This is a genomic window from uncultured Gelidibacter sp., from assembly GCF_947500795.1.
Lineage (GTDB): Bacteria > Bacteroidota > Bacteroidia > Flavobacteriales > Flavobacteriaceae > Gelidibacter.
Genome location: NZ_CANMTE010000002.1, coordinates 461,372 through 519,042 on the forward strand (window position 1 = coordinate 461,372; position 57,671 = coordinate 519,042).

The window sequence follows — 57,671 nt, forward strand, 5'->3', positions numbered from 1 at the left end:
AACCTTTTTTATACGCCGCCATGTTGGACGCGGGAGATATTTTGCCCAACACTTTGGTGGCGGATGTGCCGACCCAGTTTGGAAGTTACAATCCTGAGAATTTTGATAAGCAATATGACGGTGCAGTTTCGGCCAGTCGGGCCTTATCACGCTCTTTAAATGTACCTTCAGTACGGATGCTGCAGGAATTCGGACTGGACCGTTTCCATCACTATTTGGAGGCGTTGCATTTAAAAGACTTAACCTACAATGCCAACCATTACGGATTGTCTTTAATTTTGGGTGGCGCTGAAAGTAATCTGTGGGATTTATGTAAAAGCTACGCTGCTTTATCGTCAACCTTGAATCACTTTAATGAAACTTCTAGCGAATATTTTACCAATGAATTTACTGAACCCACATTTCTAAATCATACAACGATTGATTTCGGTAAAAAATCCTCAGAAAAAACCTTATTCGATGCGGCCTCTATTTATCTGACTTATGAAAGCCTAAAAGAAGTCAATCGGCCGGAAGGCAATGAGAATTGGGAGTTTTATGATAGTTCCAAACAAATCGCTTGGAAAACGGGTACGAGTTTCGGGTTTCGGGATGCGTGGGCTATTGGCACCACTAAAGACTATGTAGTTGGTGTTTGGGTTGGTAATGCGGATGGCGAAGGCAGACCAGGATTGGTAGGTGTGCAAACCGCGGCGCCAATTTTGTTTGAGGTTTTTGATGTATTGCCCAATAGCGAGTGGTTTTCTAAACCTTTTGATGAAATGCAGGAAGTGGAAATCTGTACGCAATCCGGTTATAGGGCGTCTTCAAACTGCGTTGATAAAGAGGAGAAATTTATTCAGCATACCGGATTAAAAACAGCACCTTGCCCTTTTCATATGTTAGTGCATTTGGATAGATCAGAACACTATCAAGTCAATTCCTCTTGTGAAGATTTGAGTAATATTGTTCATAAATCATGGTTTGTGTTACCGCCGCTAATGGAATACTATTACAAGGCTCAAAACCCATTTTATAAAGCTTTACCGCCATTTCGGGCAGATTGTTTGGGAGAGAATGCTATTGCCATGGAATTCATCTATCCAAAGGAAAACAACACCATCTTTTTGCCAAAGGATTTTGATGGCCAAACCAATGATTTAATATTAAAAGTAGCACACAGCAAACCTGAAACCTTGATATTTTGGTATTTGGACGAACGCTATTTAGGCAGTACGAAAGACATTCATGAGTTTGCCATGAAGCCTCAACGAGGCAAGCATATCGTTACCGTTGTTGATGAGTTCGGGAACGAAAGTAAGCGGTGGATTGAAATTTCAGAATAATGCTTCAAAATGAAGATTTAAAATCACTATTTTTGTCTATAACCATTCAAACAAATAACTATGTACGAAACTGTAAAAATGCTGCATTCCTATTGGGCTTACTTGACCCTTTTTATGATTGTTATTGCGGCTCTCAATGCGCTGTTTAAATTCTTCGGGAAAAAAGAATTTCACCCTATAGATTTTAGAATCTCGCTATTCACACTCATCGTGTCACACATTCAATTACTTATAGGATTGATTGTACTTTTTGCAGGTCCTTATTTTACACAAATTTCAGATATGGGAATGAAAACTGTAATGGGTAATTCTGTGTTAAGATCAAATATTGTGGAACATCCATTAATGATGATTATTGCGGTAGTATTGATTACAATTGGATATTCTAAGCATAAAAAGAAATTAACTTCCACACCAAAATTCAAGGTGTTGGCTATTTTCTATACGTTGGCACTGATCAGTGTCTTGGCGAAAATTCCATGGAACACTTGGTTTTAAACCATCAAACATAAATCCAATCCATAAAAAAACCAGAGCTATAAACTCTGGTTTTTTTTATGTGGTGCTGATTGATTTTTATCCAAAAACCAACCTTAATTAAACTAAAAGCGCAACGCTCTTAATTCTTCTTATCTGTTCATGTTTTTCATCTCGTCAATAAACGTGTCGATGTCAACGCCGTTAGCAACTAATGTTAACGCTTTGTCTACTACATATTTTACGTTATCGGTTCTGAAACCTAGACCAATCGCAATTTTCTTCAATAATAGTTCCTCTTTGTCTCCTTGTATATGATCCACATGTACCATACGAGCCAAATCAAATAAACGCTCTAAACGTCTGTCATATGATGTTGGAGGATTGATTGGATGTGATTGATAATCTTTTAAGATGATTTTATAATCTTCCTCACCAATGTCCAAATTACGCGCTAAACGATCTAAGAAAGCTTTCTCATCGTCAGTAATAATTCCATCGTCCATGGCTACTCTAACAATTGAAGCAAAATGATCTTCGTTACGCTTTTTAAATCCGCTATCAAATAAATCTGAAATTGACATATCTTTTTTGTTTTAATCCCAATGAGGGGTGTGTGCAAAACTACATTTTTTTTTCATTATCGGAATAAAAAACACCATGAAAAATGTGCTTCTTCCTAAGCTAATCTAATTTTATAAACTTCCATTTATCATTGTAAAACCATGAAAATTAGCACGAATAATTAAGATGAAATTCACAATTTCAATAAGTATCAATTAAAATCTAAACTTTATCTTTGCTTAAAATAAATTTTCTTGAGTAAATCACATCTCTCGCAATCTTATGCACAGACTTTGCAAACGCAAAATCTGCAAACTGCTATTGCCGTAAATCAAAGTAGGACACATTTAAAAGGTCTCGTTGGGTCGTCTCTTAGTTTCGTTTTGACGGAAGCTTTTAAAACCTCTGACCGACCGTTTTTATTGGTTTTTAATGATAAGGAAGAAGCTGCTTTTTATCTCAATGATTTGGAATTGTTGCTAAATGATAAAGACGTATTGTTTTATCCCGGCAGCTACAGGCGTCCGTATCAAATTGAAGAAACTGACAACGCAAATGTTCTTTTGCGTGCTGAGGTTTTAAATCGAATCAATTCGCGTAAAAAACCAGCTATTATTGTCACCTATCCTGATGCACTTTTTGAGAAAGTCGTGACCAGAAAGGAATTGGAGCGCAACACGCTCAAGATTTCCCTCAATGATAATCTGTCCATTGATTTTGTTAACGAAGTATTGTTTGAATACCAGTTTAAACGGGTCGATTTCGTAACTGAACCTGGCGAATTTTCTGTACGTGGTGGCATTGTAGACGTCTTTTCATTTTCTCATGACGAGCCCTACCGAATTGAGTTTTTTGGTGATGAAGTAGACAGTATCCGAACCTTTGATGTGGAGACACAATTGTCTACCGAGCAAATTAAAAAAATCAATATTATTCCTAATGTTGAGAATAAATTTTTAGATGAAAATCGGGCGAGTTTCTTAAAATATATTTCATCGAAAACAATCGTATTTACGAAAAATGCAGATTTACTTTTTTCAAGAATCGATGATTTTTATGGAAAGGCAATTGAAGCATTTAAAACCTTGTCTTCAGAAATCAAACATGCATCACCAGAAGAATTGTTTTGTAGCTCTGTATTGCTTAAGCGACAAATGCTCGATTTTACATTGGTCGAGTTTGGAACTGCCTCAATTTTTGGAACGCAAACTATCGAATTTCAAACGGCACCGCAGCCGTCTTTCAATAAACAATTTGATTTACTGATTGAAGATCTCAACAGTTTACACGATAAAGGCTATACAAATTATATTGCCTGCGTTAGCGAGCAACAGGCCAAACGCTTCCATGATATTTTTGAAGATGCCAATACAGAACGCCATAGAGCGTTAGAGCAGGGCGTGCATTATAAAACCATTGTGTTGTCTTTGTTTCAAGGGTTTATTGATCATGATAATCAAATTACTTGTTATACCGATCATCAAATTTTTGAGCGCTATCACAAGTTCCATCTTAAAAATGGATATGCCAAAAAGCAAGCCATTACGCTTAAGGAGCTTACAAAACTAGATATTGGCGATTATGTAACCCATATTGATCATGGAATTGGTCGTTTTGGTGGATTGCAAAAAATTGATGTTGAGGGCAAAAAGCAAGAAGCGATAAAATTGATTTATGGCGAACGCGATGTGTTGTATTTAAGCATCCATTCGTTACATAAAATCACCAAGTTTAACGGCAAGGATGGAAAACCGCCAAAAATCTATAAACTTGGAAGCAATGCTTGGAAAGTTTTAAAGCAAAAGACCAAAACAAGAGTTAAGGAAATTGCTTTCAATTTGATTCAGGTTTACGCCAAGCGAAAACTTGAAAAAGGATATCAATACAATCCGGACAGTTCCATGCAATTGGAATTGGAAGCGTCTTTTCTTTACGAAGATACGCCAGATCAAAGTACGGCTACAGCTGATATTAAGTCCGATATGGAAAGTGAACGTCCTATGGATCGATTGGTGTGTGGCGATGTTGGCTTCGGAAAAACGGAGGTGGCGATTAGAGCCGCTTTTAAAGCGGTTGATAATGGAAAACAAGTGGCCGTGTTGGTGCCTACGACCATTTTAGCCTATCAGCATTATAGAACTTTTACGGAGCGTTTAAAGGATTTCCCGGTAACGGTAGATTATTTGAACCGATTCCGTACCGCCAAAGAAAAACGAGATACTTTAGAACACTTGGAAAGCGGCCATGTGGACATCGTTATTGGTACACATCAATTGGTGAATAAAAATGTAAAATTTAAAGATTTAGGTCTGCTAATTGTTGATGAAGAGCAGAAATTTGGTGTCGCCGTCAAAGAAAAATTAAAGACGCTGAAGGATAATGTGGATGTATTGACCTTAACCGCGACGCCAATTCCGAGAACCTTGCAGTTCAGTTTAATGGCAGCGCGCGATTTGTCGGTCATTACAACGCCACCGCCAAACCGATATCCTATTGAAAGTCACGTTATCAGGTTTAACGAGGAAATTATTCGGGACGCCGTAACTTATGAAATTCAACGTGGTGGTCAAGTGTTCTTTATCCATAATCGTATAGAAAATATTAAAGAAGTTGCCGGTATGATTCAACGTTTGGTGCCTGATGCTAAAATTGGAATTGGCCACGGACAGTTAGACGGTAAAAAGTTGGAGCAATTAATGCTCGGGTTTATGAATAGTGAGTTTGATGTGTTGGTAAGTACGACCATTGTTGAAAGTGGATTGGATGTTTCTAATGCGAACACTATTTTTATCAATAATGCGAATAATTTCGGGTTGAGCGATCTGCATCAGATGCGTGGGCGCGTCGGACGAAGCAATAAGAAAGCATTCTGCTATTTTATTACCCCAGAATATTCTGCAATGACTGATGATGCCCGAAAACGTATCACGGCTTTGGAACAATTTTCGGAGTTGGGAAGTGGCTTTAATATCGCCATGAAAGATTTGGAAATTAGAGGTGCAGGCGATTTATTAGGCGGTGAACAAAGCGGATTTATCAACGATATTGGATTTGATACCTATCAAAAAATCTTAAATGAAGCGATTGAAGAATTAAAGGAAAATGAGTTTAAAGATTTGTATCAGGATGATCTGGTAGAAAAAGAATACGTTAAGGACATCACCATTGATACTGATTTTGAGCTTCTGTTTCCTGATGATTATGTCAATAACATTACAGAGCGTCTGACGCTTTACACCAAATTGAATGATATCAAAACTGAGGAAGAACTTCAGAAATTTGAAAAAGACCTTATTGATCGTTTTGGGGAAATGCCAAAACAGGTGGTCGATTTGTTGAATAGCGTGCGCATCAAATGGATTGCAACAAAAATCGGTTTGGAAAAAGTGATCATGAAACAAGGTAAAATGATTGGTTATTTTATCAATGATCAGCAAAGTCCATTTTATCAAAGTCATGGATTTACACGTGTGTTGCAATACATTCAAACCCGTCCTAACGTTGCCAAAATGAAAGAAAAGCAAACGCGCACTGGTTTACGATTATTACTTACTTTTGAACATATCAAGACCGTCAAACAAGCTTTGGCTGTTTTAGAGCCTATAGTGGCTTGATTATTGAATCCTATTGAAAATCTAACGAGGTTAAAAAATAAAACGAAGTCCGCATGAAAAAATTGATGTTATTATTGGCGTTAATGCCAACATTGCTCGTGGCGCAACACAGTATTGAAGGTACGTTTTCGCCAGCAAGTGAGTTTACATATGCCTTTGTGTATAAGGCAAACCCAACAGGTGCTGTCTATATGGATCGCGCAAAAGTGGACGAGAAGGGACATTTTAAAATAGCGTTGGATAGCACCAACACTCCAGGCATTTATAAAATTGTGTACGGCGTGCCGCAACAGGATCATAATTTTGACCTGATTTATAATGGTAAGGAAGATGTTGTGTTGCAATTTAGCCTAACGGAAGGTTTAGAGTTTAAAGAGTCTAATGAAAATAAATTGTGGGCATCTTATACCAATAGTATTGAGATGATTAACCGTGCCATCAGCAACTTCTACGCGCAACAAAGTGATGATGAAGCGGCTTTTAAAGATATTTTTCAAACCCTTCAAGAAACACAGGATGCTTTTGAATTGGCCGCTAAAAACGCAATGGTTTCTGTTTTTATAGAAGCGAACAAACCTTACATTCCAAAAGGATATGAAGACGTCGCTACCTATTCCACAAATTTGAAGGATACGTATTTAAAAAATGTCGATTTCAGCAATCCGCTTTTACAAAGTTCAGAGTTTTTATCGGATAGGGTAATGGCTTATGTGTTCGGGATGACTGCAAACCCATCAGAAGAATTCTACAAGCAGCAAATTGACAATTTGGTCAATTATATTGGGGCGGAAAATTCAGAGATAAAAATGGTGTTATTGCACTCGGTTTGGAATACTATGGTTCAGCTTGAAGAGTCTACTGTTGCCAATTACATTACGGACACTTATTTATTGGACCTCGCCAAAAAGGAATATAATGACATGCTTGCCACGCAACTTACCGTGTATAAAAACACCGCTTTTGGATCCGTTGCACAAGATTTCCCTATTGAGATGAAAGTGAAAGGCAAAATGGTCAAGTCATCACTTCATGGCTTAAATAGCGCTGAAAATTATCTGCTTATTTTTTGGAGTAGTGAATGTTCCCACTGTTTAGCAGAACTACCTCAAGTGAAAGAAATGATTTCTAAAATACCTAAAAGCAAAATGAAGGTTGTGGCTTATGGACTAGAAGATGATGCCGTAAATTGGTCGAAGGAAATTGAAAAGTATCCTGATTTTATTCAGGTTTTAGGATTGGGCAAATGGAACAATCCGATTACTGGAGTTTATGGCATTGAGCTTACTCCAACCTATTTTGTGTTGGACAAGGATAAGAAAATCATCGCGAAACCTTATTCTCTCGAAGAATTAGAAGCCTTTTTAAATACCTTATAAAAAAAAAGAGACTGTTAAAAAACAGTCTCTTTTTTTTATCTTATTCCAAACTCGGAATACGGAGAACTTGCCCCGGATATATTTTATCAGGATCTGACAACATTGGTTTGTTGGCATCAAATATTAATGGGTATTTCATAGCATTGCCATAATATTGTTTAGCTATTTTACCAAGTGTATCGCCTTTCATAACCGTATGGAACCGTGCTTCTGGCTCTACATGATCAACGGTCATTTGATCGTCAACAGATGCAATCCCGTTGGTGTTACCAATAACTAAAACCACCTTTTCTTTAGTAGATTGGTCAGGTGCTTTTCCGGAAACAGTCGCCATATCATCATCAATATGTACTTTTAAATTTTCAACATTAAGTTGTAAATCCTTAATTGTTTGTTCAAGTTTTCTAGCGCCAGCCTCCTCAGCTTTTAGCTCATCAGCAGCAGCTTTTACTTTTACTTCAGCCTTTTCTTCAGCGTCGTTTTTCCCAACGCCAAATACTTTAGCGCCAGCATTTTTAATAAATGAAAATAGTCCCATATTAATTTAAGTTTTTAAGATTAATAGTTTTTAAGATTAAAATTGAAGAGGTAATTTACGATAAGAAATTGAAAATCTGTAGTGTATATAGTCAATATATTGTTAAAATGAAGAACGCTCATCTGAAATTCATCAGATGAGCGTTTCTAAAAGCTAAATAACCAACCAAAATTTAGCTTCTATTAGTTACCCGAGGGTTATCGGTTTTTGTAGTTTTCTGCTTACGTTTTTTCTGTGTATTGACGTTACTTTCCTTATTCATTTCTCCAGCCGATTTATCTGCGGCAGGTTTCATATACTGAATGTAACCTCGGCCAATAAATTCATATGTTGTGCCTGAATTGGCGTGATATAATTTTATCTCCTGATCATTAATAACGCTCAACTCGAAGAATTCATTGTCAAAATAATCATAATCTAATGTTAATGTTTTTAGATGCGCGTTTCCTGTAACATTACCAACGCCATACACGCCTGTATAGTCCCAATAAATGTTATCCGGATTTGCGATATTAACGTCTTTTGAGCTTCTGAATTCAGAGTCATTCCCACCAGCTAAAAACTGTAGGTAATTCTCATTATCAAATTCGTTTAGAGCACCTTTTTGGCTTGTAAAAGATTTTTCCCATGCTTTATATTCCTGTAAAAAATAGTGGATGTTATCATAAAATACGAAGTCATAATCAAAGGTAGAGCGTTGGTATCCGTGTAAAAAATAGGACGTATCGTTATTAGGGTTGTAAAGTTCTATCGTGTCATAATCCACTTGATACACATCAAACGTTTGATAGCCATCAATATCGTGGTACACGTCTAAAATCATGTCATAGGCATCATATTCGCCCACATCAATTCCCAAGCCATTGCCTTGACCGTTAGGACCAAAACCAACCAAGTTATTGTTGGCGTAAAGAATGCCATTTTTAAAGGATAGCGTAAAGGCAATCTGTAAAAAAGGCGTTTCACCGTAACCCTTAGTTTGGTTAATATCCACATACCACAAATCATAAGAACCTAATAATTGATTCAGAGCGATAGGTGGTTCTTCATACACTGTTTGCTTGGAACAGGACGTCAATAGGATTGCGACTAAGACAAATCCGAAAAGTAGTTTTATGTTTTTCATCTGATCAATTTTAGTTTAAAATCTTGGAAAGCGCTCCATTTACGAAGTTTGACGAACACAGCAAATAATTTGAAATCAAATCTTAAAGTTTAAGAAGTCGATCCGGTTTTGCGTGAATTCATAATCCAACAGATTAAAGATTATAACCTGTGAGTTTTCAAAACACGTGCCAAAAATATTGGGCTTGAAGTGTTGAAATGTGTTTAACACTTAATTTTATGTATTTTTGAAGTCAATTAATTAATAAAAACTTATGGATACACCTACAAAATATGCTGTTTTTGGATCAGGAAGTTGGGCAACTGCTATTGTAAAAATGCTTTGCGAAAATCTTGATGAAGTGGGTTGGTATATGCGTAGCGCCTACATAAAAGAGCACTTGTTAAAAGAGCAACATAACCCGAGTTATTTAAGCTCGGTTGAGTTTAAACCGTCGCAGCTTAAATTGAGCAATGATATCAATGAAATGGCAGCCTATGCTGATGTTTTGATTTTCGTGATTCCTTCGGCTTTTATTCACGACGAATTGTTGAAGTTGACGGTAGATGTTAAAAATAAAATCATTGTTTCAGCGGTAAAAGGCATTATGCCTGAAACCGGAAAATTGGTGGGCGAACATTTTCACGATGCGCATCAGGTGCCTTTCGAAAATACAGCCGTCATTGCGGGACCTTGTCATGCTGAAGAAGTGGCTTTAGAGCGCTTATCGTATTTGACAATTGCTTGCGCAGATGAAAGTAAAGCGAAAGCCATCGCTAAAAACTTATCCAGCGATTATATAAAAACCTCTACGAGTGATGATGTTGTTGGAATAGAATATGCCGTGATGCTCAAGAATATTTATGCCATTGCCGCTGGTATTGCACACGGATTGGGTTATGGCGATAATTTTCAGAGTGTTTTGATGAGTAATGCCATTCGTGAAATGAAACGTTTTATAAAACGCCGTCATAAGATGAAACGAAACATCAACGATTCCGCGTATTTGGGAGATTTACTCGTAACAGGGTATTCGCTCTTTTCCCGTAATCGCATGTTCGGAAATATGATAGGTAAGGGGTATACCGTTAAATCTGCACAAATGGAGATGAATATGGTGGCTGAAGGGTATTATGCTGCTAAAAGCGCGTATCAACTCACTAAAAAGAGTGAAGCCAAAGATAAATTGCCAATAATCAACGCGGTTTATGAAATTTTATATGAAGAAAAAGATCCGAAGCGTACGTTTCAGAAATTGACTGAGAAGTTAGATTAGGAATACAACTTCTTGAATGTCTTCCTTAAAGCTAAAAACGCTTCTCCCAGATCAGGAGAAGCGTTTTTTTATTTTACTAAAACACCCTTTGCCTTCATCAGCGGAATGGTCTGTAAAGCCCTTTCGTTGATGGTGTTTTTTCTGAAAAGATAGGTTTTATCATACATGGTGTTGCCTTCAAAAAACGTCACTTTAAACTCGTTGTTGATGGCAAATAGTTCTTCCTGCATCAATTCTATTTTAGCATAGCTCTTTTTAGGAAGTACATCTAGTTTTTTTCTAAAAATGGAAGTCATTTTCTTTTCAGAATAACCACTTGTAACGATCAAAACCACTTCTAAATCGACGTCTTTGTCATTAATGATGTAGGCATTCCAATCTTGGGTTTTATAGATGTCATTGTACTCATTAACAACTGCTATGTAAACGCCTTCAACTTTTGGAATTTCGATGTCTTTTTTCATATGTATTCCCTGAAAATGGGCTCCTTTTTAATTATTCTGCAAAGTTACTATTTTCTAAGAAATGTTGGTTTCCCGTTTGATTATAAGTAAATTTAGTCTATATTCGTTTTAATCTCAATTTAAATCTTTTGTAATTATCTCATATTGATATAATTATTGCCGCCATAATCCCAAGTATATGAAGCATAGTATATTCAATATTTTAATGGCAATTTTGTTGATTAGTACTACGACATATAGTCAACAAGGTGTCATTGGCATCTCTTATACAAAGTCTTATGTAGATAAAGATTTTCATGTATCAAAGGTCTATTATAAAGGCACAAACACTCAAGTTCCTGAAGAAACCTTCAATCAACTCGTTGAAGAGAATCCTAATTTGTTTTTGGAAAGTGTCATTGATAGTGAAGGAAGGATTACACGTTATCTTTATGATCCAAATTTGAAGGATAGTGAATTTCAAACAATTACAGATTCACCTCAAAAAGGAAGTTTCCCGAATTTTAAACTAACCACCATTTCTAATGATACCATTATACTTTCTGAGTTAAAAGGTAAAATTGTAATTCTAAGATTTGAAATGGAAGCTACAACTTTTCGTTTCAAAAAACATGAAATTCAGGAGCTTGATGATAAAATTAATGGGTTAGCGAATAAGGACTCCGTAGCAGCAATTATTGTTTTTGATACTTCTAAAAGTAACGTTGAAAAAGGGTTTGATTTAAAAGATTCCAATTTTAAATTGGTTGCCAATGGAAGGAATTTTATAGAGAAATATGGAATTAAATATTTTCCATCAACGCTTGTAATTGATCAAAATGGAAGCCTGATAGATATTTTCAGACATGTAGATGAGATTGATTTAGAATCTTATTTGAAGAAGTAATACGTCACCAACAATCCACACAAAACCTAAACATTACGCCGCAAGCGCATCAAAAAATCGATTTCTATACCCATCGACCACAATTCCCTTCAGATTAATAACAATCAAATGATTGAGAATAACGGTATTGGAATATAAATCGAACAAATTATCATTCTTAAAAGCGATGTTGTCAATACGTAAAAAGTAGAGATCGCAGATGAGATTAATTTGAATGTTTTCCTGTAGTAATCCTTTCTGTTTAGCTTCCTTTAATAAGGATAGAATGGTACCGTGAACCTGTTGTTCTGAAAAATCAGTAAATACTTTATCGGCCTTTGGGTAGTATTTTTTTATGCCGAAAAGGAATGACGGCTTAAAATGTTTGAGGTATTCAAAACCTTTTTTGTAGATCAGGATGATCTTTTCAATCGGGTCTTCTGTTGCATTATTGATGATGCCATCAATATCTGCAAGGTATTTATCCAATAAATGTTTTAGGCTTTGTGAGACTAAATCCTCCTTATTGTCAAAATATTTATAAATCGTCTTTTTTGAAATGCCCAAAGAACTTGCCAATTCATCTAAAGTAAAACCTTTACTTCCAAATTGGGTGAAGTTTAGAATTGAGCATTCCAAAAGATCCGATTTTGTAGTCATTTCAAGTGCGATTATTTCCAACCACCACCAAGGGCTTCGTATAAATCAACAACTGTTAATAACTGCTGCAATTTGCTATTAATTACATTTAGTTCTGCGTTTAAGGCACTTTGTCTAGCGGTCAATAAATCCAAGTAATTGGCGTAACCGTTTTTCAATAATTCTGAAGAATTGCTTTCTGCATTTCTTAAGGCTTCAACCTCCAGCGCTCTAAATTCGAATTTTTTTGATTCGGCGTTGTAAGCGTATAATGCATTGGAAACTTCGCTTCCAGCGATTAATAAAGCGCGTTTAAACTCTAACAACGCTTGTTCTTGTTGTGCTTCAGCAACTTCTTTTTGAGTTCTGATTTTACGCTGATTAAGGATAGGTTGTGTTAACCCACCAAGAATATTAGCGAATAAGGAGTTTGTGTTTAGCAATTGATCCAATTCCAAACTTTGGAATCCTCCAGACGCTGAAATTCTTAACGACGGATAAAAGCTGCTACGTGCCACGTTGTTCAGCTCAAAAGCTCTCACTAAGTTGTATTCAGCAGCAATAACATCAGGTCTGTTGCGCAATAACGTTGTTGGAACGCCTAATTTTAAATCAGATTGCAATTGTTGCTCGTCCAAAACACTACGCGCATACTTTTGAGGCTGTTGCCCCAACAAAATACTTAAAGTGTTTTCAGTATGAAAAATAGCAGTCTCTAAATCTACTTGTAATGCTCTTGCGCTGTTATACTGAGCGATGTTTTGATCTACCGCAACTTGCGTTACATTTCCAGCATCTTTTAATGCTTGAATAGTGCTTACACTACTATCTCTAACCATCACACTTTTTTTCGTGATTTCCAATTGTGCATCTAAAGCAAGCAATTGGTAATAGGTGGCTGCAATATTAGATACCAATCGCGATTTAACCGCTTGATGTGCAGCTACAGTTCTCAAATAATCAGCTTCCAACGCACGTTTGTTGCTTCTAATTTTTCCCCAGATATCAGCTTCCCAAGATAAGTTTCCACCAATCTGAAATTGATCAATATGGTCTTTTCCACTGCCGCTTAACTGTGCACCTTGTGGTCCGTTATCGGAAAAATAAGATCTAGACGCATCTGCACTAGCATTGAGCGTTGGTAAAAAACCAGCTTTTCCTTGCTTTACATACGCTTCTGCTGCCAATACTTGCTGAATGGCCACACGGATATCAATGTTATTTTGAAGACCTTGCTCAATATATTGCACCAAATAAGGATCGTTAAACAATTCCTTCCATGACAAATCTGACATTGAAAGACTATCCGTTGGCAACGCATCCGTTCTGAATAAATTTTGCGTTTCCTCCAATTGTGGACGTTGGTAATCTTTTGCTACAAAGCAACTTTGTAAGGTAAATGCTGAAACGGTCAGCATTACCATATAGTTCATAGTGCGGTTTTTAAAAATTGCTATCATGAGTTTGAATCTTCTTTAAGTTCTACTTTTGGTTGTGGTGCTCCAGAAATTTTTTCCTGTAGCCATTGGAAAAAGATGAATAATATTGGAATAACAAACACCCCAAGTACTGTTCCTATCAGCAAGCCACCAACGGCTCCTGTACCAATGGATCGGTTTCCTCCAGCACCTACGCCACTTGCAAATACTAATGGCGTTAAACCAAGGATAAATGCGAATGAAGTCATCAAAATTGGACGTAAACGTGCTTCTGCACCATTAACGGCAGCCATTAAAATAGTCTCTCCATTTCGACGTCGCTGTAGCGCAAACTCCACAATCAGAATCGCGTTTTTAGCCAAGAGTCCGAGGAGCATAATCAGTGCAATTTGGAAATAGATGTTGTTTTGCAATCCTGCCAGTTGCGTGACAAAATACGCTCCAAATACACCCAATGGCAAGGACAGAAGTACAGATAACGGAATCAAATAACTTTCGTACTGTGCTGCCAATAAGAAATACACAAACACTAAAGACAACATGAAAATCATGGTGGTTTGGTTTCCTGCATTTACTTCCTCACGTGTTAATCCTGAATAAGCCGTTGTATAATTGGTAGGTAAAGTTTGAGCCACTTCATCTACCGCTTTAATGGCGTCACCAGTACTATAACCCGGCATAACCGCGGCATTTAAAGTTACAGAGTTGAACAGGTTAAAACGTGTTACCGCTTGTGGTCCGTACACTCTTTTTAAGTTTACAAACGTTGTAATTGGTGTCATTTCGCCCGTAGCTGTACGTACATATAGTTTGCCTAAATCGCTTTCATTGGCACGATCTTCAGGTAATGCTTGAACATACACACGGTATTGTTTGCCAAATCTTGAGAAATCGGCAGCAAAAATACTTCCAATATATCCCTGTAGTGTTGAGAAAACATCACTAATAGGAACACCCAATTCTTTTGCCAATTCTGCATTAAGTTCTATCTCATATTGCGGATAGTTGGTGTTGAACGATGAACGTGCATATTGAATTTCAGGTCGTGCTGATAATTTTCCGATGAATTCTTGCGTCACGGCGTCAAGATCTGTAAAACTTCCGCCAGAACGGTCTAATAAATTCACTTCTACACCAGCCGAGTTACCAAAACCAGGGATACTTGGAGGTGAGAAAAAGATAATGTTTGCATCAGGTATTTGAGCAGCTACACCAAACATTTTTGCTGTAATACTTTCTGCCGAAAGGTCGTCTGAGGTTCTATCTTCTAAGTCATCCAAACGGATAAAACCTAAACCGTTGTTACTACCAGCACCGCCTAAGAAACTACTTCCTTTAATGATAGATCCGCCTTTAACACCAGGAATCTGGATTAATTTATCGTATAATTCTTTGTTTACTTTATCAGTTCTGTCTATTGAAGATCCCGCAGGAAGTTCAACGTTTACGAAAACAATACCTCTATCTTCATCTGGTACAAATCCTGTTTTCAATTCTGATGACGACCATAAGATGGCACCAACAGAAACCAGTAATAAGACTACGGTAATCCACTTGTGTCTGTATAAAAAGTGAACAGATTTACCATATTTAGTTACGGTTGCGTCAAATCCTCTGTTAAAGCCGTCAAAGAAACGTCCGAGGAATCCTTTTTTCTTGCTGCTGTGTTTGTCATCATGTCCTTTTAAGAACAGGGCACACAATGCAGGACTCAGGGTTAACGCGTTAATTGCTGAAATGATAATCGCTACAATAAGCGTCACACCAAACTGCTCGTAGAAAACCCCTGTAGGACCTTTAATAAACGTTACCGGAATAAATACCGCTGACATCACTAGGGTGATTGAAATAATCGCTCCAGAAATATCGTGCATCGCTGCAAACGTCGCCTTTTTAGGGTCGCTTTCACCTTCATCAATTTTCGCATGCACCGCTTCAACAACCACAATAGCATCATCCACCACAATACCAATGGCCAATACCAATGCGAAAAGGGTTAATAGATTTATGGAATATCCAAAAAGGTTAAGGAAGAAGAACGTACCAATAATCGATACCGGCACCGCAATGGCAGGAATTAAAGTTGATCTAAAATCTTGTAAGAAAATAAACACAACTAAGAACACCAATAAGAAGGCTTCTGCTAAAGTTTTTACCACTTTTTCGATGGAAGCGTTCAAGAAATCGTTCGTGTTATATGGGACGAAGACTTCAATACCTTTTGGTAATTCCGCTTTAATCTCTTCTAATTTACTTTCAATTTCTATAATAATATCACGTGCATTAGATCCTTTAGTTTGGAAGATACCCATATTTACCGCCGGTAATCCGTTAGTAATAGAACCTCCGCCATAGGATTGTGCGCCCAATTCAATATCAGCAACATCTGATAATTTCAAGAATTGGCCACTCCCTAATGCTTTAATAATAATGTTGCTGTACTGTGCTTCCGTTTTAAAACGTCCGCCGTATTTAATAACATAATTAAAAGCTTCACCATCATTTTCACCTAAAGAACCAGCTGCAGCTTCTAAACTTTGTTCGCGTAAAGCAGCGGTTACATCTGTAGGGATTAAGCCGTAAGCGGCCATTTTATCAGGTTTTAACCAGATGCGCATCGCGTAATCTTTCGCTCCAAAAACATTCACATTACCTACACCATTAACCCTTTGTATTTCTGGGATAACGTTGATCTTAAGGTAATTCTGTATAAATGTGTCGTCATAATCAGTGTTAGTACTGTAAAATGACATAAACATCAAGGCACTCGTCTGCTGTTTAGACGTCGTAACCCCAGTTTGCAATACTGCTTGTGGTAATTGTGAATTGGCGCGCGACACACGGTTTTGTACGTTTACCGCAGCGATATCCGGATCTACATCCTGTTCAAAAAACACGGTAATAGTCGCTGTTCCTGTATTGGAAGCACTTGAAGTGATGTACGTCATCCCTTCCACACCATTAATTTGCTCTTCTATAGGAATGATAACACTCTGCAAAATAGTTTCAGCATTTGCTCCAGGATAGGTGGCATTTACTGTAATAGTTGGTGGTGCAATATCAGGGTACTGCGTAATAGGTAAGGTACTAAGACCAAGGAACCCCAAAATGACGATAATGATGGAGATAACCGTTGAAAGTACGGGTCTTTCTATGAAAATTTTTAACATAAGTTCTTATCTTGGTTGATTATCTGAAAGTTTTTTCAATAGGTTTTGCGATGCTATCAAAAGGGATTTCCATAGGTTTTACTGGTGTATCACCTCTTAATTTTGCAACACCTTTTGCGACAATTTTATCGCCTTTTTTAAGGCCGTCTGAAAGCACATACATATTTCCAACAGTAGCTAACACATTGATACGTGTTGAAACAGCCATATCGTCCTCTGCAATTTTATAGACATAGTAACTGCCTTGACGCTCGTAAGTAGATTCTTGTGGAACTACAATAGCATCTTTATAGGTTTTAGGAACTCTGATTTTTCCACTGTTCCCGTTGGTTAAAAGTCTTGCATCATTATCAAAAACGGCACGGAAGGAGATAGAACCTGTATTAGCATTAACTTGAGAGTTGATAGTCTCAACAGTTCCTTCTTTTTGGTATTCAGATCCGTTAGCTAAAATTAAAGTGACTTTAGGAAGATTCTTAATTTTATCTTCAATCGTATTGCCTTCAGCGTTTTGAATGAAATCAAGATATTCTCTCTCATTCATAGAGAAATAAGCATACACTTTACTGATGTCAGAAACGGTAGTTAGTGGCTCTTGATTTGAAGGACTTACTAAAGACCCTTTACGAAGTCTGATAGCACCAACATAGCCATCTACAGGGCTTGTAATGTTACCGTAACCAATGTTTGCACCAATACTGTTATAAGCACTTTGAGCTTGTTGCAACTTTGCTTTTGCAGTCGCTAATTGTACTTCACTAATAATGTTTTTCTCTACTAATGGTTTTAGTTTTTCAACTTCAACTTGCGCCGCATTAACATTTGCTTTTGCAGCAGCAGCATCTTGATTCAAGGATTGGGTTTCCAATCTAAAAAGGGTTTGACCTTTTCTAACTTTTTGACCCTCATCAACTAAGACGTCAGTAATGTAACCTGAAATTTTTGCACGCACCTCACTATTGTTGACTCCTTCAATACTTGTTGGATAAGTGGTATAGCCAGTTACTGTTTTTTGAGGAATTTCAGTGACTTGAAATGGCATTGGCCCTTGTGGCCCTTGTGGTGCTTGTTCTTTTTCTCCACAGCTCATAAAGAGAGCTAATATGCTTAAAGCGAATACTAATGGAAGTTTGGTTGTTTTCATTGATTACAGTTTTGCGTTTTTTTCTATTATTTTTGATCTTAATGTGTCTACGGATTGTGTGACTTCTTCAAGGAATTGAATGTAGTTGTCATGGAAATCGAGTTCAAATTTTACGCTTCCGTCAGCGGTTTGATCATTGATTTTCCGTTTGTAAATTTTTATTTCTTGATGTAAGGCTTTTTGCTCCATCCAAGATTCCATCAACGTGTCGATACTTTGAAGGATGCTATCTTCATTGATGGTGTAGTATTTTTTACGGTCTCCAGGCTTAGTGAAATAAACGATTTTCTTTAAATCCGCTAAATGATTGAGATGGGTAGAAATCGTGCTTTTACTGGCACATAAGTCGGTGACTAAATCTTCAAATGTGGTTCCTATTTTGCCCGTTAAAACGATATAGGATAAAATACGGGCCGCAACAGGAGCGTGTTGTTCCTTTTGCTCCATAAACACACCTAGTCTTTCGACTAAATCTTGTTTTTCATTTCGCACTTTGTTGTCCATTTGTGAAAATTTTATGCAAAGATACTTTAGGTTCGGAACTAACCGAACCAAACGAAGTTAAAAAAATGTTAAATAAAAAAACCGACAGTTGCCTATCGGTTAATTGTTATAAGGAGTATGGTTTTATAAAGCAGATTTAAACTGTTCTAAAAAGCGCACGTCGTTTTCACTTAATAAGCGGATGTCGCCAATTTGATGCAATAACATTGCAATACGATCGATGCCCATTCCGAAAGCAAATCCTGAATAGATTTTTGAATCGATACCACAGTTTTCAAGAACATTAGGGTCTACCATGCCGCAGCCCATAATTTCCAACCAACCTGTACCTTTAGTGATGCGGTGGTCAATTTCTGTTTCCAGTCCCCAATACACATCTACTTCAGCACTTGGCTCCGTAAATGGGAAATAGGATGGACGCAAACGAATCTTGCTTTTGCCAAACATTTCAGTAGTAAAATATTGAAGTGTTTGTTTTAAATCGGCAAAACTAACGTCTTTATCAATGTATAAGCCTTCTACCTGATGGAAGAAGCAGTGTGAACGAGATGAAATGGCTTCGTTTCTAAACACGCGACCCGGAGAAATAGTACGGATTGGCGGTGTGTTATTTTCCATATAGCGCACTTGCACAGAACTTGTGTGCGTACGTAATAAAATATCAGGATCGGTTTGGATAAAGAAAGTATCCTGCATGTCTCTTGCCGGATGGTATTCTGGTAAATTTAAGGCCGTAAAGTTGTGCCAATCGTCTTCAATTTCCGGACCTTCGCTCACGTTGAAACCAATACGGGAAAAGATGTCTATAATTTGATTCTTGACAAGAGAAATAGGGTGACGCGCACCAATTGCAATAGGCTCTCCCGGACGCGACAAGTCGCCATAAATACCTTTTACCTCTTCCTTGCTTTCCAGTTCTTCCTTTAGAGTATTGACCTTTTCTTCAGCAGTATTCTTAAGCTTGTTAATAATTTGTCCAAACTCTTTCTTCTGATCGTTAGGCACGTTTTTGAATTCTGCAAAATACTCATTCAAAAGTCCTTTTTTACCTAAATACTTGATACGAAAAGCTTCAATCTCCTCTTTAGTTTGGGCTTTAAATGCTTCAGCTTCAGCAATACGTTCTTTTATCTTGTCTATCATAAGTCAAAAAATGAATGGCAAATTTACTGTTTTTTTGGATTTTACGTTACCGAATACAATGGAAATCCACTTCTAAATAAGCGGAAAACCTTCGATACTATTATTGTATATAATCTACTTCTACAAAATAATTTACAATAGCTTCCTTCATTAAGACGCTTTGTTCTCCCGCTTTTAATGGTGGCAATTGCTCCTTTACTTTATAATGTGGCCATTTATCTTCATCATAATAATCAAATTCATAATAGCCATACGGTTCTAACAAACGGCAAATGGCAATATGCATTAAATCTAATTTATGATCCTTTTTGAATTTTTTGTGGAGTTGTCCAAGCTCTTGAACACCAATTAAATAAATTATGGCATCCAAATCTAAAGGGTCTCCATCAGCAAATTGCTCTGATAATTTTTTAACAACGAGTTCCCAACGTTGTTTTAATTGTTCGTCTCTTGACATCTCTTTAGTTTCAGGTTTAAAATTTAAAATTTGAGGACCACATTGAAATTAGCATTTCAATTTGAGAATCCGGTCAAAATTAAATTCTCGCAAAGTTAACTTATATTTGACGAAATTCTGTAAGATATGAGTGTTTTGGATATCGTTTTAACGGCCCTGATCCTTTTTGGATTGGTACGTGGACTGATGAAAGGTTTTTTTGTAGAAATAGCGTCTCTTGTAGCGTTGGTTGCTGGAGTTTACGGCGCCATTCATTTTAGTAATTATGCCGCGACGTTTATTGATGAAAACTCTGAATGGGATGAAAAAACGGTCAATATTCTGGCATTTGCAGCTACTTTCCTTATCATCATCTTAGCGATTGCCCTTGCAGGAAAGGCGCTAACGAAGCTTGCTGATTTTGCCGCTTTGGGAATTGTAAATAAACTCTTAGGAGCGATTTTTGGAGCTTTAAAAATAGCAGTAATCTTGAGCGTGGTGCTGAATGTTTTTGACAGTCTGAATCGTGCGATTCCGCTTACGGATGAAGCGAGTATTGAAGATTCAATGCTGTATGCACCCGTAAAATCTATTGTTCCAACAATTTTCCCTGTTATTTTAGAAAAGAAAAAGGAACTGGAAGAAGAGTCTGAAACCGAAGAAACGCTGGTGACTGAAGCACCAGCTAAATAAGAACTTAAACTTTTGTTCTTAACTGCCGTTTTTATTCCAGATGGTAGATTTCCATAATATCTTTTAGATACCCATCAAAATCAATATTGAGGTCGATGAGTTTTCCTGTGTGCACATTAAATACCCAACCGTGTACCACCAAACCTCTGTCTCTATTCGCTTTTTGGACAGCAGCCGTTTTAATTAAATTGACACACTGTTCCTGAACATTCAATTCTACAAGTCGGTTATAACGCTCAGTTTCATCTGTAATGGCGTTTAATGTCTTACGATGAATACGGTATACGTCACGAATATTACGAAGCCACGGATTAAGAATACCCAAATCTTCGGATTGCATGGCCGCTTTTACGCCACCACATTCATAATGGCCACATACTACGACATCTTTAACCTTTAAATGATTGACGGCATAGTTGACAACAGACATCACATTGAGGTCAATACTAATGACCATATTGGCGATATTACGATGCACGAAAACCTCACCAGGACCTAAGCCCATCAGTTCTTCTGCAGTAACGCGACTGTCCGAGCAGCCGATAAATAAAAGTTCTGGATTTTGACCTTTTCCTAAATCTTCAAAGTAGCTAGGATTCTTGGATAGTTTCTCTTCTATCCATTTTTCATTATTCTTAAAAACTTTCTTTACATCCATTTGTTTCCGCTTTAACTTAAAGATTCAGGGGTTAAAAGTAGTAAAGATATGTGTTTTCTGAACGAATTTCTGATGATTATCTTCTTTGTTTAAAGCGATAAAGGTAGGATTTGATTGATAGAATATTGAAGCTAAATTAATTGCAATCGAATGTCAAATAGCTATCAAACGATAAAAACTATTTCTAAAAATGCATATTACAAACACTATCGAAATCGATCGTTTTGTAATTTAGATATAGAATATCTGTTATAACGGAATTATTCAATCAGAAATAGAAACTATATGGCCTTAATAGCATCCGTAGGAATCCAACCGGTTTTACCATCGGCAAGTTTAATTTTCTTCCAGTTGTTAACGGTATCTAAGATTTGCACTTTAGTACCTTCATGAAGTTTAAACGACTCGGTACTTCTAAGATTCGGTTCGCTTTTTACTTGACTTTCCTTAGCGAAAACAATCGCAGGGCGATCATTTTGAACAAGGTTATAATTATTAAATGCTAAGGCTACAGAGCCAAAAGCAAGAATGAGAAATGACATTGCCGCAACAAAAGCCATTCGTTTTTTTGTAGAGCCAGAATTGAAATAGAAAAGCAAATAGAACGCTATAAACAGTAACATTAAGACTACTGATAGTTTCGCCCACCCATCAAAAGTGAGCCAATTGGTGACATTTTTGGTGAATTTTGAAAACCCAATTTCAGGCACCTTTTCAATCGCATCAATAGTCATATTGCGTGCAAATGCAATGTTATTTTGAATTTCCTTATCATTAGGAGAAAGGCGTAAAGCCTTCTCATAATAGTAGATGCTCGGTGCAATATGATTCAGTTTATAATGGGCATTTCCCAAATTAAAATACACTGCAGCGGAATGTTCGCCGGCATCAATAATAGCTTCGTATTTTGAAATGGCTTGTTCAAAATCGCCTTTATTATACAAATCATTGGCTTGCTCAAATAGCGCTTCGTTTTGGCCAAAGCCTAAAGTGCCTATTAAAAATGTCAGTATGTAAACAAAATGCTTCATTTTACTTAATCTGTTTGTCAATTACTGAAATTGTGGCCGCTGCCTTATCGTAGTCATGCTGCATGGTTACTTCAGAGAATGGCGTATAACGCGCCAATTCACAACTGTCTAAAATGGATAGGAAATCAGTAACTACAGCCTCATCTACTTCTCGTTTTAGGAGTAATTGTTGGATGCGATCTTTACTTAAATCGCTCGTTTCTATGCGCAACTTCGCTTTTAAATAATTGTGTAATGCTTTTTCAAGCGCAATATAAAAAGCTTCTTTTTGACCTAATGCTTTTTTGGCAAAGCCTAGATATTTTTTAGCAAGCTTATCGGCTTTACGTATTTTATTTCCACTAATATCAGCAGCACGTATCGCTTTTTTCTTGCGGAATACCATCGCCAAAGGAATTGCCATTAGCGGTAATAAAAGGGAGCTCCAGTACCAAGACGAGTTAAAGAATGGCTCAGCTATGATTGGTTCAAGATTGGCTTTTCGCTTTACAAAGGCAAATTGCTCATTGTTCATGGTAACGCGCTGTTTGCCCTCACCTACATTAGCGATATTGCTATCTGAACTCGAATTATTTGTTGGGCCTTCAATAACGTTGATGACGAGTTGCCCTGAAGAAATGGTTTTATAAGTTTCGGTTTTTAAGTCGAAATACGTGAAATCTACATTAGGGATTGGGTACTTTCCTTTGTACTGTGGCACAATTGTATAATTATCTACAATACTACCTTGCATCCCTTCGGAAAGCGTTCTGATGTTTTCAGTATGTTCTGGCTCATAAACCTCCAATGAGCTTGGGATGGTCAACTTAGGTAATTGAAATAGTTTTAAATTTCCCTTTCCTGTGACTTCTACACGCGCTTGTAAAGATTCTGTAGCGTTTAAGTCGGTTTTTGAGGTTGTTAATTTGAAATCGAAATCACCAACAGCACCAGAGAAATCGACTGGTTTCCCATTTTCAGGAAGCGCTTTTACATTAAGTGTTTTACTACCGGCAGAAACGGTTTTATGAACTTCTGAAGTAAGAACACTGCCGAAAAAATCACGTTTTTTGGTTGGCACTTGAACTGTTAGGTCTAAACTTAAGGGCTCGATTTCTAATTTTCCTGATTTTTGTGGATATAATACTGTTTTTCTGATCACTAAATAACGATAGTTGCGACCTTTAAATTCAGTTTTCTGTATTTGAGTACCTTTCAAATCAATGTTTTGGCTCCAGAAATCATTGTATCTCGGGTTGCCAATCTCTCTAAAATTACTTACTCCAATATCTTCAGAAACATATAATTTATAGGTTACGGTAACTGCTTCGTTGAGGTAGGGATTGGTTTTTGAAATTTCAGCAATCAGGTGCACGTTGTCGTCCGCCACATTTTCAGCATTATCCGGGTCGTTTGGTCTAGTGACCGCCGTGGTAATTTGAACCGTTACTGGTGATGTTTTATAGATTTCACCATCAATTTCTATAGTTGCTTGATTGATGGTAATGGATCCTGTTTTTTTAGGTGCTAAAAAGTAGCTGTATGTTTTTGAAAAGGAGCGGACACCATTAATCCATGAATGGCTGACCGATTGGTTTGGACCACCAACCACTGTAAAATCAGCAAATGACGGCGGATTGAAATTGTCACCATCAGTGTTCATCTCAAAATCTACGCGTAATCGCTCATTAATACCCAATTGTGTCTTGCTGACTTTTGCCTCAAATTTTACTTGGGCAGATACAAAACTTGCACTGAAGAGGATAAAAAATAATGGTATGTAGTGTTGCAGTTTCATGTGTTTACGATAATGGATAGATAAGGGTTTCTTTAGAAATTATACATCTCATTATGCTTCGTTTTACCAGTCTTTTTCTGTTTTTACTTTGACGCCTTTTTGTTTATCGGCATTCATTTTTTCCTGAACTTTCTGCTCCTGATTATTCATGGCTTCCAATAAGTTCTTTATTTGTTGCGGAGACAGTTTGCCAGGTTGTGGCTTTTGCTGCTGATTTTCATCTTTTCCTTCTTCATCTTTAGGTTTGCCCTCATCTTTCTTATCGTCGCCTTCCTTTTTATCTTGATCTTTTTGGTCGTCTTTATTGTCTTTATTATCCTGATCCTGTTGATCTTTGTTGTCTTTATCCTGGTCCTTGTCTTTATTCTCGTCGTTCTTTTCTTTGTGCTTATCCTGGTTTTCGTCAGGCTGCTCGTCTTTTTGTTGCTCAGCACATTCTTTAGCTAAACCAAGGTTGTAACGCGTTTCATCATCCGTTGGATCATTTCTCAACGCATTTTTATAGGCTTCGACCGCTTCCTTACACTGTTTATTTTTCATCAAGATATTTCCAATATTATGGAATGCCTTGTGTTTTTCGGATTTGTCAGTAGCGTTTTTAGCAGCTTGTTGTTGTCGGTATAAGGCTTCTTCGTAGTTGCCTTTTTTGTAATAGGAATTTCCTAAGTTGTAAGTTCCGGCCACTGAGGCAGGTTGTTTGGAAATTGCTTTGCGATATTCTTTTTCTGCGGATATGAAATCATCATTGTCCATGAGCACATTAGCTTCATAAACCAAATCGTTTGATTTTTTTGAGGCCAACAACTGCTCTTTTTCTTTCTCGTCATTTTGAGAAAAAGCGAAAGATGTAAAAAGTAATACTAGTAGGGTTAGGTGTTTCATCTCTCTATAACATAATGAGCTTTTCATTTCATTAATGATGGTTGCCCATCAGAAGCTCAATTCAAATCGAAATTTAATTTTCCACATGTTCAAAACAGTGCATAAAACTAAAAAAACTAATGGTATCAGGGTTATAATGTTTTCTTAAAATACATTTAGAACCCAATCTTTAACAGTGTTTTAACCATAAACTGGTGTCGGTCAGGTTTTTGTTGTGAGATTCCCTAATTCTGAGAATCTGCAAAAGCTCTTACTTAACATGAGCAACTAAAAGTCCTCGTTAAATAAGTTCAATCGTTTTAACCAAGAGGTACGTCTTTCCAACAATAACACATCAATCAACAAAAAGAATAGTGCTGCAGCCAAAAACCATTGAAATTGCGATTCGAAATCAGCGAATTGCTTGGCTTCAAACTCTGTTTTATCCATTTTATTTAAGATGTCTCGGATGTGCTCCACCACTTCAGTAGTGTTCCTGCCGTTAATGTAAGAGCCGTTAGCCTCTGCAGCAATATTTTGTAACGTGCTTTCGTCTAAACGGGTTACAACGGTTTCGCCATTTAGATCTTTTTTATAGCTGATAATTCGGCCATTACGCTTCTCAGGAATCGGTCCACCTTTTACATCACCAACACCAATGGTAAAAATACGAATGCCTTCCTCTTGAGCTTCTTGAGCAGCGTCAGTCGCTAAGGCACCATGATCTTCTCCGTCAGAAATGATGATGAGTACACGATTGGTATCTTGGTCATCATCAAAATAGGTTTTTGAAAGTTCAATGGCTTCATGAATAGCGGTTCCTTGTGATGAAAGCATATCCGTATTCATACTTTGAAGGAACATTTTCGCTGCCGCATAATCTGTTGTAATTGGCAATTGCGGAAACGCTTTACCAGCATAGGCTATAATCCCAACGCGGTCACTCGCTAAATTATTGATGATTTGCGTGACCAATTGTTTCGATTTCTCCAAACGATTGGGTGCAATATCTTCCGCCAACATACTTTTTGAAACGTCAATAGCAAACACAATGTCGACACCTTCACGCTTTACTGTCTCTAATTTGGTGCCCACTTTAGGGTTCACCAAAGCCATTACTAAACACGCAAAAGCAAGAGATAATACGACAACTTTTAAAATGGATTTGAAGAGTGAGGAATCTGGGCTTAATCTCCTCAATAAAGATTTGCTTGCAAATTTACGTTGCACGCGGTGTTTCCACACTTGCAATAGTAAAAACACAATAATGATCAACGGTATGACCATTAATCCCCAAAACCATATTTTTTCTTCTAATTGCATTTTTTAGTCTTCAGTCCGTAGGTTTCAATGGGCGCAATAGCCTTGAATACCCGGATATATTTTTAATCTTTAATTAAAACTTCTAAATACCGTTGATCGTAATAAAAACTCAATAAGCAATAATCCGAACGCCAATAGCACTAATGGACGGTACTTTTCTTCGTAATTATAATACTTAAATTCTTCAACATCGGTTTTTTCCAGTTTGTTGATCTCCTCATAAATGGCGGCCAACTTTTTATTATTATCAGCTCTAAAATACTTACCGCCAGTCACTTTTGAAATGTCTTTTAATAAGGCTTCATCAATTTCCACTTGTTGGCGTCCATATTGGAATTGGCCATTTGGTAAAATTCCGATAGGAGATAAAGCCGTTCCGTTAGTTCCAATCCCAATCGTGTACACTTTAATGTCATATTCTACCGCTAATTCACTGGCGATTTTAGGGTCGATAAATCCTGAGTTATTAACCCCATCGGTCAGTAAAATAATGACTTTACTTTTTGCTTTACTGTCTTTAATACGGTTAACCGAGGTTGCTAAACCAGAGCCAATGGCAGTTCCACCTTCAATAATGGTATTATATTTAATCTCACTTAGCGCGCGCAACACGATGGCTTTATCGCTCGTAATTGGTGTTTTTGTATAACTTTCACCTGCGTATTCTACAATTCCGATACGGTCATTAGGTCTCCCTTTAATAAAGTCTGACGCTACCTTTTTAAGCGCTTCCAAACGGTTTGGAAGTAAATCTTTAGCAAGCATACTTGCCGATACGTCAATGGCAATTACAATATCAATACCTCTCGTAGTTTTTGATTTGGTAGACACATCCACGGTTCTTGGGCGTGCTAAAGCTGTAATGATTAAAGCGAGTGCCAACATTCTTAATACAAACAGGCCGTGTTTTGCTTTTGGCAACCAAGATTGGGTGAATTTAAACCCTTTTATGGTCGACATTTTAAGTGCAGCAGTTTGCTTGTTGTGCTTCAAAACATACCATAAAATGAGGAATGGTAGGATGAGAAACAGCCAGAAAAACTCTTTATTTAAAAATTCAATTCCTTCCAGCATCATTCTTCTTTTTTGAGTTCAACTGAATTTAAAACGCGCTCCATAATGGCATCAGCATAATGGTCTTCTGCATCCCAGACCAAGATAATTTGCTGCAAAATATTCTGCGCGGTAAACGCTAATAACACATAGTTTCCTTTTCTGTATTGATTAGAAAGTGGCGTAGGGAAGGACGCAGAACCGAAAACTTTCAGACCTTCCGCAGCATTAGGCGTTATAAATTGCTCGCGTTTAACCAAAATGTCTCTGACATTATTTTTCTCCAACATTTCCAAACCTCCATTAATCGCAAGATTCAGATCGATTTTAGTGGTGTCCGCAACATTGAATTTTGAGGTGCTCACCACGATATTTAAAGACCCCAACAAATTACCGTAGCTGAACATGGTGGTTTTAGCAGTTCCGGTAAGCGAATCAGTTGTTTTCGATTCCACACGTTCTAATACGGCAGGCGTTGAAATGTAAATTGGCGGCACACCATATTCGCTCGTTACCCAATCGCCTTCCAATAATTCTTTGTTGTCATTACCAATAATGGTGTCCTTAACATAGTCGAAGCCATATTTTATGGAGAACCCAACAAAGGTGGCAAGCAGTAAAAACAGTGAAAGCGCAACCGTAATAATAATTTTACGACGTTTCTTTTTGCGTGCTTGTTCTTCTTTATACTGTTGATCTAATAATTTTTCTTCTTCCGTAGGTTCTGGCAAGGCTTGTTCAACATGGTCAATTTCTAAATCGATGGTGTTTCTATCAATTTTTGCCAACTCAATATCTGGTGCGGATTTTGCGAATTTTACCAAATCGGCACGCTTCAGAATGGTTTCAATATTTCTGATGTCTTCTTTACTCAGTTCTATTTGGTTGCCATCTTTTAGTAAATTCAAACGGTGCACCAATTCGTCAGTAGTACTTTCTAGCGCACGATCATAGACTTGTTCATCAAGATAGCGTCTGATAATGAATGTCAATTCAGAATAATAGCCTTTAAGTTCAGATTGCTGCAGGTAATCTGTTTCATCCAATTTCTTAAGGGCGAGTTTTGCACGTTGATAAGGCGGTAATAATGCAATTTCTTCTTCTTCGGATAATGGTTTTTTACGCCAAATAAACCAGTACATTAAAAATGCGATGAGTGCAAGAATTGCTAAAATTATCAAAGCTGTTTTCCACCAATCACTCGGACTTTTTTCAACTTCAATAAATGGTTTGATGTCGTAAAGACCTTGTTTTGTTGAGTCCACAAGGATGTTATTGACTTCAACCCTTAAAGAATCAGTGAAATATTCTTTAGTGCCAATAATAATTTTTTGCCTTGGAATGGTATAACTGCCCGAATCAAATTGCGTTAATCCGTACTTTTTGATGAGGTTATACTTCGCGTTTTTTAGAGTGGTGTCTATTTTATAAGACTCAATCATTTCCAAAGGAGAAAATGTCTGTCCTTCAGGGAAAACAACAAAATCTGTAGTATCTGCTTCCACTTCAACTTTATAGGTGATTTGTTCTCCTATTTTGATTTTCGCAGGGTCTATGGATGAGTTTACTTGCGCAAAAGAGAAAACCGAAATGAGAAAAAAGCAAATAGAAAGAACGCTTGAAGCACGAAGCTTAAAGCGTGAAGTATTGTAGGTTATATGTCGAAAATCGTAATTCATAAATCGTAAGTCGTTACGCTCTGCGTTTAAAATAGCCCAATAATTTTGTGACATAGCTTTCGTCAACACGACAGTCTATAGTGCCGGCGCCAGATTTCGAAAATGTATCTTTAAAATAGACGACGCGCTCGTGGTGATATTTACTATAATCTGTTCTAATCTTTTTTGAAGCCGTATTGACCAACATGTATTCGCCAGTTTCTTCGTCTTGCATTTGAACCATCCCTAAATTTGGAATGCTCTCTTCGCGTTGATCATACACTCTAATTCCGGTAATGTCGTGTTTATTAGCGGCAATTTTTAGGGTGTGCTTATAATCGTCCGCCATAAAATCAGAAAGCAGAAAAACAATGGCTTTCTTTTTCATTACACTCGATAAAAATTTTAACGCTTGTGTAATATCTGTTTTCTTGCTTTTTGGCTTAAATTCTATCAATTCTCGGATAATACGCAACACGTGAAATCTTCCTTTTTTTGGAGGAATGTACAATTCGATAGTATCCGTAAAAAGAATTAAGCCAATTTTATCGTTGTTTTGAGTGGCTGAAAACGCTAACGTAGCTGCAATCTCAGTAATAATTTCATTCTTGAATTGTTGGTCTGTACCAAACCATTCTGAACCTGAAATGTCCACCATAAGCATCATGGTGAGCTCACGTTCTTCCTCAAATATTTTAATGTGAGGCTCATTATAACGCGCCGTTACATTCCAGTCAATATTTCGGACATCATCACCATATTGATATTGACGGACTTCGCTAAAAGTCATCCCTTTACCTTTAAAGGTAGAATGGTATTCTCCTCCAAAGATATGGTTAGACAAGCGCCGCGTCTTAATCTCTATTTTACGTACTTTTTTTAAAAGCTCTTTTGTATCCATTTTTTATTGAGTCTGCAATTGGCAGTCTTCAGTTTTCAGTCGTTATAATTCAGTGATGAGTGGTCCTATTACTGCCCACTGCATACTGAATACTTCGGACTTATTTATGGTACTTCAATTTCATTGATGATTTTGTTGATGATGTCAACAGAAGTTATGTTTTCAGCTTCCGCTTCATAAGTAATTCCAACTCTGTGGCGAAGTACATCATGCACAACGGCGCGAACATCTTCAGGAATAACATATCCACGACGCTTGATAAATGCATAACATTTTGCAGCAACTGCTAAGTTGATACTACCACGTGGAGAAGCTCCAAACGAAATTAATGGTTTTAAATCGGCAAGTTTATATTTTTCAGGATAACGCGTAGCGAAGATGATGTCGAGAATGTATTTTTCAATTTTCTCGTCCATATAAACTTCACGAACGGTTTGCTGTGCTCTTAAAATTTGATCTACAGAAACAACCGCATTTACTTTTTCGTAAGCGCCTTTCATATTAGAGCGCATAATAAGTTGCTCTTCGTCGATTTTTGGATAGTCGATAACCGTTTTAAGCATAAAACGGTCTACTTGTGCTTCAGGAAGCGGGTAAGTTCCTTCTTGCTCAATAGGGTTTTGAGTGGCCATTACCAAAAATGGCTTGTCCAATTTAAAAGTTTCATCACCAATAGTGACTTGCTTTTCCTGCATGGCCTCTAATAAAGCCGATTGCACTTTCGCAGGTGCTCTATTGATCTCATCAGCTAAGACGAAATTTGCAAAAATTGGTCCTTTTTTAATGGTGAAATCATTCACCTTCATATTATAGATTAAGGTACCAACCACGTCGGCCGGTAGTAAATCTGGAGTAAATTGTATTCTGCTAAAAGTAGATTCAATAGCCTGAGACAGGGTGTTAATGGCTAATGTTTTTGCTAAACCAGGTACACCTTCCAATAAAATATGCCCTTGTCCCAACAGTCCAATCAGTAAGCGTTCAACCATATATTTTTGGCCAACAATTACCTTGTTCATCTCAAAAGTAAGTAAGTCTACAAAGGCACTTTCTCTTTCAATTTTCTCGTTTATGCTTTTGATATCAACTGTGTCTTCCATCATTTTAGAATTTATTTAGACTGAAATAGGGTCTGATTTTTTGAGGTCTGCAAATTGTTAAAATTTTTATTGGATTGCTGTTAATAATTGGTTAAAAAAAAAGAGCAACACCCATGGTGTTGCTCTTTTAATACATTTTTATGATTTATACCTTAATTAATCGTAATCACGCCTAATGCGGTATTATTTTCAGCTGTAACTTGAACATTCTCTAATACTGAAGGCATTAGATCAGATTCAGGATCTGGTGTAAGAGTAACGGTATAACTTCCCGGGTTTAAACCTACCAATAAGAAGTTGCCTTCAACATCAGCATACGTTGTTATTTCGTCTACACCATTGGTAGCTGTAATTTGAGTTTGTACGCCTAATGGTAAAACGCTACCAGAAATTGTTCCGGTTGTAGCTTCAGCACTTGCTCTAATTACTGGCTTTAAATTGATGTTACCTGATTCACCTGCCACAACGATTGACTTATCAACGTCAAAATCCAATAGGAAGGTATAAGCCATATTAGGCAATAAGGTTTGGTTGAGTTTGATTTTCAATCCAGATTGTTGTGCACTAGGTGTTTTTAAAGGAAATGTCTCTCCGTCAATAACCACAGTGTTGTCATCGCCTAAAACCAAACGAATCTGGTTTAATGTTCCTGAAAGGACTTCAAAATCATCAACTAAAAGCACATTAACACCACCAGTTAACGTTAGTAAATCATATACTCCAGTGTTGATAGCTTCTAAACTTTGCCATCCTTCTTCACCTTCGCCGGCATCATTTACTTTCACCATCACATCAACAATGTCAATATAAACATGGTCAAAATCTCCTGGCGCATCCATTAATTTAATGGAAACTTTTGCTTTTCCTTGTGGGTCAGTTGCCGAATCATCGTCGCTACAACCAAAGGAGAAAAATGTTATAAGGGCTAATAAACTTGCTTTTTTTAAAATATTCATAGCATTAAAAATTTATAGGTTTAACTATATATACGCTTCTGTTAGAGAATTGGACTACATGAATATGGTCGGTTAATAGTACGTAGCTCATAGTCATTAGGTTAGCAGCTGAAAAAGTATTGGTTACAGATTCGTATTTTGATATAAGTGTGGGTTTCTGAAAACCTTAAACTTGGAATCTTAAATAGGATAGCAGATTACTCGGCGAGTTTTAAGTATTTTTATATTCGAAAGCAATAAATCAGAAAATGTAATGACGAATTATTCTCGAATTATAGCAGGGACAATGACGTGGGGAGGTTGGGGTAAAAGCCTATCAACTTCAGCTATGGCGGACTTAATTCAATTTTGTGTTGAACATGGGATTTCCACTTTTGATCATGCTGATATTTATGGTGGGTACACCACAGAGGCCGAGTTTGGAAATGCTTTAGTAGAAAGTAAAGTTGATCGTGAACACATTCAGCTCATCAGCAAATGCGGCATTCAGCATCTTTCTGGAGGTCGCAACAACAAGGTGGGGCATTATAATTATGATAAGGAGTATATTATTTTGTCCGTAGAAACATCATTAAGAAACCTGCACACCGATTATTTGGATGTGTTGTTATTGCATAGGCCTAGCCCGTTGATGCATCCTGATGAAATTTCAGAGGCTATTCAAATTTTGAAAGCGCAAGGAAAAATCAAGAATTTTGGTGTGTCTAACTTTACGCCGACTCAAGTTGATTTAATTTCTAAAAATGTAACTGTTGCTGTTAATCAAGTCGAGTTTTCATTAACCCAACATGATGCGATGCAAAATGGTACCTTAGATCAAATGATGATTAAAGATATCACCCCAATGGCATGGTCGCCTTTAGGGCATGTTTTTAAGGAAGATACGGAACAAACCCGACGCATTCATAAACAATTGGGTGAGCTTAGAGAAAAATACGATGCTACGGAAGATCAATTATTGCTCGCTTGGATTTTAAAACATCCGTCAAACATTCATCCTGTTGTAGGAACAACTACTAAAGAGCGACTTTTGAATGCAGTTAAGGCAAGGGATATCGCTTTAGAATTACAAGATTGGTTTTTGATGTTGGTGGCTGCACAAGGACATCCGATGCCTTGAGGAAGATGGCGGTATTCAGTATTCAGTTGGCAGTATTCAGTTGGCAGTCTTCAGTTTGTGGAAGGTTTGTAGTTATGGAGATGGATTAAGAATGAATTAAAAATTATAATAACACAATAAATAAAGATTCCCGCTTTTAGGGAAGAAAAGCATATGAATAGAAAAACAGCACTAATAACAGGAGCAACAAGCGGCATTGGTCGCGCTACGGCTCATGAATTTGCAAAACACGGTATTAATTTAATTTTGTGTGGCCGTCGTCAGGAGCGATTGGATACCATTCAAAAAGCACTTGAAAAAACGACCGATGTTCACACTCTAAACTTTGATGTGCGTGATAAAGACGCCATTTCTGAGGCCATTGCGTCTTTACCTGAGGCATTTAAAACCATTGATATTCTAATTAATAATGCTGGAAATGCGCATGGTTTGGATCCAATTCAGTCTGGGGATATGGACGATTGGGATGCGATGATGGACATCAATGTAAAAGGCTTGCTGTATGTAAGTAATGCGATTATTCCACAAATGACGGCGCGTCAATCTGGGCATATCATTAATATTGGATCGTCAGCAGGGAAGGAAGTATATCCAAAAGGCAATGTGTATTGTGCCAGTAAGCATGCGGTTTTAGCCATTACTGAAGGCATGCGCATCGATTTAAATCCGTTTGGAATTAAAGTGGGCGCTATCAATCCGGGTTTGGTAGAAACGGAATTTTCCCAAGTCCGTTTTAAAGGTGATGCTGTGGCGGATACGGTTTATAAAGGCTATAAAGCCTTACAGCCAGAAGATATTGCAGAGATTATTTATTTTGCGGTATCAAGACCTGCACATGTGAATATTGCTGATTTGTTGGTGTTTCCGACAGCTCAGGCAAATAGTACAACAGTAAAGAAAGATCTATAACTTATAATTATGCAAAAAAAAGCTGCTCTTAGGAGCAGCTTTTCTTGCTTATAAAATTCAGTTGGTTTAGTCGCAGTGGTTCTCATCAATGAACTTACCAATTGCACCACCTGCTTTTGCAACTTGTGATGCTGTAACACCAGCAGCTTCTGTAGGAAGGTTGAAATAGGTTTTGCCGTTAGAAGTGGTTTGATATTCTAAAACATTACCAACAGCTGTGAAATACGCTTCAATAATATCTACATGTGATTGCACTGAAGCTTCAGCTCCACTTAAACGTACAGCGCCCAATTGGAAGAATCCATTAAGTACCTGATTACCTCCGTAACCACGATCGATGCTCCAAATGTTCATTCCATCTGCTTGCGTATAAGTAGTTCCGCCGATCATTAATCCGTTAGTCCAAAATTCACTAGAGCCATTCTTTAAAGCACCATTAGCAAAAAAGAAACCTTGAGAAAATGAACAATATGGAACTTTAGGGCAACCAGGAGCTAACACGCTGCCCATAGTGCATGAATTTCCGGCTTTTACCCAAGAATTTGACATCACTGCTTCATAGCCTCTTTCAAATTTTATTTCAATTACCCAAGGACCTGAACCGTCAACGTTAATTTTTATAAAATTGTTAGTTGTTGCCTGCGGATTGCAACCTGTGCCTTGACCTTCGCTCGGCGTTAAGTCTGCAGGATTTCCATTTACGTTTGCGTATACAATATTTGCGAATGATGCGCTTTCATCGCCACAATTGTTTAAGTCAATAATATAATGACCTAAATCTTTAGCTCTAGTTTCAGGATTTTTCGAAATAATATAAGTCCATAAAGATCCATCCGAATTTTGTGAAACAGATACTAAATAATCAGTAGAAGCACTGGTTGAGTTGCGACTTCCTTTTTGTAAGGCATTCATAGCGGAAGTGTCATCAGATGTCGCTTCTTGGTTGCTGCAAGAGGTTAAGCAAAAGCTAAATAGGGCTAATAATAGAATTTTTTTCATTTTAGTTTAGGTTAAAAGTGTTAGACGATTTTTTAAAATTTTGGGTTAATTTAGATGTTAAAATGACATGTAGTTATTTTTCAAATTCAAAAACGATTCAAGAATCAAAATCGACGACGAGATGCATGCTCATGTCAAAATCATCGATGAAATGGTTTAGCGTTATTGCTGTAAGTAACTATAAAATAGTGCGGTAAGGGAGATAAGGTTGGTAGGTTGCGTAATCGTTAGTTTGTCTTATTTGGAATGATCAAGATTAACGAAATGATAAAAATGCAGGCTGTTATAGTATTGTCAAATTCATTAATTTTAATCGCAGGGTATTAATCGCTTTTGCATCCATTCATTTATATTTTCTTATTTTAACATTTGATGATCAACAAACGCCTTCTCATAAAAAACCTTCTAGCTCACAATGATGAGAATAGTTTTTATGACAAAAAACGGCAGATTGACATTGGGGAAAAAGAAGGGAAAGCGAAATTTCTTAAACACGTTTGTGCCCTTTCAAATACCAATCCGAAAAACAATTCCTATATCGTTATTGGTGTTGAAGATGATGATAATAGTATTAGGGGAGTTGACTTTTTTGATGACAGTAAGATTCAAAACCTAATCAATGCGTATTTAGTCAACCCGCCTATTGTGCAATATGAAAATATTCCGTTTCCACATTTGCCAGATAACAAGGTGGTGGGATTGGTAACAATTAGGGCAATTAATGGACTCACATCGCTCAAGAAAAATATTTGGAAGTATTATGGCGGCTCTGTGTTTTTTAGAGATGGGAGTATAAGCATGCCAAAAGTCTATGATGTTGAAATAAAGGATGTCAACTCTAAGATTGTTGCGGCTATTGAAAATAATTCTCAAAATAACATTCAACATACTTTAGATGGCGTCTTCGATTTTTTGAGCAAACGGAAAGATTACCATCCCGAATATAAAGTGTTTAAGGAGTACTTTGTGCTCTGTTGGGCTGGTCAGAAAAAGATGCATCATGGTGAGGCGTTTTATAGCAGGGTAGATATTGAGCTGATTAATGAACAAGTAAGATTGTTTTTTTCCACTTTAGATGAGGTGACCATTCATTATGATGAAGATTCTTTTAAGATTGTGGAGTATGTAAGTTTGGGAATTAATAACGATTTCAAATACTATCCTTTGGAGGAAACGCTTATTAGTTTTGGCAATAATGCGACTTATCAAATTGAAGCCAAATTGCTGTTTGAGGCACCTCAATTTGATAAAAAGGTCCTCCATCATATTTATAATGCCAACAATGCCATTTTAGAAAAGCTTAAAAATGGACAGTCACTTACGAACAGAGAGGTAAAAGACCTCAAAAATTTACCGGCCACGTATCTCATTTGTTATCTTAATTTATTCCATGAAGCGGTTGATAAACTTAATGAGGCCAAGCCCTATTTAAAAAAATATAATACTGACGCTTATGAGAGTCTTAAAGATTCATTACGGATCCTAAGAAAAGTTAAGTATAGTTAAATTTAGATTCTACATTACCGTTTATCGATGTTTTTGTACTTCCGGTGTCGTTCATACATATTTATTGACTAATCATAGTTTTTAACAAATTGGTATTAAAAAATAGTTGCATATTTACACTGCTATTAATCAATAAAATAACCCTGTTTCTTCTGAATTTATATCAGTTGTGAAATAGGGTTTTTTTTATGCGACATTTCGTCGATGTTTTTTAAAAGCTTTACTTTTTTGGATGTAAGGCAAGAATTTACGTCAACAAGTACACGGCCAGCAAGCAATCGAGCGTAAAATTACCCCGACTTATGGCTATGAATTTAGAATTTAATGATGCAGATTTAGGCTACTAGTTGCAAGCTAATTTTACGCATTGCGTATAAACTCCTCACACTTTTCGACCATATTTTTACTACCGCAAATAAAAGGTACACGTTCATGAAGTTCAGTTGGTTGAATATCTAAAATACGTTGTATTCCGTCACTTGCTTTACCGTTGGCTTGTTCCGCTAAGAACGCCATAGGATTACATTCATAGAGTAAACGTAATTTCCCTTTTTCATTGAGAGAGCTCTTAGGGTACATATAAATACCGCCTTTAATCATATTTCTATGAAAATCTGAAACTAATGATCCGATATAACGTGAGGTATAAGGTCGGTCTCCCTCTTCCATTTGGCAATATTTAATATAGTTTTTAACGCCTTGAGGGAAGTGGATATAATTTCCTTCGTTAACCGAATAAATACGGCCATCTTCAGGGAACTGCATGTTAGGATGCGATAAATAAAAGGTCCCAATAGCAGGGTTTAATGTGAATCCGTTAACACCATCACCCGTAGTATAAACGAGCATTGTGGACGTTCCATAAACCACATAGCCAGCGGCAACTTGCTGATTTCCTGGTTGAAGAAAATCCTCAATAGTAACCGGAGTTCCGATAGGCGTTACACGTCTGTAAATTGAAAAAATAGTTCCAACAGACACATTGACATCAATATTTGATGAGCCGTCTAAAGGATCAATGAGCACTACATATTTATTTTGATGATTTTCATCCTGACTGTTGATAGCAATAAAATCATCTTCTTCTTCACTGGCAATTCCACAAACAATATTTCTATTGGTCATGGTCTGGATGAATTTTTCATTGGCATATACATCCAATTTTTGCTGGTCTTCACCCTGAATATTTCGATCTCCAGCCGCACCAATAATATCTACCAATCCGGCTTTATTAACTTCATAATTGACTACTTTGGCAGCCAATCTGATAGAGTTTATAAGACTTGAAAGTTCCCCTGAGGAGTATTTAAAAGACGTCTGATTTTCAATAATGAATTCACCTAAAGTTTGATGTGTGCGAGACATGAAGTGTTTTGATTTGTTTTTGCAAATATCGTATTTTTTACCATACTACAACGTTTTCGGAAAAGTTAAATGGTTTTAATTTTGGCAGTTTACGTTATATTTGAAAAGAATTTTTGATAGATGAATTTCAATATAAGAAAGGCTGTTCCTATAGATATGCCTCGAGTACATGAATTATTAACGGAATTGGCAGTTTTTGAAAAAGAACCTGATGCTGTTGAGGTTTCCATTTCAGATTTACAAAACGACGGTTTCGGAAAGCATCCAGCTTTTGAATGTTTTGTGGCTGAAGTGGATGACAAAGTGGAAGGGATAGCCTTAGTGTATCCGCGTTATTCTACTTGGAAAGGACGGATTTTACATTTGGAAGACCTTATTGTGAGTCAAAAAATGCGTGGCAGCGGATTAGGGACTGCCCTATTAGACGAAGTTGTGCGTTATGGACATCAGTTAGGTGTAAAACGCATTTGTTGGGAAGTGTTGGATTGGAACGAGCCAGCCATTGAATTTTATCTAAAAAAAGGTGCAGACGTTAAACGCGATTGGGATGTGGTTCATTTAACTGAAGCCGGAATTAAGAATTATATAGCGACACTAGAAGATGCACGTATTTAAATTTGGAGGTGCCTCAGTTAAAGACGCGCTAGGAGTAAGAAACTTAGAAGCTGTTCTGAGAAAAGTAGGGTATGAAAATACGTTAATCGTTATTTCTGCCATGGGAAAAACCACCAACGCACTTGAGGTTGTTGTTGGGAATTATTTCAATACTAAAAACGAGCTGCAGAGTTCAATTCAAGACGTCAGGAAATATCATAATGCTATTTTATTAGATCTTTTTGATACAGGAGAAGAGGAATCGCATTCTGTTTTTAATAAAGTAGCGGCATTATTTGACGATTTAAGTGGCTTTTTTGACCGAAATAAATCGCCTGATTATAACTTTGTTTATGACCAAGTGATTGGTTATGGCGAATTGGTTTCCACCTTGATCGTAAGTGAATATCTCAATATGATTGGGATGACAAACACCTGGTTGGATGTTCGCGAATTAATTAAAACAGATACGTATTACAGACGCGCCAACGTTAATTGGGAGGCTACACAAGCTGCCGTAACTTCAAAAGTAAATACGTCAGTTTTGAATATTACCCAAGGATTTTTGGGGAGCGATGACAATAATTTTATGACCACGTTAGGGCGCGAAGGAAGTGATTATTCCGCCGCCATTCTTGCCTATTGCTTAAATGCAGACTATGTGACTATTTGGAAGGATGTGCCTGGTGTTTTAAATGCTGATCCGCGGTATTTTGAAAATGCACAACTGCTCAACAAAATATCCTATCGTGAGGCGATCGAGCTTGCATTTTATGGCGCATCGGTTATTCACCCAAAAACATTGCAGCCTTTACAGCAAAAGGAAATTCCACTCTTCGTCAAATCTTTTAAAGATCCTGAACATGCGGGTACCATGGTGGGGAAGGGTTCTGGAATAGAGCCTTTGATTCCGTGTTTTATCGTTAAGAAAAATCAAGTGCTGATTTCTTTGTCGTCTTTGGACTTTTCTTATATCGTAGAAGAAAATATCAGTGAAATTTTCAAGTTGTTGGCCTTGTACAAAATGAAGGTGGATGTGATTCAAAATTCCGCCATTAGTTTTTCTGTTTGCGTGGACAACGTGTATAACAATCTGCCCAATTTATTGCAACATTTAAAGGCTAATTTCAAGGTTTCGTGCCAAGAAAACGTATCCTTATACACTATCCGACATTATAATTTGGAGTCAATTGCTCAATTGGAAGTTGGTAAAACTGTGTTATTGAAGCAGTTGACGCTAGAAACGGTTCAGATGGTCACATGGTAGTGGCAAGAACAATTTATAAAAAAAAATGATTAGGTTTGTAGCCATGACCAAACAGCAGGATATCGGATTAGTAAGTGCAAAAGAAGTCGCTAAAGCCATCAATTTAGACAAGTATGGCATTTTTGGTACATTTAGTGGCTGGCTTTTGATGAAAGTCCTTAAAATATCTACGCTTAATAAGATCTACAATCGAAATAAACATTTAAAAAACATCGAATTTTTAGATGCTATTTTAGGTGATTTCCAGATCCGATTTGAGATTCCCGAAGAAGATTTAAAACGCTTGCCTAAAGATGGTGCGTTCATTACCGTATCCAATCATCCGCTTGGAGGAATAGACGGCATTTTATTGCTCAAATTGATGTTGGAACACCGAGACGATTTTAAAATTATCGCCAATTTCCTTTTGCATCGTATTGAACCGATGAAACCTTATATCATGCCGGTCAATCCGTTTGAAGATCGAAAGGAAGTCAAGTCGAGTATTGTAGGTTTTAAAAATGCCATTTCGCATTTGCGCGATGGTCATCCGCTTGGGATATTCCCGGCAGGTGAAGTGTCTACTTACAAAGATGGAAGATTAGTAATTGACCGCCCTTGGGAAGAAGCCGCTATGAAACTTGTTCAAAAAGCAGAGGTTCCTGTGGTGCCAGTTTATTTTCACGCTAAAAACAGCAAACTTTTTTATAAGCTTTCAAAAATAAGCGACACGTTCAGGACAGCTAAATTGCCATCCGAATTGTTGACTCAAAAACGCCGTGTCATTAAGGTCAGAATTGGGAAACCTATTACTGTTGCCGATCAAAAGGAATACAGCGCTCTTAAAGACTTTTCAGAGTTTTTAAGAAAGAAAACTTACATGTTGGCAAACAGTTTTGATGAAAAAGGAAAATTTTTGAGTACTATTTCTTCAACATTAAAAGTTCCTAAACCTGTTAAAAATATTGTTACACCTGTAAGTGTAGACAGTATGATAAAAGAGGTTAATTATCTGCGTGAAAACGACGGTCGACTCCTGGAAAGTAAAAATTACGAAGTGTTTTTTACAGATTCTAAAAGCATTCCAAACATTCTTCGAGAAATTGGTCGTTTGCGTGAAATTACCTTTAGGGAAGTAGGAGAAGGCACCAATGAAGCAATTGATTTAGATCCGTTTGATAATTATTACCACCATATGTTTTTATGGGACAATTCAACCAATGTGGTTGCAGGTGCTTACCGCATGGGATTGGGTTCGAGAATATTTGCAGAATATGGTATTGACGGATTTTATCTTCAGGATTTGTTCCGTTTTGAGCCTGAACTCTATAAAATGATGAGCGAATCTATTGAAATGGGTCGCGCCTTCATTATTAAAGAATACCAACTGAAACCAATGCCGTTATTCCTTTTATGGAAAGGCATCGTGCATACCACCTTACGTTTTCCGGAGCATAAGTATTTGATAGGCGGCGTGACCATTAGTGATAAGTTTACCAACTTTTCAAAATCGCTGATGATTGAGTTTATGAAATCCAATTACTATGATCCTTATGTGGCGCAATACGTGCGTCCTAAAAAAGAATTCAAAGTAAAATTAAAGGATGCCGATAAAGATTTTGTGTTTGATGAAACCGAAGCCGATTTGGTCAAATTTGACAAAATTATTGATGAGTTAGAGCCAGGAACCTTGCGTTTGCCAGTGCTGATTAAAAAATACATCAAACAAAATGCAAAAGTCGTCGCATTTAATGTGGATCCGTTGTTCAACAATGCTGTGGATGGTTTAATGTATATCAGAATAGCCGACTTGCCAGAAAGCACCGTGAAACCTGTGATGGAAGAATTTCAAGCGGAGATGGAGCGGAAGTTTGCCGAGAATGGTGAAACCCCGGAAGCGTCAGAATGATTTTTCGAAATGATATTGAATTAAAAAGAGCCAAACTTGTGGCTCTTTTTTTTATTTTATAAGGACTTAAACCAATCCTGAAAATATTCACCTACAACTGGGGTTAATTTCTTTTCGCCATTAACAGCGCCAATCAAACTCATAATCCAGAGGACAAATACAGCCAAGTTTAGAATCCATCCTACAAAGGGTACAAAGCTTAAAACAATGCCACAAAGCATAAGTCCCAACACCTGACGGACATAGAATGAACCAAATTCGTTTTTAGTATTATTATTCATCACTAAAGCCACAATCCACCCAATTAATGTCAGATGCGCGATTAATGCTATATTTTTGCCATCTTTGGAAATGTCGTTCACATCATTTTCAATGGTGTGGGCAGCTCTTCTTGCATCATTTGAAAACTCGTTTGTTTTTTCTCTAGCGTCGTTTGAAAATTCTCTTGTATTGTCCTTCGTGTCGTCTAACATATCGTTAAGATCGTCACCTAAATTTTGATCGTTTGCCATCTTTAGTTTTTTTAGAGATTAAATGTAACACATTAAAAATTAGAACATTAAATATAGCAAAAAATCTTAATCTTTTACAAGAAAGCTTTGTCGATAGGTTCCCAAAGTTCTATTTTGTTGCCGTCATTATCCATAATCCAACCGAATTTCCCATACTCATGGGTTTCCATGTCGCCAACTATAGTAACGCCTTCTTCCTTTAAAACCTTAAGTAGCTCCTCCAAATTTTCAACCCGATAGTTAAACATAAAATCCTTTTTTGAGGGCTTATAATATGTGGAGTCTTCTGGGAATGGACTCCATTGTGTGGAACAATCATTACCTTCCTTGTCCTTCCACCAAAAAGTGCAGCCATAAGCATCTGTATCAAAACCTAAATGTTTTTTATACCATTCTTTTGAGGCGTTAGGATCTTTACTTTTAAAGAATAGTCCGCCAATTCCCGTCACTCGTTTTTTCATAATAATTAGTGTTTAGTATTCCCTTGCAAAAGGGAATCTTATAATCTTATACCAAATAGCTGCGTTCAACAGTTCGGGTGTTACTCGACGTTATAATTTGAAGTGGCTTCCGATCTTATCCACAATTGTTTGTGCCAATTTCTCTTTGCTTTCTACCGTCCAGCCTGCCACATGCGGGGTTAGGAGCACGTTGTCGGCATTGATGAGGTATTGGAAGGCTTCTGGTATTTCTGAAGCAAACAGATCTTCAAAAGATGCTTTTTCATATTCCAAAACATCTAACCCTGCGCCAAGAATTTTACCAGATTGTAATGCTGCAACTAGATCTTTGGTCACCACGCTTTTGCCACGAGCGGTATTAATTAACCAAAATGGTTTTTTGAAAGCATTGATAAACTCAGCATTGATCATTCCCAAAGTGAGCGGCGTTTGTGGCGTGTGTAAGCTCACCACATCAACGTTTTCCTGAAACTCTTTAAGTGATACCTGCTTAGCATTATCATCTCCTACAGCGTCCTGAATGTCGTAACACAGAACGTCTACGTCAAATCCTCGGAGTTTCTTAGAGAATGCTTTCCCCATATTGCCGTAACCAATAATGCCGACGGTTTTTCCATCCAGTTCTATTCCTCGGTTCGCTTCGCGTAGCCATTGTCCTGACCTGACTTCTTGGTCCGCTTTATTGAGCTTGTTAAATAACGATAACAGCATCCCCAAAGCATGTTCTCCAACGGCGTTTCGGTTGCCTTCTGGTGCTGCAATAAGGTGAACACCTTTTTGTTGTGCGTAATCCCCATCAATATTTTCCAATCCAGCACCTACACGCCCAATAAACTTGAGGTTTGTGGCGGCATCTAAAAAGGTTTTATCAATTGTAAAACGGCTTCTGATGATGACCCCATCATACTTATGGATTTTAGCTTCAATAGCGGCTTTTGAGGATGTATAATCTTCATCGTTTTCAAATCCTAATGCTTGGAGTTGATTGATGAGAAGTGGGTGATTGGTATCGAGGTGGAGGATTTTCATGCTATTTTCCTGCGGATACAGGATTCTCATTTTAAAAGTTAATGTATCAAAATTAAGAAAAGCGTGGCTACTTTTAGTGATGTGGTTGAAGAAAGTAGGATGTGGGTTGGCTTTTTTAGATAAAAACCCTTCCGACTTTAATTCCTGAAATGGAATGGAATCCACCTTCCCTTGAAATAAAGGAAGGAATTTTGATTGTAGTAACTATTGAAAATAAAAAACCTTAAAAACCTAAAATCAACTTAGCGATTAAGAAATAGGTCAAAATCCCGAAGACATCATTACTGGTTGTGATAAAAGGTCCTGTTGCAACTGCGGCGTCAATGCCTCGTTTATCTAGGAAAATTGGGATGAATGTTCCAATTAAAGCGGCCATGATAATTACCGTAACGAGTGCTACGCAAATGGTCAATGATTCGTAATACGTTGTATGGAATCCAAAATGGCTTATTATTAAAACGACAATTGCAATGGCAAGTCCATTAACCAACCCTAACAGCATTTCTTTAAAAAGACGGCCAATAATGTTGCCATCAATAGTGTCATTTGCTAACCCTTGCACCACAATAGCGGAAGATTGTACACCTACATTTCCAGCTGTTGCCTGAACTAATGGGATGAATAATAATAAGGCCGGGAATTGTAACATGGCATCACTAAACCCGTTAATAATGCTCGCCGCGCCAATACCGCCAAACATACCAATAAGTAGCCATGGCAAACGCGCTTTGGTCAGCTGCCAAATACTATCATCAGCTTCTACATCTCCTGTAATACCCGCTGCTAATTGGTAATCTTTATCAGCTTCTTCCCTTAAAACGTCAATAATATCATCAATGGTAATACGGCCTAATAATACCATATCATCATCCACCACAGGAATCGCTTCCAAGTCATATTTTGCCATGACTTTTGCAACTTCTTCTGGGTCTTCATCAACCTTTACATAATCAACGCTTTTGATATAGATATCGGCGATTTTCTCAGTGCTTTTCGCAATAATCAAATCTTTTAGAGACAAACGGCCAATCAGTTTATTCTGTTTGTTAACCACATAAATGGAATGTACGCGGGTCACATCCTTTGCTTGACCTCTAATACGACGCAAACAGCCTTCAACGGTCCAAGTTTCATAGACTTTAACCAACTCTTTAGCCATAAGTCCACCAGCGGTATCCTCATCGTAGGCAAGCAGTTCTGTAATTTCAGCCTTGTGGCTTTCGTCCTCAATATGGTGGATCACCTCACGTTGGCGTTCTTCTGAAAGTTCAGCAATAATATCGGCAGCATCATCCGTATCTAAGGCGCCAACTTCATCGGCAATCTCCTTAGAAGAAAGGTTGCGTAATACTTTTTCACGATTGTCTTCATCCAACTCCATCAAAACTTCCGAAGTAGTTTCTGTATCGAGGAGTTTGATCACATACATGGCCTCATCCAAATTGACTTCATCGAGAATTTCAGCAATATCCGCGTAATGGAACTCTTTTAAAACGCGTTGCAGCTCCTCGTCATCTTTAATTTTGATGAGGTGCTGTACTTGTTTAATGAGTTCGTCAGTAAGCTCGAATTGTGTGTTTTCTCTTTCGTCAGTCAAATGGTGTGCTTTTTAAGACTTAATTATCGTTTTCTAATAGTTGGGTAAGCGTGATAAATTGTTCAACGCTTAACTGTTCAGGGCGTTGGTCAAAGATAGGGTTTGATTTTAAATTTTCAGAAATATCGAAGGATTTTAAACTGTTTCGAAGCGTTTTTCGACGTTGTTGAAATCCTGTTTTTACGACTCTAAAAAATAATTTCTCATCGCATGGAAGTGTGTAGTTTTCCTTTCTTTTTAATAATAATACGCCAGAATCTACTTTTGGTGGCGGATTGAATACTGATGGTGGCACTGTAAACAAATACGAAGCATCATAAAATGCTTGTGTCAGTACTGAAAGAATGCCGTACACTTTGCTGCCTTCTTTGGAACAGATGCGCAAGGCCACTTCCTTTTGAAACATGCCTGAAAATTCCGGAATTTGATCGCGCATTTCCAAAGTTTTAAATAGGATTTGCGAGGAGATGTTATAAGGAAAATTCCCAATGATTGCGAAAGGTTTCTCTTCAAATACTTCTTTAAGATCGTATTTTAAAAAGTCCTTTTCGATAATCCGATCTGCTAAATTCAGATAGTTGTTTTTGAGGTATTCTACGGATTCCGTATCAATCTCAATAACATGCGTTACGATATCTTTTTTTAGTAAATATTTGGTTAGAACGCCCATTCCTGGACCAATTTCCAAGACATGGTCATAGCCTTTGTATGAAAGGGAATCTGAAATTTTTTCAGCGATGCTTTCATCGGTCAGGAAATGCTGACCAAGGTGTTTTTTTGCTCTAACTTGATGATCTTTTGACACGTATAGCGAATGATTTAATGAGGGTGAATACTTGAAGCGCAAGGCTTGAATTTCAAAGTACGAAGTTAGTGAGAATTTTTTTTAGAAGCAGAAAAAGTCCAGTTTTCTACTCGTTGTAATCTAGTTTCTATTCTCCAGTCCTTTAATTTAATTCACTTTTACCGTATACTCATCAACAAGTTCCAATTCTGTACGGAAAGCCAAGACCTTATCACCAAACATTTTTAAGGATTCTTGACGTAATCTGTCAGCATCATTTTTATAATAATTGTCAAGTGCCTCGCGAGATTTCGCTCTATATTGAACGGAATATGTTGTGGCGCCTTCTTGCTCTTCAACCAAAACTTTAGTCAATTTTGCTTCAGTAAAATGGCCCGTAGCCAACACGTGAGGAATGTGTTCTTTGATCCAAACAATCCACTTATCGTGAATGCTCGCATCTATGTTTGAGGTAACGTTATATATGATCATAATCTGAAAATTTAAAATCGATTGCACTAAATTCCCTTATTTAGGATAAAAATGGGTCGGAAATAGTGCGTTTTATCGTTTGAATTAATACTATTCTGCAAATAACAGAACTTATTGTGTGGCATCAAAAGAGATTGAACGTTTTTTACGGGCGACTTTAATTAATCGCGTCCCCGCGCAACATCCTAAACTGCTTTCTGGCTTCTACAAAATAGATGCTGTCCTGATGATTGAAGATGATTTTCTCGTATAAAGGTTTCGCAAGTTCCGGTTGATTGAGGATATTATTATACAATTCTGCCAAGTAAAAATAAGCATCGTCGGCTAAAATTCCGTCACTATAATGGGCTATAATCGCTTCGTAATTTTTAATAGCCTTATCATATTCCTTTTTCTGTTGATAGAGTTGCGCCTGTTTAAAAAGTGCTTGATCTTCAATACTCTCGCCTTTATGTTCCGTCAACACTCTGTCCAATAACGCAATGGCGGCATCATTTTTATTTTGAAAAGCCATCAAATCCGCTTTCGCATAGAGTTTTAGTGCCACCTGAAGAGAATCTTCATATTTATTATCAGAAATAAGGAGTTTTAAGTCTAACGCGTCATTGGCGATAAGTTGTGAGGTAGATGATTTTAAGATGTTTAACTGTGATTCCGCCCATTGAAAATCGCCTTTGTAATAACTTGTTTTCGCTACTTTAAATCGCGCTTCTTGTGCTATCGGACTGTTTTTAAGATTGGATTGGATTTGTGTGTAATAAATTAAACCTTCATTGAATTTTTCCTGGAACACTAATATATCGCCTAAAGTCATTTTTATTTCAGCTTGATCTACTAAAGAGATGTTGAGTTTTAAAGTGTCTTTTAAGAAATCACTTGCTTCCTCTGGTCTATTCATTTGGAATGCAAGAAAATTGGCATAGTCTATTTGAAGCCTAAGTGTTTGTGGCGATATGCCATATTGGGAAAAAAGAGCTTTGTATTTTTCTTCGATTTTGGGTAAATCTTTTGAAGAAGCATTTCCTGTTTCAATAGACAACAAATAATGATGAACGTCGAGGATGAGTGTATTGTCCTGCGTATGGTCCAGAACATAATTAAAAATATCAGTAGCAATTGCTTCCTCCTTATCGCTCAAAGCTGTTAGAGCCACTACTAGAATTCGGTTCAGGCTTTCGCGTTGACGCATATACAATGCTTTTTCTTGGGTAAAAGCCTTGTTATAATCCTTTTCCTGAATAAAAAGCCAGCTGAGTAATTCATACCAATGCGTATCTGGCTGCGTTTGGATTTTTTTTAGCAACAGTTTCTTTAAAAGAATGTTGTTCTCATTGTCTTTATTTTCAGATACAAAATCACTAAACTCCCTTTTTACACTATTAATGTATTCTGGGCGCACTTCCACGTAAGCCATGTAGTTGGTGAAAAGCATTTCAATATTGCCCTGTTCGCCATAAACGCTAGCCAATTCGCGGTTGTAGTTTGCGTCAGGATCGTGCGCCATGCCTTTTTCATAACTTTTAATGGCATATTCCAAAAGCGAATGTTGCTCAAATTGTCGGGCGATGATACCAGCATATTCAGGACGTTCTTCAAGTTTTTGGAGTGCTTCGTCATAATATGCAGTGGCTTTATCCATAGCATTCCGAAGTTGATAATTATAGCCCAACTCAATTATAAGCGACGGATTGCGGTAGGCGGTCATTTTGGACATAATAAGAGCTTCGGCGTTATCAAATAGCTCAAGTTCTTGGTATGTTTTAATCAAATGAATAATGTAATTGTAATTGCTCGGCTGTGATTCATACAGCTTTTGATAGGAAAGTAGTGCTTTTTCAAACTCGCCGCGCTTATAATAGTCTGCAGCCAAAAGCTCTTCATCATTTTGAGAAAATGATAAAGCGCTAAAGAAGAAAATAATCACACATAGAAACGCTTTCATGAGACTAATTTATGTAATTATAAGCACTTAAGTCGGGTTGGAAACGTGAATATTTTAATAAAAAAAAGCCCAAACTTTCGTTTGGGCTGTTACCATCAAAATAATTGTGCTATTAATCATTAATTACAAAAATGATTCAGTTATCTTGTTTGGTAGACTTGTTTATGAAAATTCAATTATTTTTAAATCAAAACTTTAACCATTAATACTACCAGTGAAACGAGTATTAAAATGCGCATAAAATTTTTCATACTCAGCAAATTTCTATTTCGAGATACTAACTTGGAAAAAAAATGTCAAAAAACAAAGAAAACTGACATATAATCGTTGAATGACCTCTAATTTTGGCATTTTAACCGATTATAATGTAAGAAAATCCACAATTTAAATCTTATCAAACCCTGTATAAGGAATTAAAACTTCAGGGATCTTGATGCCATCTTCTGTTTGATAATTCTCTAAAATGCCAGCTAAAACTCTCGGTAATGCTAAAGAACTTCCGTTGAGGGTATGAGCCAATTCATTCTTGCCTTCAGCATTTTTGAAACGTAATTTTAAGCGGTTTGCCTGAAAAGTTTCAAAGTTGGATACTGAAGAGATTTCCAACCAACGATCTTGGGCTGTAGAAAACACTTCAAAATCATAGGTAAGCGCTGAGGTGAATCCGAGGTCTCCACCGCATAAACGCAAAATTCTGTACGGTAATTTTAACTCGTCAAGAATTTCTTTAACGTGCTCCACCATAGCCTCTAACGCTTTGTAGGAATTATCAGGATGTTCTACACGTAATATTTCAACTTTATCAAATTGATGCAAACGGTTTAGTCCTCTCACGTGAGCACCGTAACTTCCCGCTTCACGTCTAAAACATGGTGTGTAACCCGTAATTCCGATAGGAAGGTCAGACTCGTTAAGCAATTCGTCTCTAAAAATATTGGTTCCAGGAACTTCCGCCGTAGGAATTAAATAAAGATTGTCTTCAGTAACGTGGTACATTTGACCTTCTTTATCTGGCAATTGGCCTGTACCAAAACCTGATGCTTCATTTACCAAAAGTGGTAATTGGTATTCTGTGTATCCAGCAGCGGTATTTTTATCAAGAAAATAAGCAATTAACGCACGTTGCAGTCTCGCGCCTTTACCTTTGTACACAGGAAATCCTGCGCCGGTAATCTTGTTGCCCAATTCAAAATCGATAATATCGTATTTTTTTGCTAATTCCCAATGCGGTAATGCATTGGCATGCAATGTAGGGATGTCGCCTTTTTTGAAAATTTCTTCATTATCGTCTTCCGTGCTTCCTGCAGGAACGCTCTCATGCGGAAGATTTGGAAGCTTGTAAAGCAATTGGTTTAAACTTTCAACAGTAGCATTAAGATCTTCGCCAAGTGTTTTTGAAGTTTCTTTTAGCTCACTCGTTCTTTCTTTTAAAGCATTCGCTTTATCCGCTTGACCGGATTTGTACAAGTTCCCGATTTCTTTAGATAAACCATTGGATTCTGCCAAAGTGTTGTCCAATTCCGTTTGTAAACGTCTTCTTTTTTCATCAAGAGCAATGACGTCATCAATCATTTGTGTAGCGTCAAGGTTTCTTTTTTTCAAGCCCTCGATCACTTTTTCTCGGTTTTCTCTAATTAATGGTACTTGTAACATAATTATTTAATTTGATGGCAAAAATAAGTAAATTTTAGGCATCCGTCGTAGCCTTTAGTGGTCAGTTGGAATTATTTTGTGTTATTCCATTTGTGCTCCACTTTCTAGAATTTCCACTTTTTTATTGGACGGTGTTTCTTGGTTTGACGGCATTAACCAATCGCTGTGTTTAAATGGATGCCATTTTTCATTGGCCAAATCCACTTCAGGGTCAATAAGTTGTTTTAGTTCGCCGCCATTAACACGCACATACGAATCTACATACACCTTAACATCTCTCCCTTGATCTGCGAAAATTTGTTTAAGTCGCTGCGCAAATTGCCAAATGACATCAGGTTTGGTGCTAACGGTTCGCAATTGTTTGCTGCTGAGGTAATCTTCAATTTGCACCGGAATCTGCATGTTGGTTTTCGCATCCACGACTTTAAAAGTGGTACGGCCACTTTTTGCACGCAACATCATTCGCCACGATAAGCGATGTCCTTCTTCAGTCCATAAAACGTCATCTTTAAAAAACCAGTGCCGTAATGGTAAGCCTATTTGCACTATAAAATAAACCACAAAAACGGCAATAAAAGGCTTATGATAATCTGGTACAATAACCTCTTCTTGATCGTAATAAGGCTTTCTTTTTAGGAAAATTCGGTGAATTGTCGCAGTAGGGTAAAAGAACAGTACAAATGCTAAAGCTAAGTATGGAAAGATTCCAACCTGAAAAACGAAAGAATTGAACAAGTGAAAGAAAATAGACGCAAAAAACGCCACTTTACGCGTTCGTTTCCATAATAATAACGGGATAATCAATCCGTCATATAAAATACCGCCGTAAGCGATGCTATAGTGCGCCCATTTTTGTTGCAGGAGTTCCCCCACCAAAAAATAATCCTTTTTACTACGCATCAAGACTTCTGCAACGGTTGCATCTAACCAATCAGGGTAGATTTTTGCAATAGCGCCGTAGGTATACACGATAAACATTTGCAGGATAAACACCAATGCACACCAATTGGGCATGGAAATCATCTTGATTTTTGGGTTTAAGCGTGCATCAACAGAAAGGTATTTATGAGCTGGTTGGAACACCATAATGGCGCTCAAAAGAATCAAAAGGTAATAGTGGTTATTATAGGACGATTTTTGCATTAAATACGTTCCCGTCCACAGTAGTGTAAACACCAACATGCTCCATCGGTATTTGTAACCTATCATCACTAAAAGTCCGCAAAGTCCCATGACGCCGTAATAAAAATACATGCCATTGCCAGGTAGTGGTTGGAGCCACTCAAAACCTATAAATGAAAAGGTGACTTGAGGTTCCATGAGGGTGCGTCGGATCCATCCTGTGTAAATAGAGCCGGCACTTTCCATAAAAATCAGGAAGCCAAAAATAATTCGGAATACGATAAGTGCACTGTTATCGATATGTTTAAAAAGCAGCCTATGCATTGCGCTGGGCAATAATTTGTTGGGCATTCGTGCGATCTTGTCGTAATTGTGCAATAAGTGCATCTACCGATTCAAATTTACGTTCGTCCCTAAGTCGGTCGAGAAAACTTATTTTTAAATGCTGTCCGTAGAGGTCTTCATTGAAATCAAAAAAGTGAGCTTCAATGGTTTTTTTATCGCCATCAAACGTCGGATTCATGCCAATATTCATCATTCCATAAATGACCTTATCGTTATAGGTAGAAGAAATGGCATACACGCCGTTTTTTGGAATCAGTTTATAAGCTTCATCAACAGCGATATTTGCAGTAGGAAATTCCATTTTTTTGCCAAATCCTTTACCTCTTACCACGGTCCCATTAATGTAGTAATCGTAACCTAAGAACGCAGTGGCCGTTTGGATATCTCCCGAATTGAGCGCGTTTCTTATTTTGGTAGAACTGACCGCTACATCTTCAACGTCTTGTGCTGATATTTCGTCCACTTCAAACCCGAATTCAGCTCCGAAAGCTCGCAAATCATCAATATTTGCAGATCTATTCTTACCAAAATGATGGTCGTAACCAATAATAATATGTTTGGCTTTAAGCTGGTCAACCAATATGCTTTTAACAAAGTCGCGAGCGGTCATATCCGCAAAATCCATTGTAAATTCCTGAACAAAAATATAGTCCAGTCCCAATGCAGATAAAATCTCTTTACGTTCTGCAATGGTATTAAGGAGCTTAATGTTTGAATTTTGTTGCAATACCATCCGGGGATGAGGAAAAAAAGTCAATACAACAGAAATTAGGTTTTTATCAGCAGCTTTTTTGGTGAGTTTTTTGATGATTTTTTGATGCCCAATATGCACGCCATCAAAAGTGCCAATAGTGACTACTGATGGTGTTTGGGGAATAGAATGCGCTGTTGCTGTAATTACCTTCAAGTTATTTTTTTGTAAAAATAACCATTTAAGGGTTTAAAAAAAATTACTGTAGGCTATTTGAATTCTTATGTGTTATTATCCGTCAGAAGCAGCATTATTAGATTGGTCTAAGGTTATTATTTCGTCAATTTCAGTAAGTATTTGTGGTACTTCTGATGTTTTAAAATGAAGCTTCAAATGAAAACGTCCATCATCCAAAGGGGTTAAAGAAAGTGTGCCGGTATTAATTTGGTAAATTCCTGTTTCACCTTTACAATAGCACAATCGTTCAAAAAGCAAATTGACTTGCTGCAGCGCATTGTCTTTCAAAATGAATGATTTTGGTGCAGGTGGTAATTCTATATAAACACGTTCAATGTAATGCCCATCAGCTGTGTTCGGGAGTGTGTCACGTTGATATTCGAATTTTAAAAGTGTGGATTTTTTTTTCAAATATTCAATATAGCCCATGCCAAATTCGTCTATATGGAATTTAACAGCGGTGTTTGGAAAGCTGTTATAGCTGCACTTGCCGTCATCTGGACACATGGAAAATGTCTTATTTAGTTCATCAGAATTTTTCAAAATAGTGTCTTGACTTTTGCATGAAAATACGCCTAATACCGCGATTAATCCAAGCAAATGGAAGTACGTTTTTATAAACATGGACAGTTTTTTGTAAGTTATTTAATTTGAGTGTAACTTTCCCAATATTAAATATAGTGGTAAAAAGGACTTAAATGGATATTAAATATTTAAAAACAAGCTTGTTTTTAATCCTGATTTTCGCATTTTCTCTGACATATGCTCAGAAAAGCGAATCACCTTGGACAAAGATCTACAAAAGTGATATTTCTCATAATAGAATGCTGCCTCAAAAGTCGGTTCCAAAAACAGCTGCCTACTATAAGTTAGATATGGAGGTGTTAAAATCGCACTTGAAACATGCTCCCGATAGAGATTCCGGCGTACAGTCGAAAGCGTTGCTCGATTTTCCTAATGATAATGGAGGTCTGGAAACTTTCAGAATTATGGAGTATTCGGTTATGCATCCTCAACTTCAGGCTAAATTTCCTGAAATTCGTTCTTATGTTGGGTATAGCTTGAAAAATCCATCTACCGTGGTGTATTTTAGTGTTTCTCCGCAAGGCCTGCATGCCTTGACTTTATCTGCCAATCATGCTGCTCATTTTATCAATCCTTATACGAGTGATGGCGCTTATGAAGCGTTTTCAAGAAATGCCATTCCTGTAACAAACAAATTATTTGAATGTGGTGTTGTTGATGATGGACTTCCAAATCAAATAGAGATGGCCCGAACGGTCGCTGAAGCCAAAAATGCGAATGATGGTCAACGACGTACTTTTAGATTGGCAATCGGGACGAGTGTTGAGTATAGTGAGTTTCACGGCGGAACAATTGCCTCTGTTTTATCGGCTATTAATACGACAATGACCAGGGTGAATGGAATTTATGATCGCGAATTATCCATTAGAATGACTTTAGTCGCCAACAATAATCTCTTGATATCTACCGCTGATAATAGTATTTTTTCCAATACTGGGAATCTTGGTTCTATTACCAACATTATTAACACGAAAATAGGTGAAACGGCCTATGATATAGGCCACACTTTTACTACCGGTTCTGGTGGAAGTGCGTATTTGGGCAGAGTTTGTACTGCCACAAAGGGTGGGGGAACTACCGGTCTTACGCAGCCTGTAGGAGATCCTTATAATATTGATTATGTAGCTCATGAAATGGGACATCAATTTGGGGCAACCCATACGTTTAATGGTTCTGTGGGCAATTGTTCGCAAAATAGGTCAGCTGATGCCGCTTATGAACCAGGAAGTGGATCGACCATCATGGCTTATGCAGGACTTTGTGCGCCTCAAAATGTGCAACGCAACAGTAGTGATTATTTCCATCAGATAAGTTTGCAACAAATTTGGAGGAATGTGACCATAGGAAACAGTACCTGTGGCGTTTTATCATCTACAGGAAATACTGCTCCAAAAGCACAGGCGGGTGCGTCTTATCACATTCCAATTTCTACACCGTATAAATTGACTGGCGCTTCAACTGATGTTAATGGCACCAATTCTCATACCTATAATTGGGAGCAATTTGATTTAGGCCCGGCCGCTGCGCCAACTGAAACTACTGAGTTTGGACCGATAGTGCGTTCTTTTCCACCCACGACCAGCCCGGTGAGATACATTCCTAAGTTTCAAGAGGTACTGCTTAATGGAGGGACGTCAACAACATGGGAAAAGTTGCCTTCAATTGAAAGGACCATGACCTTTGCTTTAACGGTAAGAGATAATGACCCTCGAGGAGGGCAAACGGATGTTGGTTATATGACGGTGAATACTGTTGAAGCTCCTGGACCTTTTAAAGTGACATCACAAAACAGTAACGTGACTTGGGAAATTGGTGCCAATAAAAAAATTACTTGGGATGTTGCAAATACGAATGTTGCACCCATAAATACCCCAACCGTCAATATAAAATTATCGATAGATGGGGGTGTCACCTTTCCATACACCTTGGCTACAAATGTGCCTAATGATGGGTCTCATGAAATTAAGGTTCCAACAGGTGCAGAAACTACTCGTGCACGAATTTTGGTGGAAGCCGTCGGGAATATTTTTTATAACGTCAATACCACGAATTTTAAAATTACAACGGTAGACTATCTGTTAAACTTCGCGCCGTCTACAGTTTCGGTGTGTCAACCTGCAAATGCAGTTTATAAATTCACCTATAATACTTACCGTGGTTTTTCGCAAAATACTGTGTTTTCTGCTACCAATTTGCCGTCCGGAGCGACAGCTACTTTTAGTCCAACATCAGCAAGTGCTAATGGCACGGTAGTAACGATGACCGTTTCAGGAGTCGGATCACTTACACCAGGAACCTATAACATTACGGCAGTAGGAACGTCGGGCAATCAAACGCAATCTTCTGTTGTGGAACTGACGACTTATAATAGTACGATTGCGCCAATCAATTTGGTTTCACCGTTAAATGGTGCTTCAGGACTTTTTGGTGATATTGAGTTTAAATGGGAGTCTAATGCTAATGTGGAGGAGTATCTCATAGAAATTTCAAAAACCAGTAATTTCAATACAATTGTAGATTCGAAAACCCTGACGACCAATTCATATAATGCCTCCTTAGAACTCGAAACCGTGTATTATTGGAGGGTTTCTGGAATGAACCGTTGTTCATCAGGTAAGAAAACGTCTTTGGTCTATACGTTTTCTACAGGTGTTTCTTCTTGTGGTGATGCCCTAACGGCAAAAGACACTCCAATTGTTATAGCGTCAGATAAATCAGAAACGTATACCACTAACATTACGGTGACTGAAAATTTACCGATCACTGATGTGAATGTCAAAGTTAATATTCAGCATGATTGGGTAAGAGATTTAAAGCTCGTTTTGGTCAGTCCAGAAGGTACTTCCATAGTTTTAAGTAGCAATAACGGATTGTCTGGCGATAAAAATTATGCCAATACTATTTTTGATCAGCAGGCGACCATTCCAATAACGCAAGGCACGGGTCCTTTTACAGGCTCCTATATTCCTGAAGGCGATTTATCCGAATTAAATGGGGAAATGTCAGGGGGTGTTTGGAAGCTTCAAGTAACAGATCTTTATGATACCGATGGAGGTACTATTAATGAATTTACGCTTGCACTTTGTCTTTCACGACCATTGTCAATTGAAGAGCAGGATTTTGATGCCTTTGGACTTTTCCCAAATCCGAATAAAGGCGAATTTACTGTGAAGTTACAATCCACATCAGGGGAAGATATTACGATAGATGTGTATGATATTAGAGGGCGAAAAGTATTTGAAAATCGTTTTAATAATGTCCCTAATTTTAGAGAAGTTATCCGATTGGACAATGCACAGTCTGGAATGTATTTGATAACCATTTCCGATGGTTTAAGAGCAGTTACTAAAAAGATTTTGGTACAATAACCGAAACTATAATTACTATAAAAGCTGTCTCAAAGTACAACTGAGACGGCTTTTTTTTATAGGGTTTGATGAGGGTTTTGAACCTTTATGTAATGATAAATTCCTAATACACTTCCATAAAAAAAGACCCTTTCATTTTGAAAAGGTCTTCTTAAACTTTAGGTTTTAATATTGATATTGGGGATTCAATTATAAACCAACAGTCCAACCGTTAGCCCAAGTTGGCTTAGCAGTTCCGTTACCTGCACCTGTAGCATTTTCATTTACAGTGTACATAGCAGATACATCAACCGCTGTTCCTGCAGTGTTTTTACCTGAAGATAACTTTGTGATGTTGTCAAATTTCACGTTTGTAGCAACTAATGAACCAGCAGTTACATAACCTAAACTTTCATCGTGTTGAACGTCAAAGCCTGTTTTCCAGTTGCTCAATACTAAATTGTCAAATTTTGCTTTAGTACCTACACGTAATTTAATTGCTTGTGTTTCTGAACTTGTATCAGCAGCTCCTAAACCAATTAATGTTAAGTTTTTAATTGTAGGATTAGAAATTGGCGTTGCTAAATGGTTGTTAGAGTTGTTGTCAGCTTCAATACCTCTGTTACCAGCGTTAGATCGGATACCAAACCAGTTTTCACCTGCCCCAGACCAACCTTCAGTCCAGTCAAACATATCATCACCTACTTGCTCAGAGAAGTTGCTTACTACTAAATATTTTGCAACCGCTGTTCCTCCAAAAAATTCGAAACCATCATCTGAGCCTTCGTATGATTGTACGTACTCGATAGTTGTTCCGTTACCTACACCAAATAATGATAAGCCGTTAAATTCTTTTTCAGAATTGTAAGCAAATCCAGTATATTCTAATCTTAAATATTTGATAGAACCTGAATTGTCATTTGGTTCGTTACCACCGTAAGTTAAGTCAGAAACTTCAGCAGACGCTGTAATTCCTTTATTGATAGGTGCTTTCCCGCATAATACAAGTCCGCCCCAAGAGCCTGGTGCTTTTGTTGCAGCTGTCATGACTACTGGATTTGAAGATGAACCTTGTACGTCAATTTTACCGCCTTGTGCGACTGCAATATAGCGTACAGCTGCAAAATCTGAACTTG

General features: G+C 37.4%; 49 protein-coding genes (2 of these 49 running past the window's edge). 14 read left to right on the plus strand and 35 right to left on the minus strand.

The window, feature by feature from the left end; translation table 11 throughout:
- Positions 1-1,325 carry the 3' portion of a penicillin-binding protein 1C gene (pbpC, locus tag Q0947_RS07250; protein WP_299394505.1) on the plus strand. The gene continues 1,027 nt to the left of window position 1, outside the view, so only the last 1,325 of its 2,352 coding nucleotides appear in the window; its start codon lies beyond the left edge, outside the window; it ends in the stop codon at positions 1,323-1,325.
- Positions 1,326-1,385: 60 nt separating this feature from the next.
- A complete protein-coding gene (locus tag Q0947_RS07255) occupies positions 1,386-1,823 on the plus strand; it encodes a hypothetical protein (RefSeq protein ID WP_299394510.1) in 438 nt (145 codons plus the stop codon).
- 131 nt (positions 1,824-1,954) lie between these two features.
- Here Q0947_RS07255 and Q0947_RS07260 read toward each other — a convergent pair whose 3' ends face one another.
- Positions 1,955-2,386: a TerB family tellurite resistance protein gene (locus Q0947_RS07260; RefSeq protein WP_299394513.1), complete on the minus strand. Its 432-nt coding sequence runs from the start codon at positions 2,384-2,386 to the stop codon at positions 1,955-1,957.
- Positions 2,387-2,620: 234 nt separating this feature from the next.
- Between Q0947_RS07260 and mfd the strand changes: the two genes are divergently transcribed.
- Positions 2,621-5,980: a transcription-repair coupling factor gene (mfd, locus tag Q0947_RS07265; RefSeq protein ID WP_299394515.1), complete on the plus strand. Its 3,360-nt coding sequence runs from the start codon at positions 2,621-2,623 to the stop codon at positions 5,978-5,980.
- A 53-nt stretch (positions 5,981-6,033) separates the two neighbouring features.
- Positions 6,034-7,356 carry a thioredoxin-like domain-containing protein gene (locus tag Q0947_RS07270; protein WP_299394518.1) on the plus strand — a complete coding sequence of 441 codons (1,323 nt, stop codon included), beginning with the start codon at positions 6,034-6,036 and terminating at the stop codon, positions 7,354-7,356.
- A 40-nt stretch (positions 7,357-7,396) separates the two neighbouring features.
- Here the strand turns inward: Q0947_RS07270 and lysM are convergent, their stop codons facing one another.
- Positions 7,397-7,894 (minus strand): peptidoglycan-binding protein LysM, encoded by a 498-nt coding sequence (lysM, locus tag Q0947_RS07275; RefSeq protein ID WP_299394521.1) that lies wholly within the window; start codon positions 7,892-7,894, stop codon positions 7,397-7,399.
- 172 nt (positions 7,895-8,066) lie between these two features.
- Positions 8,067-9,020 carry a nicotinic acid mononucleotide adenyltransferase gene (locus Q0947_RS07280; RefSeq protein ID WP_299394526.1) on the minus strand — a complete coding sequence of 318 codons (954 nt, stop codon included), beginning with the start codon at positions 9,018-9,020 and terminating at the stop codon, positions 8,067-8,069.
- Between the two features lie 253 nt (positions 9,021-9,273).
- Here Q0947_RS07280 and Q0947_RS07285 point away from each other — a divergent pair, with 253 nt between their 5' ends.
- Positions 9,274-10,275, plus strand: a complete 1,002-nt coding sequence (locus Q0947_RS07285) for an NAD(P)H-dependent glycerol-3-phosphate dehydrogenase (protein ID WP_299394530.1) — start codon at positions 9,274-9,276, stop codon at positions 10,273-10,275.
- A 68-nt stretch (positions 10,276-10,343) separates the two neighbouring features.
- Here Q0947_RS07285 and Q0947_RS07290 read toward each other — a convergent pair whose 3' ends face one another.
- Positions 10,344-10,739, minus strand: coding sequence for a hypothetical protein (locus Q0947_RS07290; RefSeq protein WP_299394535.1), 396 nt, complete (start codon positions 10,737-10,739; stop codon positions 10,344-10,346).
- A 178-nt stretch (positions 10,740-10,917) separates the two neighbouring features.
- Between Q0947_RS07290 and Q0947_RS07295 the strand changes: the two genes are divergently transcribed.
- Positions 10,918-11,625, plus strand: a complete 708-nt coding sequence (locus tag Q0947_RS07295; RefSeq protein WP_299394540.1) for a redoxin domain-containing protein — start codon at positions 10,918-10,920, stop codon at positions 11,623-11,625.
- 33 nt (positions 11,626-11,658) lie between these two features.
- On the opposite strand, the gene Q0947_RS07300 is transcribed toward Q0947_RS07295, so the two are convergent.
- The 7 genes from Q0947_RS07300 to Q0947_RS07330 all read right to left on the minus strand — a co-directional run bounded on the left by Q0947_RS07300 (position 11,659) and on the right by Q0947_RS07330 (position 20,100).
- Positions 11,659-12,264: a TetR/AcrR family transcriptional regulator gene (locus tag Q0947_RS07300; protein ID WP_299394545.1), complete on the minus strand. Its 606-nt coding sequence runs from the start codon at positions 12,262-12,264 to the stop codon at positions 11,659-11,661.
- Between the two features lie 11 nt (positions 12,265-12,275).
- Positions 12,276-13,703, minus strand: a complete 1,428-nt coding sequence (locus tag Q0947_RS07305; RefSeq protein ID WP_299394549.1) for an efflux transporter outer membrane subunit — start codon at positions 13,701-13,703, stop codon at positions 12,276-12,278.
- The gene (locus Q0947_RS07310) at positions 13,700-16,852 is read right to left on the minus strand and encodes an efflux RND transporter permease subunit (RefSeq protein ID WP_299394553.1); all 3,153 of its coding nucleotides are present in this window, start codon (positions 16,850-16,852) and stop codon (positions 13,700-13,702) included. Before Q0947_RS07310 ends, Q0947_RS07305 begins: the two co-directional genes overlap by 4 nt.
- 19 nt (positions 16,853-16,871) lie before the next feature.
- A complete protein-coding gene (locus Q0947_RS07315; protein WP_299394557.1) occupies positions 16,872-17,996 on the minus strand; it encodes an efflux RND transporter periplasmic adaptor subunit in 1,125 nt (374 codons plus the stop codon).
- Between the two features lie 3 nt (positions 17,997-17,999).
- Positions 18,000-18,500: a transcriptional regulator gene (locus Q0947_RS07320; protein ID WP_299394560.1), complete on the minus strand. Its 501-nt coding sequence runs from the start codon at positions 18,498-18,500 to the stop codon at positions 18,000-18,002.
- 123 nt (positions 18,501-18,623) lie between these two features.
- Positions 18,624-19,643: a phenylalanine--tRNA ligase subunit alpha gene (gene pheS / locus Q0947_RS07325; RefSeq protein ID WP_299394564.1), complete on the minus strand. Its 1,020-nt coding sequence runs from the start codon at positions 19,641-19,643 to the stop codon at positions 18,624-18,626.
- Positions 19,644-19,743: 100 nt separating this feature from the next.
- Positions 19,744-20,100: a hypothetical protein gene (locus Q0947_RS07330; RefSeq protein ID WP_299394569.1), complete on the minus strand. Its 357-nt coding sequence runs from the start codon at positions 20,098-20,100 to the stop codon at positions 19,744-19,746.
- A 126-nt stretch (positions 20,101-20,226) separates the two neighbouring features.
- Between Q0947_RS07330 and Q0947_RS07335 the strand changes: the two genes are divergently transcribed.
- The gene (locus Q0947_RS07335; protein WP_299394574.1) at positions 20,227-20,772 is read left to right on the plus strand and encodes a CvpA family protein; all 546 of its coding nucleotides are present in this window, start codon (positions 20,227-20,229) and stop codon (positions 20,770-20,772) included.
- Between the two features lie 31 nt (positions 20,773-20,803).
- Here the strand turns inward: Q0947_RS07335 and Q0947_RS07340 are convergent, their stop codons facing one another.
- From Q0947_RS07340 to Q0947_RS07385, 10 genes are all read right to left on the minus strand, one after another.
- Positions 20,804-21,430 (minus strand): carbonic anhydrase, encoded by a 627-nt coding sequence (locus Q0947_RS07340; RefSeq protein WP_299394579.1) that lies wholly within the window; start codon positions 21,428-21,430, stop codon positions 20,804-20,806.
- Between the two features lie 281 nt (positions 21,431-21,711).
- Entirely contained in the window at positions 21,712-22,461 is a 750-nt protein-coding gene (locus Q0947_RS07345; protein ID WP_299394583.1) for a tetratricopeptide repeat protein, read from the minus strand.
- A 1-nt stretch (position 22,462) separates the two neighbouring features.
- Positions 22,463-24,238: a BatD family protein gene (locus tag Q0947_RS07350; RefSeq protein WP_299394588.1), complete on the minus strand. Its 1,776-nt coding sequence runs from the start codon at positions 24,236-24,238 to the stop codon at positions 22,463-22,465.
- Between the two features lie 63 nt (positions 24,239-24,301).
- A complete protein-coding gene (locus Q0947_RS07355; protein WP_299394592.1) occupies positions 24,302-25,120 on the minus strand; it encodes a tetratricopeptide repeat protein in 819 nt (272 codons plus the stop codon).
- 267 nt (positions 25,121-25,387) lie between these two features.
- Positions 25,388-26,422 carry a VWA domain-containing protein gene (locus tag Q0947_RS07360; protein WP_299394596.1) on the minus strand — a complete coding sequence of 345 codons (1,035 nt, stop codon included), beginning with the start codon at positions 26,420-26,422 and terminating at the stop codon, positions 25,388-25,390.
- A gap of 69 nt (positions 26,423-26,491) precedes the next feature.
- A complete protein-coding gene (locus Q0947_RS07365) occupies positions 26,492-27,496 on the minus strand; it encodes a VWA domain-containing protein (protein ID WP_299395001.1) in 1,005 nt (334 codons plus the stop codon).
- Positions 27,496-29,208: a BatD family protein gene (locus Q0947_RS07370; RefSeq protein WP_299394601.1), complete on the minus strand. Its 1,713-nt coding sequence runs from the start codon at positions 29,206-29,208 to the stop codon at positions 27,496-27,498. The genes Q0947_RS07365 and Q0947_RS07370 overlap by 1 nt, the downstream gene beginning before the upstream one ends.
- Entirely contained in the window at positions 29,168-30,034 is an 867-nt protein-coding gene (locus Q0947_RS07375; protein ID WP_299394605.1) for a DUF58 domain-containing protein, read from the minus strand. Before Q0947_RS07375 ends, Q0947_RS07370 begins: the two co-directional genes overlap by 41 nt.
- 104 nt (positions 30,035-30,138) lie before the next feature.
- The gene (locus Q0947_RS07380; RefSeq protein ID WP_299395004.1) at positions 30,139-31,134 is read right to left on the minus strand and encodes an AAA family ATPase; all 996 of its coding nucleotides are present in this window, start codon (positions 31,132-31,134) and stop codon (positions 30,139-30,141) included.
- A gap of 152 nt (positions 31,135-31,286) precedes the next feature.
- Positions 31,287-32,090 carry a DUF4382 domain-containing protein gene (locus Q0947_RS07385; RefSeq protein WP_299394608.1) on the minus strand — a complete coding sequence of 268 codons (804 nt, stop codon included), beginning with the start codon at positions 32,088-32,090 and terminating at the stop codon, positions 31,287-31,289.
- Positions 32,091-32,343: 253 nt separating this feature from the next.
- Here Q0947_RS07385 and Q0947_RS07390 point away from each other — a divergent pair, with 253 nt between their 5' ends.
- Together Q0947_RS07390 and Q0947_RS07395 are read left to right on the plus strand one after the other, a co-directional pair.
- Positions 32,344-33,210, plus strand: a complete 867-nt coding sequence (locus Q0947_RS07390; RefSeq protein WP_299394612.1) for an aldo/keto reductase family oxidoreductase — start codon at positions 32,344-32,346, stop codon at positions 33,208-33,210.
- Positions 33,211-33,363: 153 nt separating this feature from the next.
- Positions 33,364-34,119 (plus strand): SDR family NAD(P)-dependent oxidoreductase, encoded by a 756-nt coding sequence (locus tag Q0947_RS07395; protein ID WP_299394617.1) that lies wholly within the window; start codon positions 33,364-33,366, stop codon positions 34,117-34,119.
- 66 nt (positions 34,120-34,185) lie between these two features.
- Here Q0947_RS07395 and Q0947_RS07400 read toward each other — a convergent pair whose 3' ends face one another.
- Positions 34,186-35,118: a hypothetical protein gene (locus tag Q0947_RS07400; protein WP_299394621.1), complete on the minus strand. Its 933-nt coding sequence runs from the start codon at positions 35,116-35,118 to the stop codon at positions 34,186-34,188.
- Between the two features lie 372 nt (positions 35,119-35,490).
- On the opposite strand from Q0947_RS07400, the gene Q0947_RS07405 reads away from it, so the two are divergent.
- Positions 35,491-36,624 (plus strand): ATP-binding protein, encoded by a 1,134-nt coding sequence (locus tag Q0947_RS07405; protein WP_299394624.1) that lies wholly within the window; start codon positions 35,491-35,493, stop codon positions 36,622-36,624.
- Positions 36,625-36,984: 360 nt separating this feature from the next.
- Here the strand turns inward: Q0947_RS07405 and fbp are convergent, their stop codons facing one another.
- A complete protein-coding gene (gene fbp, locus Q0947_RS07410) occupies positions 36,985-37,989 on the minus strand; it encodes a class 1 fructose-bisphosphatase (RefSeq protein WP_299394629.1) in 1,005 nt (334 codons plus the stop codon).
- Positions 37,990-38,109: 120 nt separating this feature from the next.
- Between fbp and Q0947_RS07415 the strand changes: the two genes are divergently transcribed.
- Genes Q0947_RS07415 through Q0947_RS07425 form a run of 3 tightly spaced genes read left to right on the plus strand, consistent with a single transcriptional unit; the run spans position 38,110 to position 41,738 of the window.
- Positions 38,110-38,604, plus strand: coding sequence for a GNAT family N-acetyltransferase (locus tag Q0947_RS07415; RefSeq protein ID WP_299394632.1), 495 nt, complete (start codon positions 38,110-38,112; stop codon positions 38,602-38,604).
- Positions 38,591-39,850 (plus strand): aspartate kinase, encoded by a 1,260-nt coding sequence (locus Q0947_RS07420; RefSeq protein WP_299394636.1) that lies wholly within the window; start codon positions 38,591-38,593, stop codon positions 39,848-39,850. The genes Q0947_RS07415 and Q0947_RS07420 overlap by 14 nt, the downstream gene beginning before the upstream one ends.
- Before the next feature lie 43 nt (positions 39,851-39,893).
- Positions 39,894-41,738 carry a lysophospholipid acyltransferase family protein gene (locus Q0947_RS07425; RefSeq protein WP_299395009.1) on the plus strand — a complete coding sequence of 615 codons (1,845 nt, stop codon included), beginning with the start codon at positions 39,894-39,896 and terminating at the stop codon, positions 41,736-41,738.
- Between the two features lie 56 nt (positions 41,739-41,794).
- Here the strand turns inward: Q0947_RS07425 and Q0947_RS07430 are convergent, their stop codons facing one another.
- The 11 genes from Q0947_RS07430 to Q0947_RS07480 form a co-directional block, all read right to left on the minus strand.
- Entirely contained in the window at positions 41,795-42,250 is a 456-nt protein-coding gene (locus Q0947_RS07430; RefSeq protein WP_299394641.1) for a YtxH domain-containing protein, read from the minus strand.
- A 74-nt stretch (positions 42,251-42,324) separates the two neighbouring features.
- Positions 42,325-42,711, minus strand: a complete 387-nt coding sequence (locus Q0947_RS07435) for a VOC family protein (protein ID WP_299394646.1) — start codon at positions 42,709-42,711, stop codon at positions 42,325-42,327.
- 90 nt (positions 42,712-42,801) lie between these two features.
- Positions 42,802-43,740, minus strand: a complete 939-nt coding sequence (locus tag Q0947_RS07440; RefSeq protein ID WP_299395013.1) for a 2-hydroxyacid dehydrogenase — start codon at positions 43,738-43,740, stop codon at positions 42,802-42,804.
- Positions 43,741-43,963: 223 nt separating this feature from the next.
- The gene (gene mgtE, locus Q0947_RS07445) at positions 43,964-45,337 is read right to left on the minus strand and encodes a magnesium transporter (RefSeq protein ID WP_299394651.1); all 1,374 of its coding nucleotides are present in this window, start codon (positions 45,335-45,337) and stop codon (positions 43,964-43,966) included.
- Positions 45,338-45,356: 19 nt separating this feature from the next.
- Positions 45,357-46,142 (minus strand): 16S rRNA (adenine(1518)-N(6)/adenine(1519)-N(6))-dimethyltransferase RsmA, encoded by a 786-nt coding sequence (gene rsmA, locus Q0947_RS07450; RefSeq protein WP_299394656.1) that lies wholly within the window; start codon positions 46,140-46,142, stop codon positions 45,357-45,359.
- 147 nt (positions 46,143-46,289) lie between these two features.
- Positions 46,290-46,613: a DUF4286 family protein gene (locus Q0947_RS07455; protein ID WP_299394659.1), complete on the minus strand. Its 324-nt coding sequence runs from the start codon at positions 46,611-46,613 to the stop codon at positions 46,290-46,292.
- A 157-nt stretch (positions 46,614-46,770) separates the two neighbouring features.
- Positions 46,771-48,555, minus strand: a complete 1,785-nt coding sequence (locus Q0947_RS07460) for a tetratricopeptide repeat protein (RefSeq protein ID WP_299394664.1) — start codon at positions 48,553-48,555, stop codon at positions 46,771-46,773.
- A 384-nt stretch (positions 48,556-48,939) separates the two neighbouring features.
- Complete coding sequence (serS, locus tag Q0947_RS07465) at positions 48,940-50,208, minus strand: serine--tRNA ligase (RefSeq protein ID WP_299394668.1); 1,269 nt, start codon at positions 50,206-50,208, stop codon at positions 48,940-48,942.
- Between the two features lie 81 nt (positions 50,209-50,289).
- Entirely contained in the window at positions 50,290-51,681 is a 1,392-nt protein-coding gene (locus tag Q0947_RS07470; RefSeq protein ID WP_299394672.1) for an HTTM domain-containing protein, read from the minus strand.
- A complete protein-coding gene (locus Q0947_RS07475) occupies positions 51,647-52,582 on the minus strand; it encodes a bifunctional riboflavin kinase/FAD synthetase (protein ID WP_299394677.1) in 936 nt (311 codons plus the stop codon). Before Q0947_RS07475 ends, Q0947_RS07470 begins: the two co-directional genes overlap by 35 nt.
- Before the next feature lie 75 nt (positions 52,583-52,657).
- On the minus strand, positions 52,658-53,227 hold the full coding sequence (locus Q0947_RS07480) for a hypothetical protein (protein WP_299394681.1): 570 nt from the start codon (positions 53,225-53,227) through the stop codon (positions 52,658-52,660).
- A gap of 74 nt (positions 53,228-53,301) precedes the next feature.
- On the opposite strand from Q0947_RS07480, the gene Q0947_RS07485 reads away from it, so the two are divergent.
- Positions 53,302-56,556 (plus strand): reprolysin-like metallopeptidase, encoded by a 3,255-nt coding sequence (locus tag Q0947_RS07485; protein ID WP_299394685.1) that lies wholly within the window; start codon positions 53,302-53,304, stop codon positions 56,554-56,556.
- A gap of 189 nt (positions 56,557-56,745) precedes the next feature.
- On the opposite strand, the gene Q0947_RS07490 is transcribed toward Q0947_RS07485, so the two are convergent.
- On the minus strand, positions 56,746-57,671 hold the 3' portion of the coding sequence (locus Q0947_RS07490; RefSeq protein ID WP_299394689.1) for a hypothetical protein. 265 nt of this gene lie beyond the right edge of the window; only the last 926 of its 1,191 coding nucleotides appear in the window; the start codon falls outside the window, past its right edge; its stop codon occupies positions 56,746-56,748.

What these genes read in the sequence shown, in the direction of transcription:
- Q0947_RS07255 (WP_299394510.1), top strand. Translation starts at nt 1,386, where the DNA reads ATGTACGAAACTGTAAAAATGCTGCATTCCTATTGGGCTTACTTGACC.
- Q0947_RS07260 (WP_299394513.1), bottom strand. Translation starts at nt 2,386, where the DNA reads ATGTCAATTTCAGATTTATTTGATAGCGGATTTAAAAAGCGTAACGAA.
- Q0947_RS07270 (WP_299394518.1), top strand. Translation starts at nt 6,034, where the DNA reads ATGAAAAAATTGATGTTATTATTGGCGTTAATGCCAACATTGCTCGTG.
- lysM (WP_299394521.1), bottom strand. Translation starts at nt 7,894, where the DNA reads ATGGGACTATTTTCATTTATTAAAAATGCTGGCGCTAAAGTATTTGGC.
- Q0947_RS07280 (WP_299394526.1), bottom strand. Translation starts at nt 9,020, where the DNA reads ATGAAAAACATAAAACTACTTTTCGGATTTGTCTTAGTCGCAATCCTA.
- Q0947_RS07285 (WP_299394530.1), top strand. Translation starts at nt 9,274, where the DNA reads ATGGATACACCTACAAAATATGCTGTTTTTGGATCAGGAAGTTGGGCA.
- Q0947_RS07290 (WP_299394535.1), bottom strand. Translation starts at nt 10,739, where the DNA reads ATGAAAAAAGACATCGAAATTCCAAAAGTTGAAGGCGTTTACATAGCA.
- Q0947_RS07295 (WP_299394540.1), top strand. Translation starts at nt 10,918, where the DNA reads ATGAAGCATAGTATATTCAATATTTTAATGGCAATTTTGTTGATTAGT.
- Q0947_RS07300 (WP_299394545.1), bottom strand. Translation starts at nt 12,264, where the DNA reads ATGACTACAAAATCGGATCTTTTGGAATGCTCAATTCTAAACTTCACC.
- Q0947_RS07305 (WP_299394549.1), bottom strand. Translation starts at nt 13,703, where the DNA reads ATGATAGCAATTTTTAAAAACCGCACTATGAACTATATGGTAATGCTG.
- Q0947_RS07310 (WP_299394553.1), bottom strand. Translation starts at nt 16,852, where the DNA reads ATGTTAAAAATTTTCATAGAAAGACCCGTACTTTCAACGGTTATCTCC.
- Q0947_RS07315 (WP_299394557.1), bottom strand. Translation starts at nt 17,996, where the DNA reads ATGAAAACAACCAAACTTCCATTAGTATTCGCTTTAAGCATATTAGCT.
- Q0947_RS07320 (WP_299394560.1), bottom strand. Translation starts at nt 18,500, where the DNA reads ATGGACAACAAAGTGCGAAATGAAAAACAAGATTTAGTCGAAAGACTA.
- pheS (WP_299394564.1), bottom strand. Translation starts at nt 19,643, where the DNA reads ATGATAGACAAGATAAAAGAACGTATTGCTGAAGCTGAAGCATTTAAA.
- Q0947_RS07330 (WP_299394569.1), bottom strand. Translation starts at nt 20,100, where the DNA reads ATGTCAAGAGACGAACAATTAAAACAACGTTGGGAACTCGTTGTTAAA.
- Q0947_RS07335 (WP_299394574.1), top strand. Translation starts at nt 20,227, where the DNA reads ATGAGTGTTTTGGATATCGTTTTAACGGCCCTGATCCTTTTTGGATTG.
- Q0947_RS07340 (WP_299394579.1), bottom strand. Translation starts at nt 21,430, where the DNA reads ATGGATGTAAAGAAAGTTTTTAAGAATAATGAAAAATGGATAGAAGAG.
- Q0947_RS07345 (WP_299394583.1), bottom strand. Translation starts at nt 22,461, where the DNA reads ATGAAGCATTTTGTTTACATACTGACATTTTTAATAGGCACTTTAGGC.
- Q0947_RS07350 (WP_299394588.1), bottom strand. Translation starts at nt 24,238, where the DNA reads ATGAAACTGCAACACTACATACCATTATTTTTTATCCTCTTCAGTGCA.
- Q0947_RS07355 (WP_299394592.1), bottom strand. Translation starts at nt 25,120, where the DNA reads ATGAAACACCTAACCCTACTAGTATTACTTTTTACATCTTTCGCTTTT.
- Q0947_RS07360 (WP_299394596.1), bottom strand. Translation starts at nt 26,422, where the DNA reads ATGCAATTAGAAGAAAAAATATGGTTTTGGGGATTAATGGTCATACCG.
- Q0947_RS07365 (WP_299395001.1), bottom strand. Translation starts at nt 27,496, where the DNA reads ATGCTGGAAGGAATTGAATTTTTAAATAAAGAGTTTTTCTGGCTGTTT.
- Q0947_RS07370 (WP_299394601.1), bottom strand. Translation starts at nt 29,208, where the DNA reads ATGTCACAAAATTATTGGGCTATTTTAAACGCAGAGCGTAACGACTTA.
- Q0947_RS07375 (WP_299394605.1), bottom strand. Translation starts at nt 30,034, where the DNA reads ATGGATACAAAAGAGCTTTTAAAAAAAGTACGTAAAATAGAGATTAAG.
- Q0947_RS07380 (WP_299395004.1), bottom strand. Translation starts at nt 31,134, where the DNA reads ATGGAAGACACAGTTGATATCAAAAGCATAAACGAGAAAATTGAAAGA.
- Q0947_RS07385 (WP_299394608.1), bottom strand. Translation starts at nt 32,090, where the DNA reads ATGAATATTTTAAAAAAAGCAAGTTTATTAGCCCTTATAACATTTTTC.
- Q0947_RS07390 (WP_299394612.1), top strand. Translation starts at nt 32,344, where the DNA reads ATGACGAATTATTCTCGAATTATAGCAGGGACAATGACGTGGGGAGGT.
- Q0947_RS07395 (WP_299394617.1), top strand. Translation starts at nt 33,364, where the DNA reads ATGAATAGAAAAACAGCACTAATAACAGGAGCAACAAGCGGCATTGGT.
- Q0947_RS07400 (WP_299394621.1), bottom strand. Translation starts at nt 35,118, where the DNA reads ATGAAAAAAATTCTATTATTAGCCCTATTTAGCTTTTGCTTAACCTCT.
- Q0947_RS07405 (WP_299394624.1), top strand. Translation starts at nt 35,491, where the DNA reads ATGATCAACAAACGCCTTCTCATAAAAAACCTTCTAGCTCACAATGAT.
- fbp (WP_299394629.1), bottom strand. Translation starts at nt 37,989, where the DNA reads ATGTCTCGCACACATCAAACTTTAGGTGAATTCATTATTGAAAATCAG.
- Q0947_RS07415 (WP_299394632.1), top strand. Translation starts at nt 38,110, where the DNA reads ATGAATTTCAATATAAGAAAGGCTGTTCCTATAGATATGCCTCGAGTA.
- Q0947_RS07420 (WP_299394636.1), top strand. Translation starts at nt 38,591, where the DNA reads ATGCACGTATTTAAATTTGGAGGTGCCTCAGTTAAAGACGCGCTAGGA.
- Q0947_RS07425 (WP_299395009.1), top strand. Translation starts at nt 39,894, where the DNA reads ATGACCAAACAGCAGGATATCGGATTAGTAAGTGCAAAAGAAGTCGCT.
- Q0947_RS07430 (WP_299394641.1), bottom strand. Translation starts at nt 42,250, where the DNA reads ATGGCAAACGATCAAAATTTAGGTGACGATCTTAACGATATGTTAGAC.
- Q0947_RS07435 (WP_299394646.1), bottom strand. Translation starts at nt 42,711, where the DNA reads ATGAAAAAACGAGTGACGGGAATTGGCGGACTATTCTTTAAAAGTAAA.
- Q0947_RS07440 (WP_299395013.1), bottom strand. Translation starts at nt 43,740, where the DNA reads ATGAAAATCCTCCACCTCGATACCAATCACCCACTTCTCATCAATCAA.
- Q0947_RS07455 (WP_299394659.1), bottom strand. Translation starts at nt 46,613, where the DNA reads ATGATCATATATAACGTTACCTCAAACATAGATGCGAGCATTCACGAT.
- Q0947_RS07460 (WP_299394664.1), bottom strand. Translation starts at nt 48,555, where the DNA reads ATGAAAGCGTTTCTATGTGTGATTATTTTCTTCTTTAGCGCTTTATCA.
- serS (WP_299394668.1), bottom strand. Translation starts at nt 50,208, where the DNA reads ATGTTACAAGTACCATTAATTAGAGAAAACCGAGAAAAAGTGATCGAG.
- Q0947_RS07470 (WP_299394672.1), bottom strand. Translation starts at nt 51,681, where the DNA reads ATGCCCAACAAATTATTGCCCAGCGCAATGCATAGGCTGCTTTTTAAA.
- Q0947_RS07480 (WP_299394681.1), bottom strand. Translation starts at nt 53,227, where the DNA reads ATGTTTATAAAAACGTACTTCCATTTGCTTGGATTAATCGCGGTATTA.
- Q0947_RS07485 (WP_299394685.1), top strand. Translation starts at nt 53,302, where the DNA reads ATGGATATTAAATATTTAAAAACAAGCTTGTTTTTAATCCTGATTTTC.